53 protein-coding genes and 1 pseudogene (2 of these 54 running past the window's edge) are annotated in these 56523 nt (G+C 64.1%); 31 read left to right on the top strand and 23 right to left on the bottom strand.

The genetic code is table 11. The features are described from left to right. The 4 genes from F7R19_RS08155 to F7R19_RS08140 form a co-directional block, all read left to right on the top strand. Positions 1 to 693, top strand: partial view of a LysR family transcriptional regulator gene (locus F7R19_RS08155; protein ID WP_150979923.1) — the 3' portion only. 216 nt of this gene lie to the left of the window's left edge; 693 of the gene's 909 nt are visible here — the last part of the coding sequence; the start codon falls outside the window, past its left edge; its stop codon occupies positions 691 to 693. Positions 694 to 819: 126 nt separating this feature from the next. Next, a complete protein-coding gene (locus F7R19_RS08150) occupies positions 820 to 1431 on the top strand; it encodes a glutathione S-transferase family protein (RefSeq protein WP_150979922.1) in 612 nt (203 codons plus the stop codon). Between the two features lie 29 nt (positions 1432 to 1460). Continuing rightward, on the top strand, positions 1461 to 2441 hold the full coding sequence (locus F7R19_RS08145) for a pyridoxamine 5'-phosphate oxidase family protein (protein ID WP_150979921.1): 981 nt from the start codon (positions 1461 to 1463) through the stop codon (positions 2439 to 2441). Positions 2442 to 2621: 180 nt separating this feature from the next. Further along, on the top strand, positions 2622 to 3344 hold the full coding sequence (locus F7R19_RS08140) for an MgtC/SapB family protein (protein WP_200899047.1): 723 nt from the start codon (positions 2622 to 2624) through the stop codon (positions 3342 to 3344). A gap of 57 nt (positions 3345 to 3401) precedes the next feature. Here F7R19_RS08140 and F7R19_RS08135 read toward each other — a convergent pair whose 3' ends face one another. The 3 genes from F7R19_RS08135 to F7R19_RS08125 all read right to left on the bottom strand — a co-directional run bounded on the left by F7R19_RS08135 (position 3402) and on the right by F7R19_RS08125 (position 6791). Then, positions 3402 to 3914: a GAF domain-containing protein gene (locus F7R19_RS08135; RefSeq protein ID WP_150979920.1), complete on the bottom strand. Its 513-nt coding sequence runs from the start codon at positions 3912 to 3914 to the stop codon at positions 3402 to 3404. Next, positions 3911 to 4888, bottom strand: a complete 978-nt coding sequence (locus F7R19_RS08130) for a Bug family tripartite tricarboxylate transporter substrate binding protein (protein ID WP_150979919.1) — start codon at positions 4886 to 4888, stop codon at positions 3911 to 3913. Before F7R19_RS08130 ends, F7R19_RS08135 begins: the two co-directional genes overlap by 4 nt. A 73-nt stretch (positions 4889 to 4961) precedes the next feature. Then, positions 4962 to 6791: a gamma-glutamyltransferase family protein gene (locus F7R19_RS08125; protein WP_150979918.1), complete on the bottom strand. Its 1830-nt coding sequence runs from the start codon at positions 6789 to 6791 to the stop codon at positions 4962 to 4964. 129 nt (positions 6792 to 6920) lie between these two features. Between F7R19_RS08125 and F7R19_RS08120 the strand changes: the two genes are divergently transcribed. The 5 genes and pseudogenes from F7R19_RS08120 to F7R19_RS30600 all read left to right on the top strand — a co-directional run bounded on the left by F7R19_RS08120 (position 6921) and on the right by F7R19_RS30600 (position 9003). Then, a complete protein-coding gene (locus F7R19_RS08120; protein WP_061958140.1) occupies positions 6921 to 7862 on the top strand; it encodes a LysR substrate-binding domain-containing protein in 942 nt (313 codons plus the stop codon). Between the two features lie 86 nt (positions 7863 to 7948). Further along, positions 7949 to 8266: a YnfA family protein gene (locus F7R19_RS08115; RefSeq protein ID WP_061958139.1), complete on the top strand. Its 318-nt coding sequence runs from the start codon at positions 7949 to 7951 to the stop codon at positions 8264 to 8266. 237 nt (positions 8267 to 8503) lie between these two features. Then, positions 8504 to 8639, top strand: a pseudogene (locus F7R19_RS30115) (prepilin-type N-terminal cleavage/methylation domain-containing protein); the annotation flags it as partial. Then, a complete protein-coding gene (locus F7R19_RS08110) occupies positions 8627 to 8896 on the top strand; it encodes a pilin (protein WP_282959926.1) in 270 nt (89 codons plus the stop codon). The pseudogene F7R19_RS30115 and the gene F7R19_RS08110, both read left to right, overlap by 13 nt. Beyond that, a complete protein-coding gene (locus F7R19_RS30600; RefSeq protein ID WP_407648889.1) occupies positions 8878 to 9003 on the top strand; it encodes a pilin in 126 nt (41 codons plus the stop codon). The genes F7R19_RS08110 and F7R19_RS30600 overlap by 19 nt, the downstream gene beginning before the upstream one ends. 92 nt (positions 9004 to 9095) lie before the next feature. Here F7R19_RS30600 and F7R19_RS08100 read toward each other — a convergent pair whose 3' ends face one another. From F7R19_RS08100 to F7R19_RS08090, 3 genes are all read right to left on the bottom strand, one after another. Continuing rightward, positions 9096 to 10094 (bottom strand): tripartite tricarboxylate transporter substrate-binding protein, encoded by a 999-nt coding sequence (locus F7R19_RS08100; protein WP_150979917.1) that lies wholly within the window; start codon positions 10092 to 10094, stop codon positions 9096 to 9098. A gap of 66 nt (positions 10095 to 10160) precedes the next feature. Then, positions 10161 to 11336 carry an acyl-CoA dehydrogenase family protein gene (locus F7R19_RS08095; RefSeq protein WP_150979916.1) on the bottom strand — a complete coding sequence of 392 codons (1176 nt, stop codon included), beginning with the start codon at positions 11334 to 11336 and terminating at the stop codon, positions 10161 to 10163. Positions 11337 to 11355: 19 nt separating this feature from the next. Further along, on the bottom strand, positions 11356 to 12909 hold the full coding sequence (locus tag F7R19_RS08090; RefSeq protein WP_150979915.1) for an AMP-binding protein: 1554 nt from the start codon (positions 12907 to 12909) through the stop codon (positions 11356 to 11358). Between the two features lie 108 nt (positions 12910 to 13017). Between F7R19_RS08090 and F7R19_RS08085 the strand changes: the two genes are divergently transcribed. Continuing rightward, entirely contained in the window at positions 13018 to 13908 is an 891-nt protein-coding gene (locus F7R19_RS08085) for a LysR family transcriptional regulator (RefSeq protein ID WP_061958134.1), read from the top strand. Positions 13909 to 13912: 4 nt separating this feature from the next. Here F7R19_RS08085 and F7R19_RS08080 read toward each other — a convergent pair whose 3' ends face one another. Both F7R19_RS08080 and F7R19_RS08075 read right to left on the bottom strand, forming a co-directional pair. Then, on the bottom strand, positions 13913 to 14308 hold the full coding sequence (locus F7R19_RS08080; protein ID WP_150979914.1) for a c-type cytochrome: 396 nt from the start codon (positions 14306 to 14308) through the stop codon (positions 13913 to 13915). A 40-nt stretch (positions 14309 to 14348) separates the two neighbouring features. Continuing rightward, positions 14349 to 14765, bottom strand: coding sequence for a VOC family protein (locus F7R19_RS08075; protein WP_061958132.1), 417 nt, complete (start codon positions 14763 to 14765; stop codon positions 14349 to 14351). Positions 14766 to 14890: 125 nt separating this feature from the next. Between F7R19_RS08075 and F7R19_RS08070 the strand changes: the two genes are divergently transcribed. Then, positions 14891 to 17305, top strand: coding sequence for a DUF3772 domain-containing protein (locus F7R19_RS08070; protein ID WP_150979913.1), 2415 nt, complete (start codon positions 14891 to 14893; stop codon positions 17303 to 17305). 2 nt (positions 17306 to 17307) lie between these two features. Here F7R19_RS08070 and F7R19_RS08065 read toward each other — a convergent pair whose 3' ends face one another. Beyond that, on the bottom strand, positions 17308 to 17520 hold the full coding sequence (locus F7R19_RS08065; protein WP_061958130.1) for a hypothetical protein: 213 nt from the start codon (positions 17518 to 17520) through the stop codon (positions 17308 to 17310). A 142-nt stretch (positions 17521 to 17662) separates the two neighbouring features. Next, a complete protein-coding gene (gene pip / locus F7R19_RS08060; RefSeq protein ID WP_150979912.1) occupies positions 17663 to 18625 on the bottom strand; it encodes a prolyl aminopeptidase in 963 nt (320 codons plus the stop codon). A 165-nt stretch (positions 18626 to 18790) separates the two neighbouring features. Between pip and F7R19_RS08055 the strand changes: the two genes are divergently transcribed. Beyond that, entirely contained in the window at positions 18791 to 19528 is a 738-nt protein-coding gene (locus F7R19_RS08055) for a DUF2076 domain-containing protein (protein ID WP_150979911.1), read from the top strand. Positions 19529 to 19661: 133 nt separating this feature from the next. Then, the gene (locus F7R19_RS08050) at positions 19662 to 20795 is read left to right on the top strand and encodes a zinc-binding metallopeptidase family protein (RefSeq protein WP_150979910.1); all 1134 of its coding nucleotides are present in this window, start codon (positions 19662 to 19664) and stop codon (positions 20793 to 20795) included. Here F7R19_RS08050 and F7R19_RS08045 read toward each other — a convergent pair. Further along, entirely contained in the window at positions 20779 to 22023 is a 1245-nt protein-coding gene (locus F7R19_RS08045) for an MFS transporter (RefSeq protein ID WP_223506057.1), read from the bottom strand. The two genes, F7R19_RS08050 and F7R19_RS08045, sit on opposite strands and share 17 nt — an antisense overlap. Positions 22024 to 22400: 377 nt before the next feature. Between F7R19_RS08045 and F7R19_RS08040 the strand changes: the two genes are divergently transcribed. After that, entirely contained in the window at positions 22401 to 22754 is a 354-nt protein-coding gene (locus tag F7R19_RS08040; RefSeq protein WP_061958126.1) for a hypothetical protein, read from the top strand. 42 nt (positions 22755 to 22796) lie between these two features. Here the strand turns inward: F7R19_RS08040 and F7R19_RS08035 are convergent, their stop codons facing one another. After that, positions 22797 to 23690: a LysR family transcriptional regulator gene (locus F7R19_RS08035; RefSeq protein ID WP_150979909.1), complete on the bottom strand. Its 894-nt coding sequence runs from the start codon at positions 23688 to 23690 to the stop codon at positions 22797 to 22799. 88 nt (positions 23691 to 23778) lie between these two features. On the opposite strand from F7R19_RS08035, the gene F7R19_RS08030 reads away from it, so the two are divergent. Further along, entirely contained in the window at positions 23779 to 24564 is a 786-nt protein-coding gene (locus F7R19_RS08030; RefSeq protein WP_150979908.1) for an NAD(P)H-dependent oxidoreductase, read from the top strand. Here F7R19_RS08030 and F7R19_RS08025 read toward each other — a convergent pair. After that, positions 24561 to 24851 carry a nicotinamide mononucleotide transporter gene (locus F7R19_RS08025; RefSeq protein WP_061958123.1) on the bottom strand — a complete coding sequence of 97 codons (291 nt, stop codon included), beginning with the start codon at positions 24849 to 24851 and terminating at the stop codon, positions 24561 to 24563. The genes F7R19_RS08030 and F7R19_RS08025 overlap by 4 nt on opposite strands. 200 nt (positions 24852 to 25051) lie before the next feature. On the opposite strand from F7R19_RS08025, the gene F7R19_RS08020 reads away from it, so the two are divergent. Continuing rightward, complete coding sequence (locus F7R19_RS08020; protein WP_150979907.1) at positions 25052 to 25291, top strand: DUF3820 family protein; 240 nt, start codon at positions 25052 to 25054, stop codon at positions 25289 to 25291. Between the two features lie 47 nt (positions 25292 to 25338). Here the strand turns inward: F7R19_RS08020 and F7R19_RS08015 are convergent, their stop codons facing one another. Next, complete coding sequence (locus tag F7R19_RS08015) at positions 25339 to 26907, bottom strand: glucan biosynthesis protein G (protein ID WP_170292578.1); 1569 nt, start codon at positions 26905 to 26907, stop codon at positions 25339 to 25341. A 250-nt stretch (positions 26908 to 27157) separates the two neighbouring features. Between F7R19_RS08015 and bglX the strand changes: the two genes are divergently transcribed. Further along, complete coding sequence (gene bglX / locus F7R19_RS08010) at positions 27158 to 29479, top strand: beta-glucosidase BglX (RefSeq protein WP_150980020.1); 2322 nt, start codon at positions 27158 to 27160, stop codon at positions 29477 to 29479. Between the two features lie 39 nt (positions 29480 to 29518). On the opposite strand, the gene F7R19_RS08005 is transcribed toward bglX, so the two are convergent. Further along, on the bottom strand, positions 29519 to 29752 hold the full coding sequence (locus F7R19_RS08005) for a hypothetical protein (protein WP_061958120.1): 234 nt from the start codon (positions 29750 to 29752) through the stop codon (positions 29519 to 29521). A gap of 143 nt (positions 29753 to 29895) precedes the next feature. Between F7R19_RS08005 and F7R19_RS08000 the strand changes: the two genes are divergently transcribed. The 5 genes from F7R19_RS08000 (at position 29896) to F7R19_RS07980 (ending at position 35424) form a co-directional block, all read left to right on the top strand. Beyond that, a complete protein-coding gene (locus F7R19_RS08000) occupies positions 29896 to 30789 on the top strand; it encodes an alpha/beta hydrolase (protein ID WP_061958119.1) in 894 nt (297 codons plus the stop codon). A gap of 10 nt (positions 30790 to 30799) precedes the next feature. Continuing rightward, positions 30800 to 32851, top strand: coding sequence for a penicillin-binding protein 1A (locus F7R19_RS07995; RefSeq protein ID WP_170292569.1), 2052 nt, complete (start codon positions 30800 to 30802; stop codon positions 32849 to 32851). A gap of 8 nt (positions 32852 to 32859) precedes the next feature. Beyond that, positions 32860 to 34119, top strand: a complete 1260-nt coding sequence (locus tag F7R19_RS07990; RefSeq protein ID WP_150979905.1) for an arsenic transporter — start codon at positions 32860 to 32862, stop codon at positions 34117 to 34119. 129 nt (positions 34120 to 34248) lie between these two features. After that, positions 34249 to 34971: a GTP cyclohydrolase I gene (folE, locus tag F7R19_RS07985; protein WP_150979904.1), complete on the top strand. Its 723-nt coding sequence runs from the start codon at positions 34249 to 34251 to the stop codon at positions 34969 to 34971. Positions 34972 to 34980: 9 nt separating this feature from the next. Beyond that, complete coding sequence (locus tag F7R19_RS07980; protein WP_061958150.1) at positions 34981 to 35424, top strand: BLUF domain-containing protein; 444 nt, start codon at positions 34981 to 34983, stop codon at positions 35422 to 35424. A gap of 34 nt (positions 35425 to 35458) precedes the next feature. Here the strand turns inward: F7R19_RS07980 and F7R19_RS07975 are convergent, their stop codons facing one another. From F7R19_RS07975 to F7R19_RS07960, 4 genes are all read right to left on the bottom strand, one after another. Further along, the gene (locus tag F7R19_RS07975; RefSeq protein ID WP_061958116.1) at positions 35459 to 35710 is read right to left on the bottom strand and encodes a hypothetical protein; all 252 of its coding nucleotides are present in this window, start codon (positions 35708 to 35710) and stop codon (positions 35459 to 35461) included. Between the two features lie 191 nt (positions 35711 to 35901). Further along, complete coding sequence (locus F7R19_RS07970; protein ID WP_150979903.1) at positions 35902 to 36387, bottom strand: DUF1120 domain-containing protein; 486 nt, start codon at positions 36385 to 36387, stop codon at positions 35902 to 35904. 131 nt (positions 36388 to 36518) lie between these two features. Beyond that, a complete protein-coding gene (locus F7R19_RS07965) occupies positions 36519 to 39146 on the bottom strand; it encodes a fimbria/pilus outer membrane usher protein (protein WP_150979902.1) in 2628 nt (875 codons plus the stop codon). A gap of 133 nt (positions 39147 to 39279) precedes the next feature. Beyond that, positions 39280 to 39990 carry a fimbria/pilus chaperone family protein gene (locus tag F7R19_RS07960; RefSeq protein WP_061958113.1) on the bottom strand — a complete coding sequence of 237 codons (711 nt, stop codon included), beginning with the start codon at positions 39988 to 39990 and terminating at the stop codon, positions 39280 to 39282. A 646-nt stretch (positions 39991 to 40636) separates the two neighbouring features. Between F7R19_RS07960 and F7R19_RS30110 the strand changes: the two genes are divergently transcribed. From F7R19_RS30110 to F7R19_RS07940, 4 genes are all read left to right on the top strand, one after another. Then, positions 40637 to 41221: a hypothetical protein gene (locus F7R19_RS30110; RefSeq protein ID WP_223506055.1), complete on the top strand. Its 585-nt coding sequence runs from the start codon at positions 40637 to 40639 to the stop codon at positions 41219 to 41221. Between the two features lie 583 nt (positions 41222 to 41804). Then, positions 41805 to 42452, top strand: coding sequence for a response regulator transcription factor (locus tag F7R19_RS07950; RefSeq protein ID WP_061958111.1), 648 nt, complete (start codon positions 41805 to 41807; stop codon positions 42450 to 42452). A gap of 15 nt (positions 42453 to 42467) precedes the next feature. Beyond that, positions 42468 to 45929: an ATP-binding protein gene (locus F7R19_RS07945; RefSeq protein ID WP_150979901.1), complete on the top strand. Its 3462-nt coding sequence runs from the start codon at positions 42468 to 42470 to the stop codon at positions 45927 to 45929. Positions 45930 to 46107: 178 nt separating this feature from the next. Then, positions 46108 to 47496, top strand: a complete 1389-nt coding sequence (locus tag F7R19_RS07940; RefSeq protein ID WP_150979900.1) for an MFS transporter — start codon at positions 46108 to 46110, stop codon at positions 47494 to 47496. A gap of 82 nt (positions 47497 to 47578) precedes the next feature. On the opposite strand, the gene F7R19_RS07935 is transcribed toward F7R19_RS07940, so the two are convergent. From F7R19_RS07935 to F7R19_RS07925, 3 genes are all read right to left on the bottom strand, one after another. Further along, on the bottom strand, positions 47579 to 48526 hold the full coding sequence (locus F7R19_RS07935) for a Bug family tripartite tricarboxylate transporter substrate binding protein (RefSeq protein WP_223506355.1): 948 nt from the start codon (positions 48524 to 48526) through the stop codon (positions 47579 to 47581). 79 nt (positions 48527 to 48605) lie between these two features. Next, positions 48606 to 49418 carry an SDR family oxidoreductase gene (locus F7R19_RS07930; protein ID WP_061958149.1) on the bottom strand — a complete coding sequence of 271 codons (813 nt, stop codon included), beginning with the start codon at positions 49416 to 49418 and terminating at the stop codon, positions 48606 to 48608. A gap of 34 nt (positions 49419 to 49452) precedes the next feature. Then, on the bottom strand, positions 49453 to 50295 hold the full coding sequence (locus tag F7R19_RS07925) for an IclR family transcriptional regulator (protein WP_061958107.1): 843 nt from the start codon (positions 50293 to 50295) through the stop codon (positions 49453 to 49455). Positions 50296 to 50618: 323 nt separating this feature from the next. On the opposite strand from F7R19_RS07925, the gene F7R19_RS07920 reads away from it, so the two are divergent. The 5 genes from F7R19_RS07920 to F7R19_RS07900 all read left to right on the top strand — a co-directional run bounded on the left by F7R19_RS07920 (position 50619) and on the right by F7R19_RS07900 (position 55225). Then, positions 50619 to 51482 carry a branched-chain amino acid ABC transporter permease gene (locus F7R19_RS07920; protein WP_061957155.1) on the top strand — a complete coding sequence of 288 codons (864 nt, stop codon included), beginning with the start codon at positions 50619 to 50621 and terminating at the stop codon, positions 51480 to 51482. Between the two features lie 12 nt (positions 51483 to 51494). Then, positions 51495 to 52526 carry a branched-chain amino acid ABC transporter permease gene (locus tag F7R19_RS07915; RefSeq protein WP_061957154.1) on the top strand — a complete coding sequence of 344 codons (1032 nt, stop codon included), beginning with the start codon at positions 51495 to 51497 and terminating at the stop codon, positions 52524 to 52526. Continuing rightward, positions 52519 to 53283 (top strand): ABC transporter ATP-binding protein, encoded by a 765-nt coding sequence (locus F7R19_RS07910; protein WP_150979898.1) that lies wholly within the window; start codon positions 52519 to 52521, stop codon positions 53281 to 53283. Before F7R19_RS07915 ends, F7R19_RS07910 begins: the two co-directional genes overlap by 8 nt. Further along, positions 53270 to 53977 (top strand): ABC transporter ATP-binding protein, encoded by a 708-nt coding sequence (locus tag F7R19_RS07905; RefSeq protein ID WP_150979897.1) that lies wholly within the window; start codon positions 53270 to 53272, stop codon positions 53975 to 53977. The genes F7R19_RS07910 and F7R19_RS07905 overlap by 14 nt, the downstream gene beginning before the upstream one ends. A 75-nt stretch (positions 53978 to 54052) precedes the next feature. Continuing rightward, positions 54053 to 55225, top strand: a complete 1173-nt coding sequence (locus tag F7R19_RS07900) for an ABC transporter substrate-binding protein (protein WP_150979896.1) — start codon at positions 54053 to 54055, stop codon at positions 55223 to 55225. A 182-nt stretch (positions 55226 to 55407) separates the two neighbouring features. On the opposite strand, the gene F7R19_RS07895 is transcribed toward F7R19_RS07900, so the two are convergent. Further along, positions 55408 to 56523, bottom strand: the final stretch of a protein-coding gene (locus F7R19_RS07895; RefSeq protein WP_150979895.1) for a DUF6600 domain-containing protein. It continues 1443 nt past the right edge of the window; the window shows 1116 of its 2559 coding nt (coding positions 1444-2559); its start codon lies off the right edge, out of view; its stop codon occupies positions 55408 to 55410.

Below are 56523 nucleotides of genomic sequence, written 5' to 3'. Positions count from 1 at the left end.
CTTGGCGAGATCGACGATGCGGAACTTGCGGCCACCGGCGCGCATGCCGCGCCGCGCGGTCGCCTGACCATCACGGCTTCGGTGCTGTTCGGACGCAGGTTCGTCACGCCGGTGGTGGTCGAATACCTGCGGCGCTACCCGCAAGTCGACGTCGACTGCCTGTTTATCGACCGCGTGGTCAATTTCGTCGACGAAGGGATCGACGTCGGCGTGCGCATCGGGGAGTTGCCCAGTTCGTCGCTGCAGGCCATCCCGGTCGGCCAGGTTCGGCGCGTGGTCTGCGCCGCGCCGCAGTACCTGGCGCAGCACGGCGCGCCTGCGTCGCCTGACCAACTGGTCGAACACAGCGTGATCCAGACCACCGGCATCTCCACGTTGCCCGAATGGCGCTTCATGCGCGACGGCGAGCCGCATCCCGTCCGCCTGATGCCGCGCATGGCTACCACCACCAACGATTCGGCGATCGCGGCGGCAGTCGACGGCTTTGGGCTGGCGCGCGTGCTGTCGTACCAGATCGCCGATGAACTGCGCGACGGCCGGCTGCAACTGGTGCTCGAGCCGTTCGAGCCCACGCCGCTGCCGATCCACGTGATCCATCGCGAGGGCCGCCACGCCATGCATCGGGTGCGCGCCTTTATCGATCTGGCGGTGGAGACGCTGCGCGGCACGTCGTCGCTTAACCCCGCCGGCTGATTCTTCTCGATTTCACAATAGTCACTTGGGCTACGGGCCGTTTTTCGCGCCAATCGGTGCGCCTATAGTCGATCCGTGACGCGCATCTGCGTGAAAATCCGCAACAATCGACCCAGGACACCGATCATGAAACTGTACGGCCACCCGCTCTCCGGCCATTCCCATCGCGCCCGGCTTTTCCTTTCGCTGCTAAACCAGCCCGCCGAGCTGATCGACGTTGACCTGCTGGAGCGCCAGCACAAGACGCCCGAGTTTCTGCAATTGAATCCATTCGGCCAGGTGCCGGTACTGGTCGACGACGAGACCGTGGTGTGCGATTCGAACGCGATCCTGGTCTATCTGAGCAGAAAGCTGGGCCGCAAGGACTGGCTGCCAGAGGGCGCGGCGCAGGAGGCTGCCGTGCAGCGCTGGCTATCGGTGGCGGCCGGCGATATCGCGTCCGGCCCCGCCACCGCGCGGCTGGCGACGGTATTCGGCGCACCGGTCGACAGTCAGGCGGCTATCGACCGCGCGCATGTCGTGCTCAGGCGCATGGACGACGCGCTGGCGAGCCGGCCGTGGTTCGCCGCCGACCATCCGACCATCGCCGACGTGGCGCTCTACAGCTACACCGCGCGCGCACCGGAGGGTTTCGTCGATCTGAACGACTACGCCCACGTGCGTGCCTGGCTGGCGCGCGTGGAAGCGCTGCCGGGCTTCGTGCCGTTCCAGAAAAGCGCAGCCGGACTGGAAGGCTGAACATCGCAACCGATCAGCGGGAGATCAACATGACAACGCAGCCGATAGCCGATATCGAAAGCCTGGCAGGCACGCCGTGGCATACCGGTGAACGGCTGCTACAGGCGCGCGCCGGTGTGGCAGAACGCCTGGCGGAAATTGGCGCGCGTGTGGTGCGGGACTATATGCCTGACCAGCATCGTGACTTCTTCGCGCAGTTGCCGTTCGTGGTAGTGGGCGCCGTGGCGCCCGATGGACGGCCATGGGCTACGGTGCGCGGCGGACATCCCGGGTTCATGCACTCGCCCGATCCGCGCCGGCTCGATGTGGTGGTCCCACGCGACGCCGACGATCCGGCCGAAGCCGGCATGGACGACGGCAACGCGATTGCGCTGCTCGGCATCGAGCCGATGACGCGGCGACGCAATCGCATGAATGGCGTGCTTCATCGCTCCGACGCGCAAAAGTTTGAGGTATCGGTGGTGCAAAGCTTCGGCAACTGTCCTCAGTACATCCAGAAGCGCGACCCGGTAATGACGCGCGATCCGGCCCAACCAAGCGGTGTGCCGACGCAAGCGATGACCGCGTTGGATCAGCGCGCCCGCACGCTGATCGCGCATGCCGATTCGTTCTTCGTGACGACGTATGTCGATCTGGGCGATGGACAGCGCCAGGTCGATGTGTCGCATCGCGGCGGCAAGCCCGGTTTCGTGCGCGTCGATAGCGATGGCGGTCTGACGATTCCCGATTTTCCGGGCAACACGTTTTTCAACACGCTCGGCAACATGATGGTCAACCCGGTGGCCGGGCTGGTGTTCGTCAGCTATCCGACTGGCGACCTGCTGCAGATGACGGGCCGCGCCGAAGTCATCACCGATTCACCGGAGATTGCGCGCTTCGACGGCGCGCAACGGCTGTGGCGATTCCTGCCCGAACGGATCGTGCGGCGCGACCGGGCGCTGCCGCTACGCCTGGACTTCGTGCCCGGCGGCGCATCGCCGCAGGCGCTCAACACCGGCAGTTGGCAATAGGCAGGGACCGGGAAGCGACGCAAGAGGTTGGCGCGAGGGGCTCTCGCCGGCGGGGCCGATTCCAGGGCCAACATTCGGGCCAATGTTCGGGCCGACATTGGAGCCCATAAGAATGCCGACGCAAGCGGGGCCGGCTGTGCCACAATCGCGCCAGTTTTTTGGCCCGACCGGATGCCGATCATGTCCCTGGAAGCCCTGCAGAATATCAACCCGCAATCGCTGCTCGATACCGCCATCAGCCTGACCGCCGCGTTCATCCTGGGCGGCATGATCGGCTTCGAGCGCCAGTATCGCCAACGCACCGCAGGCCTGCGCACCAATGTGCTGGTGGCGGTTGGCGCGGCCATCTTTGTCGATCTGGCCAACCATATCGCGGCGCACGATGGCGCGGTGCGCGTCATCGCCTATGTGGTGTCCGGTATCGGTTTTCTGGGCGCGGGCGTCATCATGCGCGAGGAAGGCAACGTGCGCGGCCTCAATACCGCTGCCACGCTGTGGTGTTCGGCGGCGGTGGGCGCCTGCGCGGGCGCGGACATGATCGTCGAGGCCGGGATCGGCGCGCTGTTCATTCTGGCGGCCAACACATTGCTGCGCCCCGTGGTGGACCGCATCAACCGCCAGCCGCTGGACACCACCGCGGTGGAAGTCACGCACACCGTGCATGTGATCACATCGCGCGACTACCAAAAGACCGCGATGCGCTTGCTGGAAGAGGCGCTGGAGGCCGCCGAGTATCCCACGCGCGACCTGGAAGTGCGCGCATTCGGCGAGCAGGATGTGGAAATCGAGGCGGCGCTGGCCGCCACCTCAGTCGATGGCGATGCACTCGACAAGATCGTGGCGCGGCTGGGCGGCACCAGCGTGGTCAGCCAGGCGTTCTGGAGTGCCAGCACCACGGAATGACGGCGCGGCGCGATGACTTGCGCAGGCACCCGGGTCGGGCCGCGCCTGCGCGCCGACTCAGCCTTGCTGCAGGTCGCGCACTGCGCCCACGGCGAACTGGCCCAGCATGCGCAGCGCGGTGATCTCGTTCGCCGTCCACGCATCAATATCGGCCAGATAGTTGAAGGTGCCGATCACCTTGCCGCCATGACACAGCGGCACGTTGACCACGCCGTTCAAGCGCAGCGCGCGGATCGTGGCGATATCGTCGAACACCGCAGCCAGCGCGTCGTCGCCCTCGCCCACGAACACTTCGCCGCGCACCAGCAACTGGCGCGTCCAGGCAGTATCGCCCTTGCGCTTTTTGCCGCCCACGGGATAGGCGGCGGGGTCGGACGACCAGAGCCGTTCGATTTCGCCAGTCCGCGCGTGCCAGGCGTTGATCGTCAGCAGGCCCTGTCCGACGATGTCGAGCGTGGCCTGCCCGATCGCATCCATTGCAACCCGCGGCGTGGCGGCATCGCGCAGGCGATCGAACAGCACATGCAGATGCGTTTGCCAGTGGCCGAGCGTATCGACGCTTGCCATCATTCCCCCTTAATGCCGAGGTCCTTGATCAGCTTGCCGTAGCGGTCCGCGTCGCGACGGAGGATCTTGCCGAACTCCTGCGGCGTCGACGTCGCCGTTTCCACGCCGATCGAATCCATCTTGGCCTTCACCTCGGGCAGCGACATCACGCGGTTGATCTCCTTGTTCAGGCGCGCAACGAGATCAGCCGGCATGTTCTTCGGGCCGAACGCGCCATACCAGACGGACAATTCGTAGCCCGGGATCGTCTCGCCCACCGTCGGCACGTTTGGCAGCAATGGCGACCGCCTGGCTTCGGTCACGGCCAGCAGCTTGAGCTTGTTGGCCTTCACGTGCGGCAGCGTCTGCGTGCCGGCCGAAAACAGCAGTTGGGTCTGCCCGGCCACGGTATCGACCACCGCCGGCGCGCCGCCCTTGTACGGGACGTGCAGCATTTCCACGCCAGCCATCTTTTCGAACAGCACCGCGCTCAAATGGTTGGTCGATCCGGGACCCGCGCTGGCATAGGCCAGCTTGCCCGGATTGGCCTTGGCGTAGGCGATCAGTTCCTTGACGTTGTTGGCCGGGACCGACGGGTTCACCACCATCGTGTTGGTCACATAGGCCAGAAGGCCGAGCGGCGTGAAATCGTCGACGCCCTTAAACGGCATGTTGGCCATTAGCGCCGGATTCATCGCGTGCGTGCTCATCGAGCCGACCAGCAGCGTATAGCCGTCCGGCTGCGCGCGCGCCACCATGGCCGAGCCGATATTGCCCGATGCGCCGGGCTTGTTATCGACGATCACGGGCTGGCCCAGCGCTTTCGTCAGGTGTTCCGACAGCACGCGGGCGAGGATATCGGTGGAACCGCCCGCCGCCCACGGCACGATCAACGTGACGGGCTTGGTGGGATACGCATCGGCTGCGCCAGCCACGCTGGCGAACGACATGGCCAGTGCGGCGGCGCCGCACAGCAGGCTTTTCACTACGGCTCTCATCTTGCTTACTCCCCTTCTGTCTTCGAATAACAACGGCGTGCCCCGATTTCGTCCCGAATCCGCAATGCAGCGCTCAGCGGCCCACCGCGTAACCCTGCATGCCGCGCGCATTGGCACCGGCGCGCAGCACCAGCCGGCCCTTGCCGTCTCGCTCGCGCGTGCATGCCGACATGCGCCCTTCGGACCAGTCATCGCCTACGCGAACTTCGTGCCCGCGCGCGCGCAGCGCATCGATCGTCGCGGCGGGCATGCGCGATTCCACGGTGATGCGGTTCAGCGTGGTCTGGCGCGGCCAGAACGATTGCGGGAAGTGGTCGACATGCCAGGCCGGCGCGTCGATGGCTTCCTGCAGGTTCATGCCGTGCACGGCGTGGCGCATGAAAAACGCCAGCGACCATTGGTCCTGCTGATCGCCGCCGGGCGTGCCGAACACCATGTACGGCTCGCCATCGCGCATGCACAGCGATGGCGACAACGTGGTGCATGGGCGCTTGCCCGGTGCCAGCGTGTTGGGCAGGCCCGGTTCCAGCCAGGCCATTTGCAGGCGAGTGTTCAGTGCGAAGCCAAGCGCGGGAATCGTCGGGCTGGACGACAGCCAGCCGCCCGACGGCGTGGCCGCGACCATATTGCCGTGGCGGTCGATCACGTCGATATGGCAGGTGTCGCCGACGAATACTTCGCGCTCGGCCCATTCGCTGACCGGCGGCAGCGCCGCGAACGTCGGCTCACCGATGCCGAAGCGCGTATCGGCCGCGGCCAGCGTGCGCTCGGCGACAGCCAGGTCGGGCATGCGCGGCGCAACGCCCTTGAGCGCGCCCGGCTGCATCGTCGTGGCCGCGCGGTCGCCGATCAACGCCGCGCGCGCGGCCAGGTAATGCGGATTGAGCAGCGCGCACAGCTGGCTTTCCACAAAGCGCGGATCGCCGTACCACGCGGCGCGGTCGGCCATCGCCAGCTTGGCCGCTTCGGCAATCTTGTGGACGAATTCGACCGAGGTTGGCGCATGCGCGTCCAGCCCCGCGTGGCGCAGCATGCCAAGCTGCTGCAGGAATACCGGGCCCTGGCTCCAGATGTCGCACTTGGCCACGGCATAGCGGCCGAACTCGAGCGAAACGGGCGCTTCCACCACAGGCGTCCAGTTGGCCATGTCGTCGTAGCGCAGCAGACCGGTGTGCTTTTCGCCGGTGGTATCGCGCACAGGCGTGTTGCGGCAGTAATCGTCGATGGCCTCGGCCACGAAGCCGCGATACCAGCAATCCATGGCGGCATCGATCTGGCCTTCGCGGCTGTCGCTTTTTGCCACGGCGGTCTCGACCACGCGGGTGTACGTGTCGGCCAGCACCGGCAGTGTATGGAGCGCGCCGGGGCGCGGCACCCTGCCATCGGGCAACCATGTTTCGGCCGAGCTGTGCCATTCGTCGCGGAACAGCGCCTGCACGGCCAGGATCGCCTGCGAGATGCGCGGCACCAGCGGAAAACCGTTGCGCGCGTAGCCGATGGCCGGCGCGAGCACGTCGGCCAGATGCCACGTGCCGTGATCGCGCAGCATCGTCAGCCACGCGCCAAACGCGCCGGGCACGGTGGCCGGCATCAGGCCGATGCCGGGCATCATTTCCAGGCCCATGGCGCGCAATGCGTCGGGGTCCGCCAGCGCCGGCGCCGGGCCTTGCCCGCACACCGAGCGCGCGGCGCGATCGCGTTCGCTCCAAAACAGGATCGGCACTTCACCGCCCGGCCCGTTCAGATGCGGCTCCACCACCTGCAAGACGAATCCCGCCGCCGCCGCCGCATCGAATGCGTTGCCGCCGCGTTCCAGCACGCCCATGGCGGTTTGCGTAGCCAGCCAGTGCGTGGAAGCGGCGACGCCAAAGGTGCCGACGATCTCGGGCCGTGTCGTAAACATGGGTCAATGACTCCTGTTGCATGCATTTGCCTGTGGCGTCGAGTATAGGCAGATGAAATAACTTTCTGGATCGAATTACTTATCGTTGTATTACCATCCGGTTATATCGCTTTCGCCCGCCCTGCTCCGATGCCTATCGCCGCCGACAAACTGCTGCACCAGATCGTGTCCCGCCTGCGTTTGCGTCATTTGCCGCTGTTGCTGGCGCTGGAGCGGCAACGGTCCATCTCGCGCGTTGCGGCGGAAATGAACCTGTCGCAGCCCGCCGTCACCAAGGCGCTGCGCGAGATCGAGGACATCTTCATGACGCCGCTGTTTACGCGCACGCGCAACGGCCTGGAGCCGACCGCCACCGGCGCGGCGGTGCTGAGCCACGCGCGCATGACGATGGCCGATACGGAAGCGCTCGGGCGCCAGCTCGGCGTCATCGAGGCGGGCGGGCGCGGACGCTTGCGGATCGGCGTGATTCCGTACACCGCGCGCGCGGTGCTGGACGCCGCGCTGGCATACGGGCTCGATCAATCGCCGCGCGTGGCGGTGGTGGTGCGCGAAGGCACCACCGATGAACTGGTCACGGCGCTACGCCAGCACGAGATCGATTGCGCCATCGCGCGGTCGTTTTACCTGGCGGGCGAAGATATCGTGCAGCAACCGCTGTATCGCGAGGAGCCGGTGCTGGTGGTGCCGTCGCGCGCCGCGGCGCGGCTTTCGCGCGGCAAACTGGACTGGAAACGGCTGGCCCTGCTGGACTGGATTCTGCCGCCGCCGCACACGCCGGTCCGCCGCACGATCAATACGATGTTTGCGCTGGCCGGCGTGGCGCCGCCGCTGCCGATCGTGGAAACCTATTCGATCAAGCCGATGGCCACGCTGCTGCGCAGCCAGCCCGACGCAATCACCATCGTGCCGCGCGCCGTGGCCGCGGAACTGGTCGAGCTAGGCGACGCCGCCACGCTGCCGTTTTCGCTCAGTTGGGATTTGCCGCCGGTAGGCGTGATGTGGCGGCGCGGCACCGAAGAGAACGAACTGGTGACGGCGCTGGTGGCGGCATTGCGCGTGGCGGTGGGATAGGACGTCGCGCATTCGACGTGCCCCGTTCGCCCGCGTGACCGCAGGCGATTAGCCGGTTCAAACATCCACAAGAAAACTCGACCGATATGAAGACAGTCGCGCTTTACCTGCTGACCGCGCTTGCCGAGATCCTTGGCTGCTATTTGCCTTACCTGTGGCTGCGCCAGGGCGCCAGCCCGTGGCTACTGCTGCCCGGCGCCGCGTCGCTGGCCATCTTTGCTTGGCTGCTGACATTGCACCCGGACGCCTCCGGCCGCGTCTACGCCGCATACGGCGGCATCTATATCGCCGTGGCGATCGTCTGGCTGTGGCTGGTGGACGGTGTGCGGCCCAGCGTCTGGGATATGACAGGTGTCACAATCGCCGTCGCCGGCATGGCCGTGATCGTGTTCCAGCCGCGCTGAGGCGAAGATTAAGGGCGGATTAACAGTCACATATTCTGACAAAAACCGTCACTATGTGGATCTTGCGCCCTACCCTACCAATGTGGGGTGACAAATTTTTGCAGATACATTCCGTTACATGTGACAAGAAATCTCACATTTCTCTGCTTTTTGCCCATTCCGTACGCTGGCACACCGATTGCTCTATATGCCCCGACAGCGCAGTTGCTGTTCCAACAAATTCAAGGGGTCAATTCCATGAAAAAAGCACGGATCGGAATCCAACGGGTACAAAAGGGCTTCACGCTGATCGAACTGATGATCGTGGTCGCGATCATCGGTATCCTGGCTGCGATTGCGATTCCGCAATATCAGTCGTATGTGGCCAAGTCGCAGGTGAATCGCGTGATCGGTGAGCTTTCGGCTCTGCGCACTGCTGCTGAGACCTGTCTTAACGAAGGGCGCACCGTAATTACGGACGGTGTGCCGGCAAACGCAACTGACTGCAACCCGGGGCGCACTCAGTCGACGTTGCTTGATGGTGCAGTCAATACGAATCAGTTGCCGACGATTGTTCTTGCAGCCGCTGCATCGACGATCTCTGGCCAATTGGGGGGTCTGCCTCGGGTTCGGTGGCAGGGGCCACTGTGACGTGGTCCCGCTCGAGCACGGGCTCGTGGACCTGCGGAGTGACTGGAGGGGTTGCGGCTAACGGCTGGAATAACTCCTTCGCACCGGCTAGCTGCCCCGCGTCGTAATGCAAACCTAAGCAAGCTAAAAAGCCCTGGACTTTCCCCAGGGCTTTTTTCTTTTCCTCACCGCCTGAAGCAGTTCAGGCGCGTCAAGCGCCTTACCCCGCCTCCCCCCGCATCCCGATCTCCTCGATCAGCTTTCCATAACGCGCATTGTCGGCCGCCACCATCTGCGTGAACTGGCCCGGCGATTGGCTCTTGCGAATTTCTCCCGCGTTGGCCTTCATCGTTGCATCAAGCTTGCCGCTGGCTTGCAGTGCCGCCACCGCATCGAACAGCTTCTTGGTCAGCGCCGCAGGCAACCCGGCCGGTGCAAACAGGCCGCTCCAGTTATCGAGTACAAAGCCCGGCGACAGCGATTCCGCCAGCGTCGGCACATCGGGGAAATAGATCGAACGCGCCGCCGATGACACAGCCAGCGGCCGGATCTGGCCGTTGCGCAGGAACGGCGCCGCCGTGGACAGCACCGGCATGCCGAATTGCGTCTGGCCGCTCAGCATCGCCGTCACGATCTCGCTCGCGCCCTTGTAGGGGATATGCACGGCTTTCGTGTGTGTCTGGTGCAGCAGCGTCTCCACGGCCAGATGCGATACGCTGCCCTTGCCGCCCGATCCATAGTTCAGGCCATCGGGCTGCTTGCGCATCGCATCGACCAGATCGCGCGCGGTCTTGAAAGGCGACGACGCGGGCACGGCCAGCACCACCGGTCCGCCGGACAGCGCGGAAATCGCCGTGAAATCCTTGGCGGCGTCGTACGGCTGGTCGCGATACAGATGCACGTTGATGACATGCTGATTGGCCAGCACGCCGAGCGTGTAGCCATCGGGCTGGGCGCGCTTCAATGCGCGTGCGCCGATGATGCCGCCCGCGCCGCCGATGTTCTCCACCACCAGCGGTTGGCCCAGCACTGGCGCCAGCTCAGCTGAAATGGTGCGCGCCATCGAATCCGGCGCGGTGCCGGCGATAAAAGGCACGATCAGGCGGATCGGACGCGACGGATAGGGGGCGGCAGCCATGGCCAGGCGGCCTGTCATGCCATTCAATGCTGCGGCGCCGGCCGCAGCGCCCGCGGTGGCAAGCCACTGTCGACGATTCATGTTTGTCTCCTGTCGTTGGGCGCGCCGTCTGGGCGGCGTCGCCGTCGAGGTTGTGGTCCTGGCGAATCAGGCCGCGCCCGGATCGAGAATGGCCTTTGCGATGGTGTTGCGCTGGATTTCGCTGGTGCCCGTGAAAATGCGGAACATCCGCAGCTTGCGCCAAGTCTGCTCTACCGGATGACCGCGCGTGACGCCCACGTTGCCGTGGATCTGCACCGCCTTGTCGGCCACCTCGAAGCAGCGTTCGGACACGAACAGCTTGCACGCTGCCGCCTTCATGCGCAGGTCCGCGCCGGCATCGGCCAGCATCGCGGTCTGCGCGATCATGCTTTCGCACGCCCACAGCGCCGCCGCCATATCGGCCAGCATGTGCTGGATGGCCTGGAAGCGCGCGATCGGTCCGCCGAACTGCCGGCGCTGGCCCGCATATTCCACCGACGCCTGGTACGCGCGCGTGGCCAGCCCCAGCATCGACGGGCAGTGCAGCAGCCGATTCACATTGATACGCGACATGCCAAGCTTGAAGCCCCTGCCCTCGCCGCCAAAAATGTTGGCGCGCGGCACGCGCACGTTTTCGAAGCGGATATCGCCGTCGATATGCTGGCCCGACATCGGCACGTATTCGGTGCTCACCGTCACGCCCGGCAAGTCCAGATCGACCAGCACCGCGGTGATGGCCGGCGGCGACGTCGTGGCGTCGGTCACGCACATCACGATGGCAAAGTCCGCGAACGGCGCGCCGCTAATGTAGTGCTTCTGGCCGTTGATCACCAGCTCGTCGCCGTCGACGACGGCACTGGTGCGGATGCTCTGCGCATCGGATCCCGAATGCGGCTCGGTCAGCGCGAAGCAGGTCGATTTTTCTCCGCGAATCACCGGCTGGAAATAGCGCGCCAGTTGATCGGACGTCGCGTATTTCAGCATGTTGCCCACGCGCGGCGGGCCGCCAAGATCGCCCAGCACATGCGGCGCCAGCACCGCGCCGCTGGCGGCCAGGTCGGCTTTCAGCGCGCACTGCTCGGCAATATTGAGCCCCTTGCCGCCCAGTTCCACCGGCAGGCAGGCCGCATACAGCCCGAGTTCGCTCGATCGCCGCCAGACCTTGCGCAGCACCTCGCGCGGCCAGGGATCTTCGGTGCCGAGGCCCAGTTCGCGCTCCAGCGGGCGCAGCTCTTCGTCGATAAAACGCTGCACCGCTGCGCGCGTGTCGATCAGCACGGGATTGGTCAGATGGTCGAACATGGGTGGATTCCTGACGGCTTCAATTGACACGGCGGGTGGCGCCCATCCAGTACTGTTCGCGCACCAGCTTGCGCGCGAGCTTTCCACTGGCGTTCTTCGGCAGTTCGGCGACGAAATCCACCGAGCGCGGCGACTTGTAATCCGCGATGCGCGCGCGGCAGTGACCGATCAGTTCCGCCGCGCTGGCCTGGCGTCCCGGCCAGAGCGCCACCACGGCCTTCACGCTTTCGCCCCAGGTATCGTCGGGCACGCTGATGACGCATGCCTCCATCACGTCGGGATGCTGGTACAGCGTGGCTTCCACTTCGGTCGGATAGACGTTGAAGCCGCCGGAGATGATCATGTCCTTCTTGCGGTCCACCAGATAGAGATAGCCGTCGGCATCGACGCGCGCCAGATCGCCGGTGTGCAGCCAGCCGTCGATCAGCACTTCGCGCGTCAGTTCTGGTTCGCCCCAGTAGCCCTGGAACACGTCCGCACCGCGAATCACAAGTTCACCGATCTCATCGCCGCTCACTTCCTCGCCGCGCTCGTTCACCACGCGCACTTCGGTTTCGCCCAGCGCGCGGCCGCACGATGCCAGCCGCTCCGGATGCGCGGCGATGGCCAGTGCGTGATCGGCCGTGGACAGGCGCGTAACGCCCGAGGTCGATTCGCTCGCGCCATAGCCTTGCGACAGCACCGGGCCGATGCGCTCCCAGGCCTCGCGGATGCGTGCGGGCGCCATCGGCGCGGCGCCGTAGGCCAGCGTCTTCAGGCTGCTCAGGTCCGCGGTGGCCAACGTGGGCTCGGCCAGCAGCATGTTAATCATGGCCGGCACCATAAAGACATGCGTCAGTTTCAGGCGCGAGACTTCGGCAAGGAAATGCGCCGGCTCGAATTTCTCGAACAGCACCAGCGTGGCGCCCAGGAACAGGTACGGCTGCATCAGCATGCCGGACGCATGGGTGATCGGCCCGATCAGCGCCAGACGGTCGCCGGGGCGTGCGGGGCGGTCCATCGTCAGGATCATCTTGCGCATCGACGCCAGCCGGTTGCCGTAGCTCTGCATGGCCGCCTTGATCTTGCCAGTGGATCCGGACGAGAAATGCAGCACCGCCAGATCATCGTCCTGCGGCACATAGTCGATCGCGGTGTTGGCGCCGCGCTCGATCAGCGCCTCGTACGCGCCGTAATGCGCCTGTGCGCCGGCAATTGCGAAGAAATGCTCGACCGCACCAAACCCGCGCGTTTCCCGCGAATAACCGGTGTAGCCCGAGCCGGCGATCATCACGCGCGGCGTGCAGTTTTCCACCACGTCCGACGCTTCGTTGGCCGTAAAACGCGGATTCAGCGCGGCCTTGACCAGCCCCGCCTTGTACAGCGCACATTCGATCTCGACGATCTCCGGGCAGTTGCGCGACTGGATCGCCACACGGTCGCCCTTGCGCAGCCCCAACGCCAGCAGCGCATTGGCCAGCCGCGTCGAGCGCTCGTCAAGCTGGCGGTAGGTCAGCGCCCGGTCGCGATAAAGCACGGCGGGATTGTCGCCCCAATAGCGCGCCGCGCGCCTGAGGAAATAGGCGAACGTCATCGATGTCTCCTTGTATTGGAATTGGTATGTGTCCACGCAGTCTGTAAGATGCAGCCCATTACCACAATGGCGCGACTGGCATCCAGTCATAACCAACAGGAATGTGCGATGGAGACTCGCGATCTGGAATACGTGCTGGCCGTCGGCGCGCACGGCGGCATCGGCCGCGCCGCCGAAGCATTGGGCATGACGCAACCGGCGCTGACCAAGGCGATACAGCGCGTGGAGGCGCAACTGGGCATGCCGCTGTTCGAGCGTAGCGCGCTAGGCATGCGTGTCACGCAAGCGGGCACGGTATTCCTGGAGCGCGCGCGCCGTATCCGGCTCGAGTATGAAGATGCGCTCAAGGAAATGCGCGGCATCCAGACCGGCGAACAGGGCCTGCTGCGGCTGGGCTATTCGCCGTCGATGCCGAATGCGCTGGTGCTAGGCGCATGCCGGCAGTTGATCCGCGAACGGCCAGTCGCCCGATTACGGTTGACGATGCGCGTAGCGCGCGAACTGATGGATCTGGTGCAGGCCGGCGACCTCGATCTGGCAATTGCGCCGCTGCCGCGCCAGGCAAATCCCGCGCTGCTATCGCGTGAACTGTTCACCGATCGGCTGGCCGTTGTGGCCGATGAGAATCATCCGCTGCAAGGACGGCGAAATTTGGCGCTGGCCGATCTGGTCGATCAGCAATGGCTGCTGCCGAGCGCGCACGTGTTGATCCGCCAGCAACTGGACGCCGCGTTTGCCGAGCTTGGGCTGCCGTCGCCAATCCTGCGCGTGGAAACCGATTTTGGCAGCACGACGCTGTTCGACCTCGTGCGCGGCACCGGCATGTTGTGCATTGCGGGATCGACCGGCAACAGCAAGCGCGCGGGCCTGCGGCCGCTGGCGCTACGCGCCGACGCGCTGGACCTGGGCCGTCGCGTCGGCGTGATGATGCGCGCAGGCGCGTACCTGTCGCCGCTGGCCGAGCGCATGATCGATATTCTCGAAGCGCACGTGGAATAAGGCGCTACTGGAACGTGCGCAGATAGGCGAGCAGGTCGTCGATCTGTTTGGTATTGCTGATGCCCCAGAAGCGCATCTTCGTGCCGGGCACCACCTTGGCCGGCGATTGCACGAACGCGCGCAAGCTGGCCTCGTCCCACACCACGGCAGAGGTCTTCATGGCATCCGAGTAACGATAGTCTTCCGTGCCGCCCGCCTTGCGCCCGAAGATGCCGTTGAGCTGCGGGCCAAACGCGGCGCGCGCCGACGGGCCGACGTGATGGCACGACGCACAGCGTGCGGAGAAAAGGTCCTTGCCGGCCTGGATATCGCCGGCGCCATGAGCGTTGGGCGCCACCAGCGCGGTGGACAGCGTGGCTGCGGCGGCAAGTGCCTTGGCAAGGCGGACTACGTGCTTCATGAATGCGATGAAAAATGGTTTGATGACTGGCGTGCGGTGCTTACGCCTTCTCTTGCGGCGGGTAGCTGGCCACTTCGATCAGATTGCCATCTGGGTCGCGGCAATACACCGACGTGATGGGCCCCAACGCGCCCGTGCGCTGCGCCGGCCCCGCTTCCACCGGCACCTTGTGCGCCAGGAAATGCGCAACCACCTCCTGCGGCGGCATGCGCGTGATAAAACACAGGTCGTCGCTGCCGGAGGTGGGATGCACGCCGGTGAACCACGCCACGGGATCTTCGCCGATCGGCCGCAGATTAATCTTTTGCTGGCCAAATTTCACCGATACGCGCGTGCCGGTGCGCGACGCGAAATCCTCGCGCTGCATGCCGAGCACTTGCTCGTACCACGCGGCGCTGGTTTCCACATCTTTCACGTTGAGCACGATATGGTCAAAACGGTCGATTGCGAGCGTCATGGGGCGTCCTTGTAGGAATCTCGGCAGATTATGTAACAGCATGTGAGACTGTGCAGTGCAAGGCGTAATGTACACCGCGGCGCTGCTTATAATTCCCGGCCGGTCAACCACCGCGCCCCCCCGTCATGCGCCGAATCTCCTGGCTCGTCATGAGCCTTGTCCTCGCGGCACTGATGCACGTGTCCATCGGTATCGCCGCCGAATCGGCTTCGGACGCCGAAGCCCAGCCAGTCCCCGCGCTCACGCACGCCGATGCAGTGGCCGAACTCAAGCGCCTGCAATCCGAGCAGGATCGCGTCAAGCAATTGGCGTCGAGCGTTTCCGCCGATATCAAGCTCAGCGATCTGAACGAAACACTGAAGCAACTCGACGACGATGTCGACAAGCTCAACGCAGCGCTCACACCGCAGCGCGCGCAGCTACAGGCTCAGGTCGATCTGCTCGGCCCACCGGCCGATGCTGGCACCGCCAAGGAAGCGCCCGCCGTGGTCAGGCAACGCGCGGCGCTCAGCGCACGCAAGGCGCAGCTCGACGACGAGCTGAAGCAGGCAGCCGAGGGCAAGGAAAACATCGCCCATTTGCAGGACCAGTTGGCCAAGCTGCAGCGCAGCCGGCTCAAGGACCAGCTTGCGCTGCGCTCCGAGAGCATCCTGAATCCCACGTTCTGGACGCCGTTGTTCAAGGTGTCCGACGAAGATCGAGAACGGCTGGGCAATCTCACCGACGAAATCGGGCCGATGATCCGGCAGGCATGGGACCCGTCGCAGCGCGGAAAGACCGTGATCCTGCTGTGCGTGGCGCTGGCGGTGTGGTCGCTCGGCCGGCGCCTGCTCGAACGCGGGCTGGCATGGTTTTGCCTGACGCAGTTGCCAGAGACGCGCATTCGCCTCAGTGCGCTGGCATTGGCGACGGCGCTGACCACGGTGGTCACCACGGCGATTGCCGTGCGCATCGTCTACGCGGCAATGACGGGCGGCGACGCGCCTTCGTCCGCGCTGCAGGATCTGATGAGCGAGATCGCCAAGCTGACGATGACCAGCGCGCTGATCGCAGGCCTGGGCCGCGCACTGCTCTGCACGCGGCATCCGTCGTGGCGACTGCCGGCGCTGGCCGATCCGGTCGCCTTGGCGATGAAGCCGTTCCCAACGCTGCTGGCCGGCCTGCTGCTGCTAGCCGGCACGGTGGAACAGCTCAACCGCATGGCCGACACCAGCGTGCAGGTGACACTGCTGGGACGCGGACTCGTGTCGCTGGTGGTGGTGCTGACGATTGGCGCGGCGCTGCTGCGCGCCAATCGCGTGCGCACGGAAGTGGCCGCCACCGGGGAACGTCCCGAGGCGCGCGCCACGCTGGCGGGCCTGATCCACGCGGCCGTGACGGCAACCGTGGTGGTGTCGTTTATCGCGCTTCTGGTTGGCTATATCAGCTTCGCGCGATTCCTGACCTATGAACTGGTCTGGTTCGATATCGTGCTTTGCAGCCTGTATCTGCTCACCCAACTGACGCGCGATCTCTGCGAGGCGCTGTTCTCCGCGCAGCATCGCAGCGGCCGCGTGATCAAGCAGTTGTTTGGCGTGGGCGACAGCCATCTGGAGCAGGTTTCGACGGTGCTGTCCGGCCTTGGCGCCAGCCTGTTGTTGCTGCTTGCCGTGCTGGCGCTGCTGACCGGTGGCTTCGGCACCACGCCGGCGGATTTGCTGAACAGCCTGCTGACGGTGCTCGGTGGCGAGAAGCTGCGCGCGCTGAACATCATGCCCGACCGCATTCTCAATGCGCTGATCGCGCTGGTGGTGGGCATCTGGCTGCTGCGCTCGGTGCGCCGCTGGCTCGACGCGGAACTGCTGCCCAAGGTCTGCATGGAACCGGGGCTGCGCGCGTCGCTGATTACGCTGTTCAGCAACGTGGGCTATGTGCTGATCGTGCTGCTCACGCTGTCGCTGCTCGGCGTGAAATGGGAAAACCTCGCGTGGATAGTCAGTGCGCTGTCGGTGGGCATCGGCTTCGGGCTGCAGGAAATCGTCAAGAACTTTGTCTCCGGGCTGATCCTGCTGACCGAACGCCCAGTTAAGGTCGGCGATATGGTGAGCATTGCCGGCGTGGAAGGCGATATCCGTCGCATCAATGTGCGCGCCACGGAAATCCTCTTGGGTGACCGATCGACGGTGATCGTGCCAAATTCCCAGCTGATTTCACAGAACCTTCGCAATGTCACGATGAGCAACAACACGCAGGGCGTGGCCACGCTGCAGCTGACTTTTCCGCTGAACACCGACCCCGAAGCGGTGCGCGATCTACTGCTCGATGTTTATCGCGAGAACGAAGCCATTCTTGATATTCCCGCGCCGTCGGTCACATTCAGCCAGCTTGCGCCGCACGGCATCACGCTGAGCGTCACCGGTTACGTCAACAGTCCGCGGATTGCCGGCGGCACGAAAAGCGACCTACTGTTCGAGATTCTGAAACGGCTGCGCTCGGCCAATATTCCGTTGTCCGAACCGCAGACATTGCGCGTGGAAAACATGGCGGCGCTTGGTACATGACGTCAGCGCGCCGGGATCGCGTCGTGATGCGTCCAGTAGTCCGCACCATCTTCCTGGGTGGACAGCGCGATCATCTGCCGGCAGCGCTGGCATGTGTAGACAAAGACCTGCCGGCCCGTGGGCGATACGGCATCGCCCGATCGCAGCAGGCGCGGATGAGGCGGAACATAGCCGGGACGACCCAGCAGGCTCTTGCATAGTTCGCAAGGAACCATGGTGCTCTCCAGACGCTGATTTCGGTCGCTGCAACAACCATGTCCTACGTACGCCAGACATTGCTGCAACGCAGCAGAGCACCCAGTATAGGCGCACGATCGTTCGATCGCCACGCCTGATGCAGCCGATAGACGATTTCGCCTATTGCTGCGCGTTGGGGGCAAACCGGTCGGTCGCGGCGATCAGTTGATCGAGGATGCCGGGCTCGCTCCATGCGTGGCCGGCACCTTCAATCAGATGAAAATCCGCATCTGGCCAGGCCTGATGCAGCGCGTAGGCATAGCGCACGGGACACGGCATGTCGTAGCGGCCATGCACGATCACGCCGGGAATGCCGGCCAACTTTCGCGCATCGCGCAGCAGTTGTCCGTCCTCAAGCCAGCCGCGGTGCGTGAAGTAGTGATTTTCGATGCGCGCAAACGCCAGCGCGAAGTGCCCTTCATCATGCTTGGCGCTGATGTCGGGATCGGGCAACAGCGTGATGGTCTCGGCTTCCCACACGCTCCAGGCGCGCGCGGCCTCGATCTGCTTGTCGCGGTCGGCGCCGGTCAGCAGCTTGCGATACGCCGTCATCATGTTGCCGCGCTCGGCCTCGGGCACCGGCGCCTGGAAGCGCGCCCATTTTTCCGGGAACATCTCGGAGACGCCGAACTGGTAATACCAGTCGAGTTCGGCCTGCGATACCGTGTACACGCCGCGCAGCACCAGTTCGCTGACGCGCTGCGGATGGCTTTGCGCGTAGGCCAGTGCAAGCGTCGATCCCCACGAGCCGCCAAACACGAGCCAACGGTCCACGCCGATGGTTGCGCGCAGCCGTTCGATATCCGCCACCAGATGCCATGTGGTATTCGCTTCCAGCGACGCATGCGGCGTCGATTTTCCGCAGCCGCGCTGGTCGAACAGCAGCACGTCGTAGCGCGCCGGATCGAACAGGCGGCGATGATCGGACGAGATGCCGCCGCCGGGTCCGCCATGCAGGAACACCGCCGGCTTGGCGCCGCGCGTGCCGACGCGCTCGTAATACAGGACGTGGCCGTCGCCGACATCGAGCATGCCGGTTTCGTAGGGTTCGATGGCGGGATATAGCGTGCGCAGTGCGGACATGGGTCGGTATCGGTCAGGACATCGGAGGAAACAAAGTGTAGCGCCAAGCCGGGGATTTGCCGCTTCGTGCTTCGCTCCGCTTTACGATTCGCGCTTTAAGTTTCGTTTAAGTCTTCGACTCTAGATTGGAGCCGTACCGCAACCGAATCCCACGAAGGTGATGCCATGACCCCTCAAGACGTGCAAGCCCTGGAAGCCTTTCTGAACCAACTGACCCAGGCGCGCGTGGATGCCAAGGACCCGCAGGCTGCGGCGATGATTGCCGAAGCGGCGGCGCGCCAGCCCGACAGCGCGTATCTGCTGGTGCAACGCGCGATGCTGCTGGACCGCGCGCTGATGGACGCGCACGCGCAGATCGCGACGCTGCAGAATCAGTTGCAGGCCGCGCAAGGCAACGGCGCGCGCGGCTTCATGGATAACGATGTCGCATGGGGCGCGCATGCGGGCCGCGCGCCGTCGCAGCCGCCCTACCCTGCCCAGGCACAGCCGCAACCGCAGGCCCAGCCCTACGCGGCGGCGCAGAGTGGCGCGCAATATCCAGGCCAATATCCGGCTCAACTCGCCCAGCCCGCACCACAGGCCGCGCGCCCGGGATTTCTGAGCGGCGGACTGGGCGGCACGCTGGGCAGCATCGCAACCACGGCCGCAGGCGTGGCGGGCGGCGCGATGCTGTTCCAGGGCATCGAGAATCTGTTTCACCGCGGCGGCGGCGGCTTCTTCGGCGGCCAACCCGCCGTTGGCGCGGCGCCGGGCGAGACCATCGTCAACAACTACTATGGCGACGACAATTTCGGCGGCGGCAGCCATCGCGACAACGCGCTGCTGGCCGACAACGGCAATCTCGACAACGGGCTGGACGATTACATCGACGACAGCCAGAACGACGACTCCTCGTTCTTCTGAAGCGGCGGAGCGATAAAGGCGCTGCGCCGCTGCAACGCGGCGCTTGTAGGAAGATGACCGATTGCGGGCGTGGGCCGATGGGCGCACGATCCCCGCAGTCGGGCCGTCGGCCCGCTCGAGCGGAGCCCGCGCCATGAAGACTTTCCACTGCAATCGCTGCGGCAATCTGGTGTTTTTCGAGAATGTCGAATGCGAACGCTGCCGCGCCACGCTGGGTTTCATCCCGACCCTATCGCAGATCGCCGCGTTCGACGGCGATGACGAATCGGGCTGGCGCAGCCTGCATCCCGACGCACGCGATGCGCGCTTCAAGCGCTGCCACAACTATCAGGTGGAATCGGTCTGCAACTGGATGGTGCCGGCCGATGACCCCGGCAGCCTGTGCGAGGCGTGCAAGCTCACGCACACGATCCCCGACCTGAGCATTCCCGAAAATCGCCTCTACTGGTACAAGCTCGAAGCGGCCAAGCGCCGCCTGCTCTACACGCTGCAGGCGCTGGGCCTGCCCGTAGTCTCGCGCGATGACGACCCGGCGTCTGGCCTGCAATTCGATTTCCTCGCCAACACCGGCCCGCACGACCCGGTGCTGACCGGGCACGACAACGGCCGCATCACGATCAACGTTGCCGAAGCCGACGATGCGCACCGCGAGCAGATGCGCAACGCCATGGGCGAGTCCTATCGCACGCTGCTCGGCCATTTCCGGCACGAGGTCGGGCACTTCTATTTCAATCGACTGATTGCGGGCACGCGCAGGCTGGAGCCGTTTCGCAAGCTGTTCGGCGACGAGCGTGCCGATTATGCTGCGTCGTTGCAGCGACACTATGACCAGGGCGCGCCGGCGGACTGGAACGATGCCTACATTTGCGCGTACGCCACCATGCATCCGTGGGAAGACTGGGCGGAAACGTTTGCCCACTACCTCCATATGGTCGATACGCTCGACACCGCCGTGTCCTGCGGTCTGGTTCTACAGCCAGACAGTCCGCAGGAACCGACGCTGACCGACCAGACGCCAGTCGAGGACGCCAGCTTTCGCAGCCTGCTGAACCGGTGGTTTCCACTGACCTATGTGCTCAACAGCCTGAACCGCAGCCTGGGCGTGCCGGACGGTTATCCGTTCACGCTGTCGCCAGTGGTGGTGTCCAAGCTCGAGTTCGTGCACCGCGTGATCGATTCCGCGGCACGCGAAACATCGAGCCATGCGCCGCACGCGACCGGATCGCCCGAAGGCGCCAGCGAGGCGCCGCTCAGGCAGTCACCGTGACATCGCGGCGCGACGGACTCATCAGCGACCACGCGAACATTGCCAGTCCGCCCAGCGCCAGCAGCATGCCCACCCAGCCGGTGGAAGTCCAACCCAGGCCCGCGGCGATCGTGATTCCACCCAGCCACGCGCCCAGCGCGTTGGCGAGGTTGAAGGCCGAGTGATTGAGCGCCGCGGCCAGCGTCTGCGCATCGCCGGCCACATCCATCAGGCGGATCTGCAGCGGCGGGCCCAATGCGACAGCGGTGCCTACCAGCATCACGTTCAGCGATGCGAGCCACGGATATGGCGCGGTGAACACGAAGGTACCAAGCACCAGCGCGGACCACACCAGCACGCCGCCCACGGTTGGCATCAGCGCCTTGTCGGCCAATTTGGCGCCGGCCAGATTGCCCGCCACCATGCCCACGCCAAACAGCGCCAGCACGATTGGAATACTGCTGACCGGCATGTGGGCCACTTCGATCATGGTGGGCTTGACGTAACTGAATACCGCGAACATGCCGCCAAAGCCGATCGCGCCGATACCGAGCGTGAACCACACCTGCTTGCGTGCCAGCGCCGACAGTTCGCGCAGAGGGCTGGCGTGACGATCGGCCGGGACGAATGGCACCCAGCGCCAGACCAGCAGCACCGTCAGCGCGCCGATCGCGCCGACGATCATGAAAGCAGCGCGCCAGCCAAGCCAGGTGCCGATGCCGGCCGCAATCGGCACACCGACCAGCGTCGCCACCGTCAGACCCAGCATGACCAGCCCCACGGCCTGCGCGCGGCGCTCGCGCGCGACCAGACTGGCCGCCACCAGCGCGGCCACGCCGAAGTACGTGCCGTGCGGAAAACCGGTGAACAGGCGCGCCGTCATCATCGACAGATAGTCCGGCGCCAGCGCACTGGCGAAGTTGCCGATGGCAAAGAACGCCATCAGCGCGATCAGCAGGTTGCGGCGCGGCCAGCGCGCGCCCAGCACGGCCAGCAGCGGCGCACCAACCACCACGCCCAGCGCATAGGCGCTGATCAGATGGCCGGCTTCGGGGATCGTGATGGCGAGGTCGCGCGCGGCGTCGGGCAGCAGGCCCATGATGACGAATTCGCCGGTGCCGATGCCGAAGCTGCCCACCCCAAGCGCGAGCAGCGCGCGACGGTCGGCGGCGCGACTGCGGTGGGGATCTGCGGGGGCGTTGGCGGCGAGTTCGGGGACGTTATCGAAATTTCCGGATGGAGCGGTCATGAGGAGAGATCGCAAGACATGTGTAATGGCTTTGCGCCGCGCACTGGTGGACAGGATCTTGCGTCCTGCCTCGGGGGTTCCAGTGTGCTCCGGTGCGGCGTAGTGCTAGGAGGGCGCTATTGTGAAGGAAAACCGCGCCGGTCGCAGAACCGTCCCAAATGCCCCTTTGCGGCAGTCTTGTATGCGCACGTATCCATCGCTGCGATGCATCGCGTCGATGCCTGCCGGTGATCGCGCCGGTCTCATGTGGGAAACACCACAGAGCCCGGGGGCGTGCGAAATGTGACCGCTCTATGCTGAATTCATGCGGCGCCGCCCGCAACGCATGTGTGAATCACAGCCCCGGGGCGTCGCGCGAATCGTGTGTGGGAGGGGATATGTCCCTGTGTAGGGTGTTGCTGATCACCGCCATCGGCATGGTCTGGACGCTACCCGCGTCCGCGGCGGGATGCCAATATGACATGCAGTGCAAGGGCGACCGCATCTGCCAGTCGGGCCAGTGCACGGCGCCCGACGCCGAAGAGGCCGGCGATGCCGCATCGCAGCCCAAGGCGGTTCCCACCATCCGGCTTTCGCCCCCGCCCGCCAGCCTGCCGCGCAGTTGCTGCACCGTTGCGGGCAAGTTGCGGCTCGCGCCACCGCAGTCCGGCGACGGGCCGTTGGCGTTGGGCGACAGCTGCCAGGGCATCTCCAATAGCGGCAAGCCCGTCCCGGGTACGGCGTGCAATTAGTGCGCACGCAGCGCAAAGGCGATTGCCGTTGGAGCCGCGGCGTCAGACCGACGCCGCGATGAAGTCCCGCAGCCATCGATGCGCGGGATCGCGGTGGCTGCGCTCGTGCCACAGCATCGACATCTCGTAGCCCGGCACATCGACCGGCGCCTCCACTACCTGCAGCGCGGCGTTGTCGCGCACCAGCCGCTCCGGCAGCATCGCCACCAGGTCGCTGCCGGCCAGCACCGCGGCCACATACAGGAAATGCGGCACCGATAGCACCACGCGCCGGGACGCGCCCGCGGTGGCCAGTGCTTCGTCGGTGACGCCGAAGAATCCACCGCCATCGGGCGACACCATCACGTGTTCCAGCGAGCAGAACTGCGCCAGGGTCGGCTTGCGCCGGAGTTTCGGGTGTCCCGCGCGGCCGACCAACACGTAGCGCTCGGTGAACAGCGCCTTGCGATGTAATGTCTGCGGCGAGTCGTGGGTGGTGTGGAATGCCAGATCGATATCGCCCTGTTCCGCCTGGCGCGCGACCCGCGCGGGCGCCATTTCGAGCACGGCCACGCGGGTGCCCGGCGCGGCCTGACGCAGGCCCGGTAGTGCGGGCAGCAGCACGGTCGATTCGCTGTAGTCGGTGGCCGCGATGCGCCAGGTGTTGGCAGCGGACGTCGGATCGAACGGCGCCTCCGGTGCAACTGCCTGTTCCAGCGCGGCCAACGCCTCGCGCAGCGGTTCGCGCAAGGCCTCGGCGCGCGCTGTGGGCCGCATCCCGCGGGGGCCCGGCAACAGCAGCGGATCGTCGAAGATCTCGCGCAGGCGCGCCAGGTGCACGCTGACGGACGGCTGCGAATAATGCAGCCGCTCCGCTGCGCGCGTCACATTGTGCTCGGACAGCAGCACATCGAGCGTCACCAGCAGGTTCAGATCGAGCCGCCGCAAATTAGTCATGGCAATACCTGAAATATTGGAAATTCATTTCCAATATACCTTGGCCGACCCTACGCTGCTGTCATCTACCGATCACTGGATGACTGTCATGAATGTACTGATTGTTTACGCCCACCCCGAGCCGACCTCGCTGAACGGGTCGCTCAAGGACTTTGCGGTCCGCCGACTGGAAGCGGCCGGGCATCAGGTGCAGGTGTCGGATCTGTATGGGATGCAATGGAAAGCTTCGCTCGACGCCGCCGACACGCTGGCGCCGCGCTCGGATGCGCCGTTCCATCCGTCGCTCGATTCCAAACACGCGTTCGAAAACGGCCTGCAGGCGCCCGACATCGCGCGGGAGCAGGAAAAGCTGCGTTGGGCCGATGCGCTTGTCCTCCAGTTTCCGCTCTGGTGGTTTTCGATGCCGGCGATCCTCAAGGGCTGGGTCGAGCGCGTCTACGCGTACGGCTTTGCCTACGGCGTGGGCGAGCATTCCGACGTGCGCTGGGGCAACCGCTATGGCGAGGGCACGCTGGCCGGAAAACGGGCGATGCTGGTGGTGACGACCGGCGGCTGGGAATCGCACTACGGCCCGCGTGGCATCAATGGGCCGATCGACGACATCCTGTTCCCGATCCATCACGGCATCCTGTACTACCCGGGCTTTGACGTGCTGCCGCCGTTCCTGGTCTATCGCACCGGCAAGATGGATGTCGAACGTTACGCCGCCACCACGGACGCGCTCGGTGCGCGGCTCGATGAACTGTTCACCGCCGCGCCCATCGCATGGCATCCGCAGAACAGCGGCGCCTATGAGATTCCCGCGCTGACACTGAAGCCGGAAATCTCACCAGGACAGACCGGCTTTGCGGCGCATCTGGCCGACGCGGCCTAGGCCTGGGCGGTGTGGGCTGTGCGCGCCTGCTCGCGGTAGTAGCGTGTGTGCCGATACAGGCCGTAGAGGCTGGTGGCGGTGAAACCAAGCTGCTGGACGAACAGGCCGTAGGTGCCCGTGACCAATGCGAACGCGCTCCAGACGAGATTCGAACACAGGTACGCGACCCATCCCCAACGCGACGCGCGGTTATGCAGGGCGACCAGGAACGATCCGCTCATCGCCAGGGCGCACCCCGACCATTCCAGACCATTGAGCACTTGAGGAAGATGAGCACCAAGCTCCATGGGGTTGTCTCCGTTTTTTTGCGTTCATTTTTTGTATGCAAAGCGGAGAATACCGGCGATCCGGGGTGTCACGCAAGTGGCTGTAACACTGTCGTTTCGAGCCGGGTGAAGGCGCTGACGCAGCGCGGCCTGTCGGAGCCAGGCCCCACAGGCGACGCGGAGATACAATGCCGGCCTGATCGCCACCAGGAACCGCTGCCATGCTGCCGGACCACGACGCCCTTGTGCTGCTTGTCACGCGGGAAATGCCCTTCGGCAAGCACAAGGGCACCCTTATTGCCGATCTGCCGGGCAACTACCTGAACTGGTTTGCAAGGGAAGGGTTTCCGCCCGGAGAGATCGGCCGGCTGCTGGCGTTGATGCATGAACTCGATCACAACGGGCTGTCGGACCTGCTGAAACCGCTACGCGCGAAAACCGCGCGGCAACGCGGCGCGTGAAGGGAACGCGCCGCGCCCGGACAACGCCGGGCCGGCGCGCGTTCGCGCTACTTCACCGCCTGTGCCGGCGTGGGCTGGTTTGCGGTGCCCGGCGGGATCTGGTAGCTCCAGGTTTCGCTGAGCACTCGATCGTTGGCGACCAGCGCCTCGCGCATCTCGACCACCTTGCTCGGATCCTTGACCTTGATGCGCAGCGTCACACGATAACCCTTGGTTACGGGATTCGGCTGCAGCACGTTTTCGATGACCTCGGCGTTATCGCCCACGCTGAACGACGCCCGCACCGGCGTATTGGGCGGCAGGCTGGCCAGCGCGCCGCCTTCGAAATCGATCACAAAGCCGAGGCTGCCGTCCAGATGGCGGATCAGATTGGCCTGCGTGATTTCCCCGGCGGTGCGCAGCGTCTGCTTGACCCACGCCAGGTCCTTGGAAAACACGCCGCGTTCGTCCATCGTCCAGTGAATCGTGTAGTCGGCCTTGATGGGCGTGCCCTTGGGCGGAAGCTCGTCGGGCGTCCAGAACGACACGATGTTGTCGTTGGTCTCGTCCGGCGTGGGAATCTCCACGAGTTCCACCTTGCCCTTGCCCCAATCGCCCTGCGGTTCGATCCACGCGCTGGGCCGCAGATCGTAGCGGTCCTTCAGGTCCTCGTACGACGAAAAATCGCGCCCGCGCTGCATCAGCCCGAAGCCGCGCGGGTTGTTCACCTGGAACAGGCTCAACGCCACGTACTTGGGATTGTTCAGCGGCCGCCATACCCATTCGCCATCGCCGGTATGGATCGACAGCCCGTTGGAATCATGCAGCGCCGGACGGAAGTTGTTGGCATCGCGCATCTGGTTCGGGCCGAACAGGAACATGCTGGTCAATGGCGCAATGCCCAACTTCTTGACCGCGCCGCGCATGAACACGCGCGCCTGCACTTTCAGTACCGCGTCGGCATCGGGATGCAGTTCGAAGCGGTAGGCGCCGGTGGCGTTCTTCGAATCGAGCAATGCGTAGAACACCAGATGCTTGTCCTGCGGCTTGGGACGTTCGATCCAGAATTCGCGGAAGGCCGGGAATTCCTCCGGTTCGGACAAGCCGGTGTTGATGGCCAGCCCGCGCGCCGAAAGCCCGTACACCTGACCCTTGCCGATGACGCGGAAATAGCTCGCGCCCAGCACGCTCATCACCTCATCGAGCTTGTCGGCGCGGTTGATCGGATACATCACGCGAAAACCCGCGTAGCCGAGCTTGTTGGTGGCCGCCTTGTCCAGCTTGAGATCGCCGAAATCGAAGCGGCTGGGCTCGTACTTGATCTCCTGCACGCGACTGTCGACGATCTCGTTGATGCGCACCGGCGAGCTGAACTGCATGCCCTGGTGATAGAAGCCGAGCTTGAAAGGCGTGCCCTGCCCTTTCCACTCGACCTGGTCCATCTTCGGCTGGATCTTGATGTAGTCGGCGAACTGCATCTGCGCAAAAACCGGCGGCAGATTGCTGGCCGGCGCCGCGTAGGGCTGATCGGCAAGCTTTTTCGCGCGTGCGGTCACGTCATCGAGCGAAAAAGCGTGAGCCGGCGCGGCGCCGATCAGGCATCCGGCAAACGCGATGCCGGGCAAGACAAGTTTCATCGTGTTACGAAACGACGCGGCAAAAACGGCGAGCACCAATCCATCTCCTGAAATCACATCGAGAAAACGCCACAAAGCAGCCAGTGTAGCCACCGTAAGGCTGTAAACTTGCGGCGCAGTTCAGAAAAATAACCGATTTCGCCCGACGTGCATGTCAGACACGCGGCGACATCCGTAGCAAGCGCCCTTGCCGCACCATGGCGGAGCGACGATCCGGAAGTCCGCCCATCCGAGACAACAAATAATGCGAATGTTCTCTTTGCTGGCCATCGCGGCCGGCCTTGCCTGCGCGCCAATGTTTGGCAGCGCCGCACCTGCCACAGACGGGGCCGCCACCGGCCCCGCCGCCATCGCGCCGTCACCGGACAAGCGTGCTTTCATCGACGACCTGGTCGGCCGCATGACGCTCGACGAAAAGATCGGCCAGCTGCGGCTCATCAGCATCGGCCCTGAAATGCCGGCCGCCAAGCTGATGGAGGAAATCACGGCCGGCCGCGTGGGCGGCACGTTCAATTCCGTGACGCGCGCCGACAACCGGCCGCTGCAGCAAGCCGCCACGCGCAGCCGGCTGAAGATCCCGATGTTCTTCGCCTACGACGTGGTGCACGGCCATCGCACGGTGTTTCCGATCAGCCTGGCGCTGGCGTCCAGCTGGGACATGGGCGTAGTGGAAAAGGCCGCGCGCATATCCGGCCTGGAAGCCGCGGCCGACGGCCTTGACGCCACCTTCGCGCCGATGGTCGATATCTCGCGCGATCCGCGCTGGGGCCGCACGTCGGAAGGCTTTGGCGAAGATCCGTTCCTGGTATCGCAGTGCGCGCGCGCCAGCGTAAAGGGATTCCAGGGCACGTCGCCCGCCAACGCGGACAGCGTGATGGCCTTCGTCAAGCACTTCGCGCTGTACGGCGCCGTGGAAGGCGGACGCGACTACAACACGGTGGACATGAGCCCGCAGCGCATGTATCAGGATTACCTGCCGCCCTATCGCGCGGGTCTCGAAGCCGGCGCCGGGGGCGTGATGATCGCGCTGAATTCGATCAACGGACAGCCGGCCACGTCCAACAAATGGCTGCTGCGCGACCTGCTGCGCAAGGAATGGGGCTTCAAGGGCGTGACCGTGAGCGACCACGGCGCGATCGACGAACTGCTGCGTCACGGCGTGGCCAGTAACGGCCGCGAGGCGGCACGGCTGGCGATCGAGGCCGGCGTGGACATGAGCATGGCCGACACGCGCTACCTGGAACAGCTGCCGACGCTGGTCAAATCGGGCGCCGTGCCCGTGGCGCTGATCGACGAGGCGGTGCGCGAAGTGCTGGGCGCGAAGTACGACATGGGCCTGTTCCACGACCCGTTCCGGCGCATTGGCGCGGCGGCGCAGGATCCGGCCGACGTCAACGCCGAAAGCCGCCTGCATCGCGCCGAAGCGCGCGAGGCCGCGCGCAAGTCCATGGTGCTGCTGGAAAACCGCAACCAGACGCTGCCGCTGAAGAAGGCGGGCAAGGTGGCTGTGATCGGCCCGTTGGCCGATGCGCCGATCGACATCATGGGCAGTTGGTCGGCCGCTGGCGTGGCCAAGCAATCGGTCACGCTGCTGCAGGGCATGCGCGAGGCGCTCGCCGGCAAGGGCGAGGTGGTGTACGCGCGCGGCGCCAATATCACCGACGACAATCGCGTGGTCGGCTATCTGAATTTCCTGAACTGGGACAACCCGGAAGTGGTGCAGGACAAGCGCTCGTCCGGCGAGATGATCGACGAAGCAGTGCGCGTGGCGCGCGACGCCGACGTGGTGGTGGTGGCGGCCGGCGAGACGCGCGGCATGTCGCACGAGGCGTCCAGCCGGTCCAGCCTTGGCTTGCCTGGCAGCCAGCAAACGCTGCTCAAGGCGCTCAAGAGCACCGGCAAGCCGCTGGTGCTGGTGCTGATGAACGGCCGCCCGCTGACGATCAACTGGGAAAAGGACAACGTCGACGCGATCCTGGAAACCTGGTACGCGGGCACCGAGGGCGGGCGCGCCATCGCCGATCTGCTGTTCGGCGACGAAAATCCTTCCGGCAAGCTGCCGATCACGTTCCCGCGCTCGCTTGGCCAGATCCCGACGTACTACAACGCGCCGCGCATCGGCCGCCCCTTTACGCCCGGCAAGGCGCCGAACTATACGTCGCAGTATTTCGAGGAAGATTACGGCCCGCTCTATCCGTTCGGCTACGGGCTGAGCTACACAACGTTCAGTCTGTCGGAGGTGCGGCTGTCGGACCGCAAGCTCGCGCGGCAGGGCAAGGTGACGGCGAGCGTGACCGTGAAGAACACCGGTGCGCGCGCGGGCGAAACCGTGGTGCAGCTCTATCTGCAGGACGTCACGGCATCGGTGGTGCGTCCCGTGAAGGAGCTCAAGGACTTCCGCAAGGTGATGCTGACGCCCGGAGAATCGCGCACGATCGATTTCCCGATCGACGAGAACATGCTCAAGTTCTACAACGCGAAACTCGAATACGTGGCCGAGCCCGGCGACTTCAATGTGCAGGTGGGGCTGGATTCCGAGGCCGTGAAAACCGCCACATTCACGCTAGAGTGACGCGGCGGCGCCAAGGACCGGAGCGCAGGCGGCAACGTGTCAGCGGTTGCCGTCCAGCAGATCGTTGAGGACTTCGTCAAAGCCCGCCTGGGCGTCCTCCAGCGCCTGCAGGGCGGCATCGAAGGTCTGCAGCGCGATCTTCGACGGCTTGCCGCTGCCTTGCGGCGGATACTGGCTCTGCAGCGCGGCAAACGCCACCTGCACCTGGCGCGTGGCATTGACCACCCGCTCCATCGCCTGTGCTTCTTCCGCGCGTTTCTGTTCGTCGTTCATGCAACAGCCCCCCGGTGGGCGTGGTTCGATATGCGGCATATCGTACAAGAACTCTCCCGGGACATGGCCGGTCAAATGTCGCGTCTTTCAATTTTCGGTTAGGCTGGGCACGATTGCCCGTCCGAGACCATTCTTTCGCCCCCATGTCTTCGTCGTTATTGCGCAGAACGCTGGCCACCACGCTTGTGACCGCTGGCGGCTTCGCCTGCTATTGGACTTACCTGGCCGTCAACCAGGAGCGTCTCTTGTTCGACGCGCGCCGCAGGCCGCCGCGCGACCTGCCGGACGGCGTCGACGCCTATTCCCATCCGGTGCCCGGTGGCCTGTTTCGCGGCTACACGTATCATGCCGATCATGCCGGTGTGGGCGACCTGCTTTTCTACCTGCCCGGGCGCGGCGAGGACGTGCTGGAAACGCTCCAGTTCATGAAATGGCTGCCACGCGGCATGGGTTTCGCCACGTTCGACTACCGCGGCCTGGGCCATTCCGACGGCATGCCGTCCGAGGCCGCCGCCGTGGCCGATGCCAGCCAGTTCCTGCTGCATATCCGCCGCAGTTTTCCCGGCGTGCGCGTGCACGTGGTGGGGCGCTCGCTCGGGACCGGCGTGGCAATCCAGCTGGCCGACCTGCAGGATTTCGAAAGCCTGCAATTGATTACGCCATACGATTCGCTGCTGGAAATCGTGCGCAAGCGCTTTCCGCTGGTGCCGCTGCGGCAGTTGATGCGCCACCACTTCGACTCGATTTCGCACTGCAAGAAGGTGGTGCAGAGCACGAAAGTGCTGTTGGCGCAGACCGACGACGTGGTGCCGCACGAATGCTCGGAGCGGCTGATGGCCGCGTGGCCGGGCCCGGTGGCGGTGCAGACGATTGCCGGCACCGATCACTACACGATCGTCGAGCGGCCCGAAACCTGGCTTGCGCTGTGCGATTTTGCACGACAAGTGCCGCATCATCCGCCTCAGGCCGCGCGCGAGACGCCGCCTGCCGATCTGACCGAAACCGGTGCGCCGCTGCCGCTCTCCGCCGCACGGTAGAATGCGCGCCATGAAAAATCTTGCAGTCAAGGCCGCCGGCGTCACGGCAGCGCTGGCCGCCGCTGGCGTGCTGCTTGCCGGCTTTGCTGCCGTGATCAGCCTGCGGCAGCTTCCTTCCGTCGAGGCCTTGCGCGATTACCGCCCCCAGGTGCCATTGCGCGTTTTCACGCGCGACGACGTGCTGATCGGCGAATTCGGCACTGAGCACCGCGAATTCATCCCGATCGAGCGGATGCCCAAACTGATGTCCGACGCGCTGCTGGCGGCCGAGGACGACCAGTTCTACAACCACGTCGGCGTCGATATCCCTGGACTGATTCGCGCGGCTCTGGCCAATATCGGCGAGGGCTACGCGCAGGGGGCGTCCACCATCACGATGCAGGTGGCGCGCAACTTCTACCTGTCGCGCGAGAAAACGCTGTCGCGCAAGTGGTACGAAATCCTGCTTGCCTTTGAGATCGACCGCTCGCTGCCCAAGGAACGCATCCTTGAGCTGTACATGAACCAGGTCTACCTGGGCGAGCACGCCTATGGCTTCGGCAGCGCCGCGCAGACCTATTTCGGCAAGCCGCTGGCGCAATTGTCGCTGGCGCAGACCGCGATGCTGGCCGGGCTGCCCAAGGCGCCGTCGACCATGAACCCGGTAGTGAACCTGCCGCGCGCCAAGCGTCGGCAGGAATATGTGCTGGGCCGCATGCTGGCGCTGGGCATGATCACGCAGGACCAGTATCGCGAGGCGCGCAATGCGCGCATCGTGGTCAGCCGCGACACCAACGGCCGCTTCGACGGACACGCCGAATACGTGGCCGAACTGGCGCGGCAGCTCGCGCACGATCGTTTTGGCGACGAGGCCTACACGCGGGGCATCAACGTCTATACGACGGTGTCGTTGATGCATCAGGTGCAGGCCTTCGATGCGGTGCAGGCCGGTATCGACCGTTACGGCAAACGGCATGGATCGGCCAAAGGTGCCGTGGCCTTGCCGCAGGCCGCGCTGGTATCGCTCGACGCACGCACGGGCGCGATCGAGGCGATGGTGGGCGGCACCGATTTCGACGCCAACCGATTCAACCACGCCACGCAGGCACAGCGCCAGCCGGGATCGACGTTCAAGCCGTTCATCTACTCGGCCGCGCTCGAACGCGGCATCTCGCCGGGCACGCTGATCAACGACGCGCCGCTCGACAACTCGCCGCGCTGGCAGCCTTCCAACGACGACGGCCGCTTTGTCGGACCGATCTCGGTGCGCCAGGCGCTGGCCGAATCGCGCAACCTGCCGGCCATCCGTACGCTGCAGGCCATCGGCATCCCCTATGCGATCGACTTCGCCGGCAAGTTCGGCTTTTCGACCAAGCGCCTGCCGCCCTACCTGCCGATGGCGCTGGGCACTGGAACCACGTCGCCGCTGCGGCTGGCTGCCGCGTACGGCGTGTTTGCCAACCAGGGACACCGCATCGAACCGTACCTGATCGAAAAAATCACCGATGGCGATGGCAACGTGCTATTCGCCGCCGACACCAGCGAGCCGCCGCGCGTGATTTCCGAACGCAATGCCTTCGTCATGAACAGCCTGCTGCAAAGCGTGGTGGACGAAGGCACCGGCAACGGCGTGAAGCGCTATCTGCGCCGCGACGATGTGGCCGGCAAGACCGGCACTACCAACGATGCCGTCGACGGCTGGTTCGCGGGGTATGCCGGACAGGTGGTCACCGTGGCGTGGATGGGCTTCGACGACAATCGCAGCCTGGGCCGCCATGAGTTTGGCGCCACCACGGCGCTGCCGATCTGGGCGGCCTACATGGAGGGCCGCCTGGCCGGCGTGCCCGATACCGAATTCCGCGCGCCGCCTCAACTGGCAAGACTCAACAATGACTGGGCCTATGCGGAAAACGCCGATGGGACGCACGGCATCGCGGCCTTGGGCTTCCCGCCGCCCGCCGCAGCCGACATCGCGCCCGATGGCGGCGTCCCCGGAGCGCCATCGATGCCTGGCCCGACGCCAGCGGCGCTTGGCATACCGGCACCGGTTGCCCCGCCGCGCCCCGCCGGCAATCCGCTCTGATCGTCCAGATGCCGAGCTACGCCAATCCATTGATCTGGGCCGTCGCCGCGCTGGCCACGGCCGGCGTGCTGTTTCGTCCGTTCCGGCTTGCCGAGCCTTACTGGGCGATGGGCGGCGCGCTGCTGCTCTGCTTGGCCGGCCTGCTGCCGTGGCGCGATGCCATCGACGCCGTAGCGCGCGGCAATGACGTTTATCTGTTCCTGGCCGGCATGATGCTGATTTCCGAGCTGGCTCGCAAAACCGGGCTGTTCGATCATGTGGCGGCGCTGGCCGTGCGCAGTGCAAGGGGCTCCGCCAAACGGCTTTTCGCGCTGGTCTACGGGTTCGGCATCGCCGTCACGGCCTTCATGTCCAACGACGCGACCGCCGTGGTGCTGACGCCGGCCGTACTGGCGGCCACGCGCGCCGCACGCGTCAAGCACCCGCTTCCCTATCTGTACGCCTGCGCCTTCATCGCCAATGCGGCCAGCTTTGTGCTCCCCATTTCGAACCCGGCCAACCTGGTGCTGTTTGGCGAGCGGATGCCGCCGCTTTTGGGCTGGCTGGCGCGCTTCACGTTGCCGTCGGTGGTTGCCATCGCGATGACCTTTGTCGTTCTCTATTGGACGCAACGCGAGGTGCTGGCCGAGCCTATCGCCGACGATGTGGAAGTTCCACCGCTATCGCTGCAGGCCTGGCTGACCACGCTTGGCATTTTCCTCACCGGGGCGGCCTTGCTGACCGCGTCGCTGCTCGGTCGCGACCTGGGCTGGCCCACGTTCATTGGCGGCACCGCGACGTTGATGGCGGTGTGCGCGACGCAACCGCGCCTGCTGCGCCCGGCATTGTCGGAAGTGTCGTGGGGCGTGCTGCCGCTGGTCGCCGGACTGTTCGTGCTGGTCGCAGGGCTGTCGCAGACTGGACTGATCGATCAGTTGGCCCATTGGGTGCGCGAACTGTCGGCGCGCGAGGGTTCGCAAGCGGTGCTCGGCGCGGGCGTGGCCGGCTTGGTGATTGGCGTCGTCAGCAATATCGTCAACAACCTGCCGGCCGGGCTCTTTGCCGCATCGGCACTCGCCGCGGGCCACGCATCCGACACGGTGACGGCGGCCGTGCTGATCGGCGTGGATCTTGGCCCCAATCTGTCGGTAACCGGATCGCTGGCGACACTGCTGTGGTTGACGGCATTGCGCCGCGAAGGCCATGCGGTGAGCGCCGCGACATTCTTGAAGACCGGCGCCATCGTGATGCCGCTGGCCTTGCTGCCGGCGCTGGCGGTCTTGCGCTGAAGCATTGAAAGCGCGAAACGGCGGGCGCCAAAGCGACGCCCGCGGCGTCGAGTTGTGGTGCAATGCCAACTGCCATATAGTGAAGCACCGCGCACCGCGCCCCCTCTTACCGTTCGCCAGCGGCTACACATGTCACACAAGGATCACCTCGACGAGGCCAAGCGCCCCGCTCCCACGCCGGTTGCAGACCGCATCCGCGCCCGTATCGAAGCATCGGGCGAGCGTTTCCATGCCAACGACAACATTGCTCGCCATATCGAGCACGGTGAACTGGACGCGTTGCAGGCCGAAGTCGAAGCCCGCATGGAAGAGGTACTGCGCGCGCTGGTGATCGATGTCGATCAGGACCACAACACACGCGAGACCGCGCGCCGCGTGGCGAAGATGTACCTCAAGGAAATCTTTGCGGGCCGCTACGCCAAGGCGCCAGAAGTCACGGAATTCCCGAATGTCGAGCAGTTGAACGAACTGATGATCGTTGGCCCGATGCGGGTGCGCAGCGCGTGCTCCCACCACCTATGCCCGATCATCGGCAGTCTGTGGGTGGGCGTCATGCCAAATCGCCACTCCAACCTGATCGGGCTGTCGAAATATGTCCGTCTGGCCGAGTGGATCATGTGCCGGCCGCAGATCCAGGAAGAAGCGGTCGCGCAGGTGGCCGACCTGCTGCAGGAAAAGATGAACCCGGATGGGCTGGCCATTGTGATGGAGGCCGAGCACTTCTGCATGCATTGGCGCGGCGTGCGGGACACGGACGCAAAAATGACCAACAGTGTCATGCGCGGATCGTTTCTCAAGGACGACAAGCTGCGCCGAGAATTCCTGACACTGTTGAATCTGAACCGTCGTTAAGGGGCCATGATGCTAGTTCGCCTGCTTTATGCCAGCCGCGCCCGTGAGCCGCTGAGCGCCGATGTGCTCGACGCCATCCTCGACACCAGCCTGGCGCACAATCCGCGTCACGGCATTACCGGCGTGTTATGCCATAGCAACAGCATTTTCCTGCAGGCGCTCGAAGGCAGCCGGGAAGCGGTATCGCGCCTCTATCTCAATATCGGACGCGACGCGCGACATCACGACGTCGTGTTGCTGCATTACGAGGAGATCGCCGAGCGGGCGTTCTCTGGCTGGTCGATGGGACGCGTGAACGCCGACAAGATCAACGCTGCGACGCTGCTCAAGTACTCCGCGCAGGGCGAACTCGATCCCTACCGCATGCCTGGGGCGGCATCCTTGGCGCTGCTAAAGGAGTTGATTGCCGGTGCGTCGATAGTCGGTCGCAGCCAGGAACGTAGCCGTCACTGACCGCGTCGATATGGCGTCGTCGATACCTAAACCGTTACGCCGACACCCGACCGAACAGCCCGCATTCGAGATCGCTTTCAATTTCCTCGACCCACGCGGCGCCCGGGCTGGCGTCATAGACGCTCTCCGCACCCGTGCGCTGACGTCGTACCGTCACTTGGCGCGCGGATGTACCGTTGGTATCCGAGATTTCGAATTCATCGAGCGCGAGGCCAAGATGTTGGAACACGGCCTCGAGTTCCTGTTTTTCGTTGGCGGGGAAATCGGCAAATTGGCGCGTTGGCATGGCACACCTCCATTCCGGGGGTCGTACAGGCGGCCGTGACCGCAACGTGATCCTGCCCGCTGCGCACGGCATCGACAGCATGCCATCATTCGTCGCGCTGTGTGATGCAGTGCGAAATGACCCTGAAGTGCGCGTATATATCGTGGCCCGAAGCTAACACTGGGCCGCCTGCCATAGGTGCGGGTGAAGCGCTAGCGCCACACCACTTCGAATGTGCCGACAGTTTCCACCGTCGATCTACCCCGCACGCGCGCGGCGTCTATCGGCAGCGACGGATCCATTTCCACCGTTGCCGAAAACCGCGTCCCTGTGGCCGGTTGACCATTTTCGACGGGCACGACGACCTGCCCCGGCACGAACTGCACGCTGGCGGCGCTCGAAACCGGCATCATGCCTGCCACGTTGGCCGATCCAAGGTTGACGCTGCGTCCATCAAGTTGCGCATCGATTACGCGCATGACGACCCGGCCTTGCGTACCAAACAGGTAATCGGCGCCAACGGACGGACCACGAAAGCTCACGCCGATTTTTACCGCGCTCACGCAACTCACGTTCAGAATGACTTGGCGCTTGCCCAGAAGCAGATTGTGCGACGCCGGATCTTCCCGGAGCGCATAGCGCGTCACCGCACCATAATCGAGTTCAGGTTCGCTGACGATGATTTGGCAATCTTGCACGGGAGGCGGCTCCGGCGACGGCGCACCGTGCACGGTCGGCACCGGCGCCTGCGCCAGGGCGATGACAGGAAGCAGAAGGCCGCAACAGCACCAGCATTTCACTCCGCGGCGCGCGGGCTTGCGCATGGCGATCACTTGGTCGCTCCTTGCTTGGATGGGTCAGCCGGTCTGCAAACGGCATTGGCCTCGTCGAAATAGGCATTCAGGTCCTGGACCTCCGGCAGCGCGAAATCAAGTACACACGATTTGCCGTCAAGGCTTTGCACTTTCATTCCGGCCGCCGCCTGTGTATTGGGCAAGAAAATGGTGCCGTCGTTAAGAACGGTCGTCAGGAAGGTGCCGGATGCATCGGTAACCGTGGCGTTGCGCGGCAGAGGCTTGCCTTCCGTATCGACTGCGTGCAATAGCAGGCGCCTTACCTTGACGACATCGAAATCGACGTAAGTGACCGATCCTCGGCCAGGATTGATTTGGCGGAAGGCGTTGGTGATATCGATATTGCGCGGCAATGACTTTGTGGCGACCTCCACCCGGCTCGACGTGTACGCGGGTTCGTTCGAAATCACCGCTTGCCCCCAAGGATCGGTCCACACGGGGCCTTGCGGCGTGGAAATCTTGATGCCTTGCACATCGCCGAGCGACGCGATGCCAAACGTATCCCCCACAGCGTAGGGCGAGAAGGTCACCCCGTGCTTGTGCGCGACAAGGCCGCCATTCATGCCGACGTTATAGGACGTACTAGAGCTGCCATATTGAGAGACGCCAAGGTTGAGATGCGTGTAGTAAGGCGTCATCGACGCAGTGGCCGATGCCGCAGCAGATCCCTCGGAAGGCCGCCCCTCCGCATTGACGCTATAGCTGAAGCCATCGTTGACCGCTTCGTTATACGTTGCGCCGATCCGGGTTTCGCCCTGAACCCGGTTGACATAGCCGCGCACGCTGCGGCGGCCAAGCGGAATCGACACGCTGGCGTAGATCGAATTGCCATTGTTTTCCCCGTCACCGCCCAGGGATTTCTCCGCGTTGATCGATACAGTGGCGTATTTGAACGACTTGCCCCACGAGGCGGTCACACGCTGCGTCACAACGTTGGTAAAAAGCGTGGACCGGCTATAGCTGATCGTGACGCCGCCCAGCAGTTGCTGACTCCAGGAAATGCCGGCCGAATACTGGCTGCGATAATGGTTGTCGACCCACGCGGAGGTGGTCTCCTGCGTGGTATCGGTCAGCGACCGGTAGCCTTCCGTCTGTTGCGTCGCCGAGGCATTGACGCTGAATCCATTACCGATCGTCGACGAAAGCGAACCCGTCAGCTGTGCGCCGCGCTCGCCCTGTCGCGTCGCATTGGAAAACAGCCCGCGAAGGCTGACATTAGTCGAGTTCTTGAACACTCTAGCATCGGCGCCTGCGCCCACACTCTGGTATTGAGTGCCGAACATCAGGCCGCCGGTCAACCCCACGTTCTTGCCCGCACGCCACGTCCCGGTGCCCGTGGCCATCCAGGGCTTGACCGGCGTTTCGTCACCGAGTTGTCGTAGCTTGCCGACGGCAAACGAATAACCCGGGGCGATCCCGAGCGAGCCAGCATTCAATTGCGCCGCAGGCACAACGAACTTCCGTGCCGCCCCGTTCGCCTCGATGACCGTGACTTCGACGTCATTGCTGCCGTTCAGCAGCGGCACATTGCTCAACGTGAACGGCCCCGGCGGGACCATGGTGTTGTAGATCAACGCGCCGGCCTGGCGGACCTCCACGCGAGCCTGCGTCTGTGCGATGCCATCGATACTCGTGCCGTTACCCGTGCTGCGCTTCAGCGCCAGTTCGGGAATCCACTGCGCACCAGTGATGGCCGGGCCAGGAAAGATCGAATTCCCCACATTGATCTCGCCTGCCTGAAACACGGATTCCCGCTCGACGAACGTCCGTTGCGCATAGGCGTAGAGATGCGAAAAATTCGACGTATTGCCGTCATTGCTATAGGTGTTGCGATTGCGAACGATCCAGTCGCCCGCATTGAACCCAAATTCGTTGGCCGCGGAAAAATAGCGCGTGCTGCCGCCCTCGAAGCGGCTGCCCGTCGCCAGCAGATCGTAGTTGAGCAGCGCTGCCACGCCCCCCGTCGTGTAATCGACTTGATCGACGGCGTCGATCCGTAGCGCATCGGTCGGAACGAGCAGATCGACTGCAGAGCTGCTCGGCTTCAGCGTGATCACCGTGGCTGGCCACGCGCCCTTGAAGTCCAGGCACGACCCCGCCGCATCCGGGGCAGGTGCTTGCGGCGATGCAGATTTGCGATCGACGGCGTCGTCGCCTGGCATCCGAAGGCCGAGCCTGGCCACAAGCCGGGCGTCGAAACAGAGTTGCCCCTCGTCGTCGAATCGCGCCATGCCGGATCCCTTTGACTTCCCGTTGACCTTGAATGTCACCAGCGACATGCCTGGCGTAAAGCGCGCACCGTGCATGAAATAGTCGGCGATGCGCGGATCAATGCCGCGCGATTTCATCATGTCGAGGTCGAAACCCTTCGGTGCAACCGCTGCGGTGGGTTCGGCCGGTTCTGTAGTTTTTGTCGATTCGGTAGGTTCGGTCGGTTCAGCCGGCGCAGCCCGTTCAGCCGGTGCGGCAGACGCAGCCTGTTCGACTTCTGAAATATCCCCTCGTTGCGAACCGGGGCGGACCGGGGCGCTCTTTGCTCCGACGTCCGCCGCCTCGCGCACCTCCTCCGGGCCTGCCGGCATCGTTTGCGCTACCGCGTCCAACACGAAAATCCTTGCTAGGCCAAACGCAAGCAAGGCCAACTGCAGCGCGGTATTGCACAACCCCAATCTTCCGATTGCGCCGCGTGGGCGGCGCCGGATTTCCTTCTTATCAAGTTGCTCCATTGGTACTGCATCACTTCGATGTGCGTTCCGGCGAAATCGGCGCATCGAAGCTGTCGACTGCGAACCCGTAAAGCGTTGCCGGGTACAGGCGCACCGAAACTGGCTGGCCCGGGACCTTGCTCAACGGCACCTTGACAGTTGTTTCCGGCAGCACGTAGGGACGGGGCAGCTCCGCGGCTTCCTGCCCCGGCTGGAACTGCACCGATTGCGCCAGCCGAATGACATAGGGGCTTGGGTTTTCGACGATCAGTTCATCGCCGCTCACGCTGATCCGCAATCGCTTCCAGGGCTCGCGCTCGATCGGCAGACCCTTGGGATGAATCACCAGCGGAAGATCCTGGCGCACGGTCATCGTCACGCGCGCCTCCCCTGCCTTGTCGTCCTTGGGCGGAATGCCTTCGAACACCGCCCGCGCGAGACGCTCGGTCTTCAGCGGCGTCTTGTTACGCAGGATAAAGCGCACGACCTGCGTATCGTTGCCCTCCACGCGCGTGACTGGCGGCGTCACCACCACAAGGTCCTCCTTGTCTTCCTCGATGTGGTTGATCGAGGTATAGAGCAATTGTGGCGAGGACTCGCTGTTCTTCACGTTCATGGTCGCCTCGCCGTCGGCCTCGTTGACCAACACCACCGATGTCTCCGGCACCATCCCCGTGGAAAGCGCGAGCGGCGAGACCGTCATCGCGCTCAACGCAAGCGCCAGCGAGCGAATTCTGAACATGGAGATATCTCTCATCGTCTTCACCCTTATATCCACCTAAAAAAGATTATTCAATTACGACCCTAACATTAGAATCGCAGCGAAGTTTGCACCTGACAATTACAGCGCCTGAATAGTAATTTTCTCAAAAATCACTTAATTTTCTGGCTTATAAATTCCATGACCATGGTCTTGTGACGAATCGTAGTAGACGTTCCGAAAAACTCCACAAGTTTCGGTAAATTGCGATGGACCCTGTTCATACCCAACCTTAGTGTCGTTATTCACCTCAAAACTCTTCACGGGCATCTTCTCAATGCGCAACAGATCCACAAACGAACCGGAGTCCGAACAAAGAAGGAAAACCATCCTTCATACCGCACAAGCCCAGGCCAATGCTCTGCATGGCATGTACCGCGAAACGCTGACCGAATTTCTGGCCGCTCCAAATGCCGTACCGCTTCCGCGAGCGGCGCGGGCGATGTTCTGGCTGGGAAGGCTGCGCCAATGGCGCGCCATCGAGCTCGACAGCGGCACCACTTGTTCGTCCACCAACTGGCTATCTCTGCAGCTTGGCGTGGTGGAATCCGTGGCGGCCACGCATGCGCTAGCCATTCACAAGGAACAGTGGAGCGGACCGGTCCGGCGTCAGACCTACGAACGCGATATGTCACTGCAGATCGCCATGCTGCTGGCGCTGGGGTGGAACGATCTCGCCGCGTTTGTCCTGCGGTCGTGGTTCGGCGTCGACAGCGACCCCACGGACATGATCGCGCTCAGCGGCATGACCGGGATGATCATCGCCGTGGCCGGGAAGGCGCTCGACGTCCCCGTGCCGCAGCCGGCCTTTCAGAAAAGCGACGCCCTGCTGGGCCAGATCGTCGATAGCTGGCAAGCAGATGACAACGTATTTGGTCCGCTTGCCAAGGAGCTGGCGGAGCGACACCTGTTTCAGTGCCGGCTCGACACAGACGAGTCGCTCTTTGACTTCGATCACCCTCTAGAACAGGCAATTCCAGTGGAACTGTTGATGCTGCTGCGTCAACGCGGCGTGACGCGAACACCCGACTGGCTGTCGCAACATGCGGCACTCGCGCATCCCGCCGCGGTTCTCGTGCAGACTGGCGCGCCAGTCCAGTCGCAGCGGTGCAAGGGCTTCGTCGAACGCGCCAGCCGATTACTGCCGCAGTATTGCGGGCTGACCGACGCCATCGCCAATCAGGCCCAAATCCTGGAGGCGCCTCCGCATTGATTCGACAGGCCAAGTTGGCCGCTCCGTCACAGGGCGCCGCCAGGAGTCGGCGCGATGTGGGGAACCCGCAGCTTCGCTTGCTGCCGTTGGCCTCTCGTCTCCCGTCTTTCGCAGCAGATCCTCAGCGGCCGCATCCGCGCGGAAGAACGATGCGCGCAATTAGCTGAAATACGATTGCGGCACCTCTGTGTAACTAGTCAGAATCTTGCGCTCATCATCGGTATTCATCCTCAGAAGTGGCGTTCGACATTTTTGAGGTTTCGTAATCTTCGACTTAACGCCAAAACTGCTCGCGTCAATCCTTCAGAATTTTCCAATCCATATACGGAACCAGACGAGGAAAAAGGTTTTGTTGCCCCACCAGAAACGGACAGAATATGCACTCCTGCAGCGAGTCAGCCACCACCTAGACTAGTTCCCGCTTATTCCATCAATCTCTGATCGCACACAATGGAATTTTGTGGAATCGTGTGTTTTTCAGTTAACGATGGAGTATTTTCCTTATGTTCGCGAAAGCACGACTCTTTCACACGACGTTACCCCGGCGGATATCGCCGCTTGCCTGAAAAAAGGAATTTGAGGCATGCCTGCAAAAACCATTCGCGTTGCCCTGGCCGACGATCATCCGCTTGTTGTCATTGCGCTGAGAGATTGCTTGCAACGAACCCCCGGCTTTCAGGTCGTTTGCGAATGTACAAACGGTAGTGAACTGGTTGGAGCACTGGCAGAGTTTCCGGTGGACGTTGCCGTGACCGATTTCAGCATGGGCCATGGCGACTCATCGATCGACGGCTTCAACCTGCTGCGTCGGCTGGTGCGTCTGTACCCCGAGACACGTATCGTCATTGTCAGCGCGCAGACCAATCCCGGTGTGGTCACGCGTGCGATGAAGCTCGGCGCCCGCGCCTTCGTCAGCAAGGAGGACGAACTCGATGAGATTGTTCGTGCTTGCGTGCATGTGACGGTCAGCAACGGCCACTTCTATTCGCCGTCGATCCGCGCCGTGCTAGACAACGCGTCGGCGGCGGCCGCGCCCAGCACCGAGCTGACGCTTCGCGAACTGGAAGTCATCCGGCTATATGCGCAGGGGTTTCAACTGAGCGAGATCGCCAAAAAGCTCGGTCGCTCAGTCAGCACGATTTCCAGCCAGAAGACCGTAGCCATGCGCAAGCTCAACGTACAGACAAATACAGACCTGATTCGTTACGCCTACGAAAACGGACTGATCTGATCCTTCCATCGGGCCATGCAACAGATTCTCGACCGCACCCAGGAATCCCTGGCCCAATCCTTCCAGACGCTTGCCCGCAACGCGAGACGGCAGCAGCACCTCTACTACGTCACGGTTGGCCTGCTGATCGTAATCGTCATCGTGTCGGGGCTGTTGCTTGCGGGACTGGCGGCAGCCCGGCACCTCGATGTCAGGCGCAACCATGTGGCGCAGTACGTCAGCACCATTTCGCTTCAATTGCAGGGGGAGACGTCGCTGTTGCGGCGCACCGCGCTGACATTGCGGTTCTATCTCGAGGCCGACAGCGTCGGACCGGTTGACGCGGCGGTATTCGATGGAATCCAGCGAAACGGCAAATTCTTGTCGGCAGACGGACGCTATGCGCTGCTGGTGCCACCGGCGACGCAACAAGCCTGGGGACACGCGACGGCGCAGCGCCTGTGGCAGCTTCAGCAAATCGCCACGGCGACGATCACTACGCAGATGGCGTTTCAACAGAACCACATTGCCTATATTGTGGATGCCGATGCCGCCTTCGCCATCATCTTGTCGCCCACGCGGCTGCCCGAATACGTGATCTCCAGCCTTGGGCCCGGCCACGTTTCTGTGCTGCGCGACGCGATAGCCCAAAGCGTACGCGAGCATCCGGGCCAGCCACAGCAACCCGCCTGGATTGGTCCGGTCGAAGACCCGCTGCTGAAAGAACAGGCTGTGACGGCCGTGCTGGCAACTACCACAGCGAACCGCCGGCACAGTGCCTACCTTGCCGCAAGCATTCCCGCAAGCGCCTTCCTGGCGCGCCTGAAGCGGCCGGCCGACCCTGCCATGCTGTTGCTGATCAACCCGGCGAATGTGCCGGTCGATGTGTCGCCGCCAATCAGCCCTGGCCAAATCCAAAGCATCCTGTCGAACGTCCCGCAGACGCCAACCGAATCGCTTGCGATCACGCGCTCTGGCCTGTTGCTGGTGCAGCCGTTGAACCCTGGATTCGGCTCGCTGGTCTATGCGCTGTCGTTCCGGACGCTGGCCGGATCGATTGCCGCAGAACTGATCGCCATTGGCGGCGTCGGCGTCTTCCTGATCGGCTGTATCGTTTTGGTAGCGCGATACTGGGACGTTCACCTGCTGCGCCGCGGTCACGCAGAAGCCGCACGTGCGCTCGAGAGCGAAACCATCAACCATGTTCTTGTGAGTGCGACGCCTATCGGGCTTTGCATCGTGCGTAAGCGCGATAACCAGATCATCACGTCGAATGCGGTCGCCAATGCGTTGCTTGGCCGCGCACAGGGCGCATCGCTGCCCGCCCATATTGCCGACGCGCTGTACGCCGCGTCCGCCGCCCCCGCGCAGCCCGGCCAAGGTGCGATCGCCCAGGTCACCGTCCCGGCATCGCCGGGCGCGTCGTCGCATGATGCGCCCGATGTGGCCGCAGCACTACGACAGTTTCTTCTCGTCACTTGCGCGCCGGTCCGCTATGGCGATGAGGATGTGCTGTTCTGCGCCATCCAGGATGTGACGGCGCAGCACCGGCTAGAGGACCAACTGCGTGCCGCCCGCGAAGCGGCCGAGGCGATGATGCGTGCGCGGTCCAATTTCTTCGCGGCGATGAGCCACGAGATTCGCACGCCGTTGAATGCGCTGCTTGGCAATCTGGAACTGCTGGTCCGCGCGGACGGCATGGGCGCCCAGGCCTCCCGGCTGCGCGCGCTGCAGGTGGCGTCGGACGGCCTGCGCCGGATCGTCAACGACATCCTCGATTTTTCGAAGATCGACGCAGGCGAGATGAAGTTGGCCAATGAATCGTTCCGACCGCTCGAGGATCTGGAAAGCCTGTCGATGTCCTATGCGCCGATGGTCGCGGAACGGCCCATCCGCTTCTACGTGCACCTGTCGCCCACACTGGATGGCGCGTTTTTTGGAGACCGCACGCGAATCTCCCAGATCATTGGCAATCTGCTCGGCAATGCCTTTAAATTCACGGCCTGCGGCAAGATCGTGCTGAGCGCGGAAATCACGGTCGATACCGAGCAGCGCACCATATTTGTCTGCCGCGTACGCGATTCCGGCATTGGCATGCCGCCGACGCTGGTATCCCGCGTCTTCCATCCTTTCGTGCAGGCGGAGCCGGGGACTTCGGCCCGCTATGGTGGAACGGGGCTCGGCCTTTCCATTTGCGCGCGCCTGACAGAACTGATGGACGGACATATCGGCGTGGAAAGCGTCGAAGGCGTTGGCAGCGCGTTCACCATCTCCATTCCGTTGCCGCAAGCGCCCGGTGAGCAGACGGCCCACGAGCCCGCTGTCCGCGGCAGCCAGGCGATGGTTCTGTGCCAGGAGCCGGAATCGGGCAACATTATCGAAGCATGGCTGCAACGCGACGGCTGGCGAACGCAGGTGTTCCACCAGATTGATCCGGCGCTTGGCTGGCTGCGCAACAATCGCCCGCACATCCTGATCGTGACAGGAGAATACAGCCTGCAGACGGTTCAGGCACTGCGCGACGTCCACGGCGCCCAGGCGGTTTGGATCACCCGCAATGGCCCGGAGCACCCGCGTGCGTGCGCGCCGGGGGTATTCGAAGTGACCACGTTCGATCATGCCGCCCTCCTCGCCGCAGCGCTCGCGGCACTGAATGCCGACGACACGCCCACCTTGGTCGATGTGTGCGAGCTTGACGGGGCAACGCGATCATCGGCACGGCTCGACGACCCGGACGCAACCGGCAGGCTGCCGGGTCCACCCCGTACGATCCTGGTGGCGGAGGACAATGCGCTAAACCAGACGCTGATCGCCGAACAGCTTGAAACGCTGGGCTGGCACGCGATCGTCGCCGGTGACGGACGTCAGGCCCTCGCGATCCTTGAGGAAGATGTGGCCGACGTCGACGTCGTGCTGACGGACATTCATATGCCCGTGATGGATGGCTACCAACTTCTGGCTGCTGTCCGTGCGCTACGGCCGGACCTGCCGGTTCTGGCATACAGCGCCGTCACGCGCGACGATCATGCTGGCGACTGGCTCGCGCGCGGCTTCGCCGGCCATATTGCCAAGCCGGCATCGCTGCGGTCGCTCGGCACCGCGCTGTCCGAAATTCCCGTACATCAATTGCACGACGAGGCAATTTCCATGGAAGAACATCAGGACGTCGCCGACGCTTCGCCAATTCCAGCATCGGAATGCGCGCGCTATCGCGCCATTCTCCGCGCGCATCTTCAGCATGACGAGCCCGAACTGGCCGACATCGTGCTTCGCCGCGATGCGGCAGCGTTGGGCCATTGGGCCCATCGTTCGGCGGGCGCCTTCCTGATCGTCAGCGAAATCGCGCTCGTGGACATGTGCCGTGCGGTGGAACACCTGTGCGAGGCGTCCCCGCTCCAGTGGACGGACGACATTGCGACTTCGGCAGCGGAGTTGCTGGACAGCATCCGGCAGTTCAGTAACGCGCACGACGCCGACGATACCGCTGCCACATCCTAGAGCTAGCGGGCCCGGCGCCCATCTCGCACGGCGACCACCCCGCAACGCCACAGCGAGCCGGTGCGACCCGGGATTTGCGCAGGCGAGGCAGACGGGACGATAATGACGCGTCCAACGTCGCGCTCATTCTTTTAGCGCGACGATCGGCTTTCCTCCGCAAGTCATCGCCCCCTGTTCCATGCAGCCCCATCAAGGCCTACCCCGGCCCCAGCGTACCTGGGCCATTCTCACCGTGTTCTGCGGCCTGATCATGGCCGTGCTGGATGGATCGATTGCCAACATCGCGCTTCCTTCGATCTCCCGTGAACTACACGCTGATCCGGCGCGCACGATCTGGGTGGTCAACGCCTACCAGTTGACCGTCACGGTATGTTTGCTGCCCCTTTCGTCGCTGGGCGATATCCTCGGCTACAAGCGCGTCTACCGCGTCGGACTGGCCACCTTTCTGGTGGGCTCGTTGCTGTGCGCACTTTCGGTCAATTTGCCGATGCTGGTGGCGTCCCGCGTGATACAGGGCATCGGCGGTGCCGGGATCATGAGCGTCAACACTGCACTGGTCCGCTATATTTACCCGCCGACGAAGCTCGGGCGTGGCATCGGACTCAACGCGCTGGTGGTCGGCGTGACGATCGCTGTCGGGCCTTCGCTGGGCGCGTTGATTCTCGGCATCGGCAGCTGGCAGTGGCTGTTTGCTGTCAACGTGCCCGTCGCCATTGCGGCCCTGGCCATTTCTCGTAGCGCATTGCCCGAAACGCCGCCGCAGCCGCACTCCTTCGACTATCCCAGCGCTGTACTGTCGGCCATCGTATTCGGCCTCTTTATCCTCGGTGTCGACGGACTTGGCCATGACGCCCTGCGCATCGCGGGCATCGTCGGCGTGCTGCTGGCGATTTTCCTGGGATGGATTCTGGTCCGCCGGCAACGTGGGCGCACCGCACCGCTGGTCCCTGTCGATCTTTTCGCCAGCCGGGCCTTTACGCTTGCCGTGGGGACGTCGTTCTGCTCGTTCATGACGCAGATGCTGGCATTCGTTTCCTTACCGTTCTATCTCGAATACCAGTTGGGGCGCAGTTTGCAGGAGACCGGCCTGTTGATCACGCCATGGCCGCTCATGGTGGCGCTCATGGCCGTGGTTTCGGGGCGTCTGTCCGACCGCTATCCGGCCAGCATCCTTGCGGGCGCCGGATTGCTCATGCTGTCGTGCGGACTGCTCAGCCTTTCACTACTGGGACCCGACGCATCGAGCCTCGACATCGCGTGGCGCACGGCGTTGTGCGGTATCGGCTTCGGCTTCTTCCAGTCGCCCAACAACCGCGCGATGATTGGCGCCACGCCGCGCGAGCGCAGCGGCGGGGCCAGCGGGGCGCAAGCCACCACGCGCCTGCTGGGCCAGACCACCGGCACCGCGGTGGTGGCGCTGATGTTCAGCCTCGATCAACAAGGCGCCGCTCGCATGGCGCTTCCTGTCGCAGCCATCGTGGCCGGCATCGGCGCGGCGATCAGCCTGAGCCGCCTGCGGGACCGACCGATTCCCGCGTCGACCACGTCGGCCGAGCCTGACGCCTAAGACGATTCGAGCCTTGCGTCGCGGAAACGCAGGGCTCGGTCCGTCCGCTGCACCATTGGCTCGCGGCAAATCCGTGTCGTCGTTATTCAGCCTTCGCGCCGGATTCCTTTACCACCTTGGCCCATTTGGCGATCTCGGCGCGCTGGTATTCGGCGAGTTTCTCCGGCGTTCCCAGCACCGGATCTAGGCCCAGCGTCTTCAGCTTGGCCCGGACATCGGGCAGCGTGAAGATGCGATTCAGCTCCGCGTTCAGACGGCTGACGATTTCCTTGGGCGTGTTGGCTGGTGCAAAGACTGCGAACCACGACGTGGCCTCGTAGCCGGGCAGACCTTGCTCTGCGATAGTCGGGATGTCGGGCGCGGATGCCGAGCGTTGCGCACTGGTTACGCCCAGCGCACGCAATTTGCCCTCCTTCACCACCGGTAGCGCGGACGGCAGATTGTCGAACATCATGGTGATATGCCCGCCGAGCAGGTCAGGAATCGCCATGGCGCGGCCCTTGTATGGCACATGCGTGATCTTGGTGCCCGCCATCGTGTTGAACAGTTCGCCCGCCACGTGCAGCGAAGTCCCGACGCCTGGCGTGCCGAACGTCAGTTGACCCGGCTTTGACTTGGCCAGCGCAATCAGCTCCTGCACGTTCTTGGCGGGCACTGATGGATGCACGACGAGGACGTTGGGCGTCGAGGCCAGCAGGATCACCGGCACGAAGTCCTTGACCATGTCATAGGGCATCTTGCTGTAGAGCGCGCCGTTGATCGAATGCGTGCCGACCGTGCCCAATGCCAGCGTGTATCCATCGGGCGGGGCATGGGCCACGGCCTCGGCGCCGATATTGCCGCCGGCGCCGGGCTTGTTGTCGACCACTACCGGCTGGCCCAGAGACACCTTTTCAGAAAACAGACGCGCAAGAATGTCAGGCGCCCCGCCGCTCGGGAACCCGACCACCATGCGAATCGGCTTGGTGGGATAGGGCTCGGCGGCCTGCAATGCAGGCATCGACACGATGGCTGCCGTGGCCGCCAGCATGGTCAGCACCCGCCGACGCGGGAAGGTTCTTGCGCGCATGACGTTGTCTCCTGTCTCGTTGTTATGGGCCAGACCGCAACTACACGGCGATATTGCCGAATTCCTTGCTGACCTGATCGTGCAGCCGGCGCATGCCGCGCAGCCAGCGATCGTAGTCCTGACCCTTGCGGCGATAGTACTCGAGCACTTCGGGATGGGGCAGTATGAGGAAACTCTCGTTGACAACGCCTTCGAGCGTCTTCTCGGCAACGTGTTCTGGCGTGACCGACCCCGCCTGCAAGAAGCCCTTGCGCTCGCCACTTTCGCCAAACAGCATTTTCGTCTGGACGCCTTGCGGGCAGATGCAACTGACCTTGATGCCACGGTCGCCGTACGTGATCGATAGCCATTCGGCAAAGCCGATCGCCGCATGCTTGGTCACCGCATACGGCGCCGAGCCGATCTGCGACAGCAGGCCGGCCGCGGACACGGTGTTGATGAAGTAGCCGTCGCCGCGCTCCAGCATCTGCGGCAGCGCGGCCTTTGCGGCATGGATGTGCGCCATCACGTTGATGTCCCAGATGCGTTGCCATTCTTCCGCACTGGCGTCGAGGCCCTTGCGCAGGATGATGCCGGCATTCGAGCAGAACACATCCACCTGGCCAAAGCGGCGCGTCGCGATATCGACCAGCGCCTGCACGGCTTCGGCATCGGCCACGTCCACGCGCTGCGCAAACAGCTGGCATTCCGGCGCGATCTTCGCTGCCTCCGCCGCCACCTGCGCGGCGCCGGCTTCGTCGATATCGGCCACCGCCACGGCGCGGGCGCCCGCCTTGGCGAAGGCCATCACCAACGCCCGGCCGATACCGGTGCCGCCGCCGGTCACGATCACTGTCTTGTTGCGAATATCCATGCTTGTCTCCTCATCGTTCTTGATTGCATTCGCATCACGCAGGCTGCCAAAGCCGCGTGGCAAGGGTGTCGGCAAGCTCGCGAATCCGCGGACCGAGATTGCCTTCGAGAATTTCCGGCGACAGCCGCGTCGACGCGCCACCGATGTTGATCGACAGCACTTCCGAGCCATCGGCCAGGCGAACCGGCGCGGCGGCGCCACTGACCGACCGATCCCATTCGGCGTGGGCCACGCAGAAACCGCGTCGCGCGTGTTCGCGCAATGCGCGGTCGAGTTTGCTGCGCACGCCAGCCCAGCGCGCGCCGTGATGACGTTCGAGCTGCTCAAGCACCGCGCCACGCCGCGCCGCGGGCAGCCCGGCAAGCCAAGCGCGCCCGATTGCCGACGTGGCCATCGGCAGCCGGGAGCCCGGTGTCAGGCGCATCACCAGCGCACCGCGCGGCTGGCAGACTTCCAGGTACAGCATGTCATGCCGATCCGGCGCGGCCAGCGCAACCGTACAGCCCGTAGCAAACGCCAGCGACTGCATCAGCGGCTGCGCGATATTCCGGATGCCGGCGCCGGACAGATATCGCTGACCAGGCAGCATTGCGCTCTGCCCGATCCGGTATTTCTCGTGGCCTTCCACATAAACGAGATAGCCAAGGCTGGCGAGCGTATAGGTGAGCCGCGACACCGTTGGTCGGGGAATACCCGTACGGCGCGACAACTCGGCGTTGCCAAGAAAGTCGTCTCCAGGCCCGAAGGCGCGCAGCAATTCGATCCCGCGCGCCAGCGCCGTGACGAAATTCCGGTCTTCACTGTCCGGCGGATGCGCGGCCTCGCCGGATACCAGCGCGGCATCGGTGGGTCGAGGAATCGAGGTCGTGCGTTTCATGTGCCTTTCATATCAGTTTCTGTGCCGGGGCAGCGGCGCTATGTAGCGAAAACATACGGGTCATATGCGCTGTACATAGGTCCCGCCGGCGGCAGATGAATGCGTTATCGCGCCACTTGCACGCTGAAATCAGGGAATACACCGACGATGCACGGCACTTCGAACGGGTGCTATTTCGCACACCGGAATACTACGTCCGATTGCTTGACGCTCGCGGAAACGCTATGCAAAGTCGCCGAAAAAGAACGACCGTGCGAGAACACGACACGGCGTCAGAGACCGCGCGGGTGCCGTCCCGGTACACCATCGCAAGGAGACAAAGCATGGCCTTGTTTTTCCAGCAGTTACTCAACGGCCTGACACTGGGTGGCGTCTATAGCCTGGTGGCGCTAGGGCTGACCCTGGTCTACGGCATCCTGCACGTGCCCAACTTCGCGCACGGCGCGTTGTACATGGCGGGCGCCTACGTGTCGTACTACGCCATGACGACGCTCGGCCTGAACTACTGGCTGGCGATGCTGGCGGCGGCCGCGGTGGTTGCGGTGCTGTCGATGCTGGCTGACCGGCTGGTGTTCCACCCGCTGCGCAACGCGCCCGAGATCCACGACATGATCGCCGCGATCGGCATCCTGCTGTTCCTCGAAGCCGGCGCGCAGGCGCTGTGGGGCGCCGACTTCCACCGCATGCCGACACCGTATGGCCAGATGGTCGAGATCTTCGGCCTGACCGCGCCGCTGCAGCGCCTGCTGATCATCGTCGCGGCGTTCGGCCTGATGGTGCTGCTGCATCTGTTCCTGACGCGCACGGTGACAGGTTCGACCATCATGGCGATGGCGCAGAACCGCGAAGGCGCGGCCCTGGTCGGCATCGACGCCACGCGCGTCACGCTGCTCGTCTTTGCCATTTCCGGCGCGCTCGCGGCGATCGCCGCAACGCTCTACGCGCCGATCAACCTGGTCTATCCCAGCATGGGCAATCTGGTGATCACCAAGGCGTTCGTGATCATCATCCTCGGCGGCATGGGCAGCATTCCCGGGGCGATTGTCGGCGGACTGATCATCGGCATGGCGGAGAGCTTCGGCGGTTTCTATATCTCCACGGACTACAAGGACATCATCGCCTTCGTGCTGCTCGTGGTCATCCTTTCGGTTCGTCCGCAGGGCCTGTTCGCCGGCAAGGCCGCTTAAGGAGAGACAGACATGAAAGCACTGCAAGGAAAGACCGGCTGGATGTTGCTGCTGGCAGCCGCCATCGCGTTTCCGCTGGTCGTGCCCAACAGCTATTTCTTGTCCGTGATGACGCTCGCGTTCATCACGGCCATCGCGACACTGGGCCTGAACCTGCTGACCGGCTACACCGGCCAGCTCAATCTGGCGCACGGCGGCTTCATGGCCATCGGCGCCTATACGCTGGGCATTCTCACGGTCGATCATCAAATGCCGTTCTGGCTCGCCTTCGCCTTGTCCGGCGTGGTGTGCATGGTGCTCGGCTATGTCGTCGGCGTGGTGTCGCTGCGGCTCAAGGGCCATTACTTCTCGATTTTCACGATGTGCGTGGGCTACATCATCTATCTGCTGATCGAGAAATGGGAAGGCCTGACGCACGGCGCGGTCGGTCTGATCGGCATTCCGGTGCCGGCCGCCATCGGCCCGGTCACGTTCGACAGCGTGCAGGCGCAGTACTACCTCGTGCTGTTCTTCCTGGTGATCGGCACGTTCGTGATGCATCGCATCGTCGGTTCCCTGCTGGGCCGCGGCTTCATGGCGGTGCGCAACAGCGATGCGCTGGCCGAAGCGCTGGGCATCAATCTGATGCGAACCAAAGTGCTGTCGTTCGTGCTGTCGGTCTGCTATGCCGGCATCGCTGGCGCGCTGTACGCAGGGCAGGTGCGCTTTCTGGGGCCGGACATCGCACGCACCGACGTCACGTTCGATATGGTCATGGCGATGCTGGTGGGCGGCGCGGGCACCCTGCTCGGTCCGCTGCTCGGCGCGCTGCTGGTGCCCTGGGTCACGCAGACGCTGCAGTTCCTGCAGGACTACCGGATGCTGGTGTTTGGCCCTGTGCTGATCCTGCTGATCATCTTCCTGCCCGATGGCATCGTGGGTTCGTACCTGAAGCGGCAGGCGCGCCGCGCCGCGGCGCAACGTCGCGGCCAGCTGGCCGCCGCGCGCACGGCACAAGCCGCGGCCCCGGTCGCCACTACCCGCACTGGAGCCGAAAATGCTTGAGATCCGCAACCTGACAAAGAAATTCGGCGGCCTGACCGCCGTGCACGATGTCTCGGTGAGATTCGAAAGCGGCCATATCAACGCCATCATCGGCCCCAATGGCGCGGGAAAGACCACCTTCTTCAACCTGATCGCCGGCACGCACGCGCCCACCACCGGCCAGATCCTGTTCAAGGGCCAGGACGTGGCCGGCCTGCGCGCCGACCAGATCGCGCGGCTTGGCGTGGCGCGCACGTTCCAGGCCACCGCGCTGTTCGATCGCGCCACCGTGCTCGACAACCTCATCGTCGGCCACCGCCTGCGCACAAAATCCGGTCTGGGCGATGTGCTACTCAACACGCGCCGCATGCGCGAGGAAGAAAGGCTGTGCCGCGAGAAGGCCGAAGAGGCGCTCGACTTCGTCGGGCTGTCGCACCTCGCGCATGAAGTCGCCGCCGACATTACCCAGGAGGCGCGCAAGCGTGTGGCGTTTGCGCTGGCGCTGGCCACCGATCCCGAACTGCTGCTGCTCGACGAACCTGCCGGCGGTGTGAACCCCGAGGAAACCGTGGGCCTGGCCGAGCTGATCCGCAAGATGGTGCGCCACGGCAAGACCGTCTGCCTGATCGAACACAAGATGGACATGATCATGCGGCTGGCCGACAAGATCATGGTGCTCAACTACGGCGAGAAGATTGCCGAAGGCACGCCTGCACAGGTCCAGCAGGATCCGCGCGTCATCGAAGCCTATCTGGGAGCCGACCATGTTGCAGCTTGAACGCGTCTCGCTGTCGTACGGCAGTTTCCGCGCGCTGGACAACATCTCGCTGCATGCGGGCGCGGGCGAACTGGTGGTGCTGCTTGGCGCCAACGGTGCGGGCAAGAGTTCGATCTTCCTCGCGATGAGCGGCATTCACCGCACCAGCAGCGGCAGCATGCGTTTCGACGGACGCGAACTTGGCGGCATGAAGCCGTCGCAGATTGTGCAGGCGGGGCTGGTGCATTGCCCGGAAGGCCGCAAGCTGTTTCCCGCGATGAGCGTCGAGAAGAACCTGACGCTTGGCGCCTACGTGCATCGCCGCGACCGCGCCGGCATCCGGACCACACTTGAAGAGGTCTACGAAATGTTCCCGATCCTGCGGCAGAAGAAGGACGACGCCGCGGGATCGCTGTCGGGTGGCCAGCAACAGATGGTGGCACTGGGCCGCGCATTGATGGGCCGGCCGCGCGCGCTGTTGCTCGACGAGCCGTCGCTGGGCCTGGCGCCGCTGGTGGTCAAGCAGATGTTCGAAGTCATCCAGCGCATCAATCGCGCCGGCACGACAGTCCTGCTGGCCGAACAGAACGCCTACGCGGCGCTGGGCATTGCCCACCGCGCCTACGTGATCGAAAGCGGCCGCATCGTCATGGAAGGCGATCGCGACACGCTCTTGCGGGACGAAGGCATTCGCAAGGCGTATATCGGAGGATAGGGTTTTCTTCGCGCCGCGCGCCGGTGCAGTGCGAAGTCAGAACAAACGCAGTGAAAAATCCAAAGGAGACAGCACATGCAGCACAAGACATTGGGTCGTTTCTTCGCGCTGGCCACCTGCGCCGCCGCAGCCGTGATCACTTCATCGCCCGCCATGGCGCAGGAAGTCGTCAAGATCGGTTACACCGGTCCGCTATCTGGCGGCGCCGCGCTGTATGGCAAGAACGTGCTGTCCGGCATCCAGATGGCCGTGGATGAAATCAACGCGAGCGGGCTCCAGGTCAACGGCAAGAAGGTGAAGCTCGAAGTCGTCTCGTTGGACGACAAATACGCTCCGGCGGAGGCCGCCATCAATGCGCGGCGTCTGGTGCAGCAATACAAGACGCCGGCCGTGTTCGTGCCGCATTCGGGCGGCATCTTCGCGCTGCAGGCATTCAACGAGCAGGAGAAATTCCTGGTCATGGCCTATTCCAGCGTGCCGCGCATCACCGATGCCGGCAACAAGCTGACGATCCGCATTCCGCCGGCCTATACCGGCTATATCGAGCCGTTCGTGAAAGCGCAGATGAAGCGCTATGGCAAAAATGTGGCGCTGGTGCCAGCCGATCATGATTATGCAAAGGCCTGGGTGCAGGCCTTCGTGCCCGCATGGGAAGGCGCAGGCGGCAAGATCGTCGGCAACAATCCGATGTCGTACACCAAGGCCACCGACTTCTATACCGGCGTGTCGCGCGCCATTGCCGACAAACCCGATGTGATGTTCGTGGGCGGCCCGTCGGAGCCAACCGCGCTGGTGGTCAAGCAGGCGCGCGAGCTGGGCTTCAAGGGCGGCTTTATCATCATGGACCAGGCCAAGATGGACGAGATGGCCAAGGTCACGAACGGCCTGGGCATGCTGGAAGGATCGATCGGCGTGATGCCGCTCGTCAACGATGCTCGCCCGGCTGCGCAGGCCTATAACGCACGCTACAAGAAGCTGCACGACGGCCGCGACGCCACCACGGAGATGTCGCTGAACTACACCATGACGTGGGCGCTGGCGAATGCGATGAAGCTGGCCGGCACGACCACCGATGCTGCCGCGATTCGCGCCAAGATGCCCGATGCCGTGAAGGCGCTGCCCAAGGAAGTGAATCCGAACGAAGTGGATGGCATCGACGCCAAGGGCGGATCCGTGGCGGATACCGTTGTGGGCTGGGTGCAGAAGGGCAAGATCGAACCGGTGCGTTTGTCCGAACTGGCCAAGTAAGGTCCGGACGTCCCGGTATCACGAGAGAGAGAGAGAGAGGCGGAGGGAGTACCCTGCTGGCGGGCTGGCCAGCAATACAAAAGCAAGCAGAAAATCGTAAGTGGAGAGAAAGAGGGCGTCCGGCAAAACCGGACGCCCTTTGTCTTTTCGAGCGAATACGACGATAGCTCGGACGCGACGCCTTAGCGGCGCTCGTCGTTGCGCGCCTGCTGCGTGTGACGCGCCTGCTCCTGCTGCGCGCGCTGTTGCTGCTGTTGTTGCTGCTGGCGCTGACGCTCCTGTTGCTGGCGTTGCTGTTCCTGAACCTGCCGCTGCTGCTCCTGCACCTGCCTTTGCTGTTGCTGTTGCTGTTGTTCCTGCATGCGGCGCTGCTGTTCCTGCGCCTGACGCTGCTGCTCCATCTGCTGACGTTGCATCGCCTGCTGGCGCTGCTGCTCGAACTGCTGCCGCTGCTGCTCCTGAGCCTGGCGCGCCTGCTCCAGCTGTTGACGCTGTGCCGCCTGCTGGCGCTGCTGATCCATCTGCTGGCGCTGTTGCTCCTGCTGCTGGCGTTGCTGGTCGAATTGCTGCTGACGCTGCTGCGCCTGGCGCTGCATGTCCTGCTGTTGCCGCTCCTGCTGCTGGCGTTGCTGGTCGAATTGCTGCTGACGCTGCTGCGCCTGCCGCTGCATGTCCTGCTGTTGCCGCTCCTGCTGCTGGCGTTGCTGGTCGAATTGCTGCTGCCGCTGCTGCGCCTGGCGCTGCATGTCCTGCTGTTGCTGCTCCTGCTGCTGGCGTTGCTGGTCGAATTGCTGGCGGTTCATTGCATCGCGACGCTGACTATCAAGCTGCCGCTGCTGTTCCTGGGACATGCGCTGCAGATCCTGTTGCTGGTTGCGACGCATGTCCTGCGCCTGGCGCTGCTGGTCTTGCAACTGGCGTTGCTGGTCATCGCGTTGTCTCTGCAGCGCCTGTTGCTGACGCTGCTGAAAATCGCCGGCCTGCCGCTGCTGTTCCTGCAGTTGCCGTTGCTGGTCGACCTGCTGACGCTGACTTTCCGGGGTCAGGCCGCGCATTTGCTCGGGCCGATGGCCGCGCGCCGCGGCCGCCTGGCTCATGCGCACATCGGGCTGCCATGGCATCGCCTGCGCTGACGGCGCGCCGCGATACAGGCCCTGCTGCAACTGCTGGCGATTTGCCTGCGTGGGCGTTGGGCCGCGCCAAGCGGGTCCCGCGCCGGCCGTGCCGCCTTCGCGGGCAAAGCGCCGTGCCAGCTCGTCGGGCCCTATGTGCCCGGGAGGGTGCGCGGCAATGGCCTG

Source organism: Cupriavidus pauculus, from assembly GCF_008801835.1.
GTDB classification, from domain to species: Bacteria; Pseudomonadota; Gammaproteobacteria; order Burkholderiales; family Burkholderiaceae; genus Cupriavidus; species Cupriavidus pauculus.
This window is presented reverse-complemented; position numbering and strand designations above follow the sequence as displayed.

What these genes read in the sequence shown, in the direction of transcription:
- F7R19_RS07980 (WP_061958150.1), top strand. Translation starts at nt 34,981, where the DNA reads ATGCTAGTTCGCCTGCTTTATGCCAGCCGCGCCCGTGAGCCGCTGAGC.
- F7R19_RS08070 (WP_150979913.1), top strand. Translation starts at nt 14,891, where the DNA reads ATGCGCCGAATCTCCTGGCTCGTCATGAGCCTTGTCCTCGCGGCACTG.
- folE (WP_150979904.1), top strand. Translation starts at nt 34,249, where the DNA reads ATGTCACACAAGGATCACCTCGACGAGGCCAAGCGCCCCGCTCCCACG.
- F7R19_RS07950 (WP_061958111.1), top strand. Translation starts at nt 41,805, where the DNA reads ATGCCTGCAAAAACCATTCGCGTTGCCCTGGCCGACGATCATCCGCTT.
- F7R19_RS07930 (WP_061958149.1), bottom strand. Translation starts at nt 49,418, where the DNA reads ATGGATATTCGCAACAAGACAGTGATCGTGACCGGCGGCGGCACCGGT.
- F7R19_RS08040 (WP_061958126.1), top strand. Translation starts at nt 22,401, where the DNA reads ATGTCCCTGTGTAGGGTGTTGCTGATCACCGCCATCGGCATGGTCTGG.
- F7R19_RS08145 (WP_150979921.1), top strand. Translation starts at nt 1,461, where the DNA reads ATGACAACGCAGCCGATAGCCGATATCGAAAGCCTGGCAGGCACGCCG.
- F7R19_RS07910 (WP_150979898.1), top strand. Translation starts at nt 52,519, where the DNA reads ATGCTTGAGATCCGCAACCTGACAAAGAAATTCGGCGGCCTGACCGCC.
- F7R19_RS08015 (WP_170292578.1), bottom strand. Translation starts at nt 26,907, where the DNA reads ATGAAACTTGTCTTGCCCGGCATCGCGTTTGCCGGATGCCTGATCGGC.
- F7R19_RS08140 (WP_200899047.1), top strand. Translation starts at nt 2,622, where the DNA reads ATGTCCCTGGAAGCCCTGCAGAATATCAACCCGCAATCGCTGCTCGAT.
- F7R19_RS07960 (WP_061958113.1), bottom strand. Translation starts at nt 39,990, where the DNA reads ATGTTCAGAATTCGCTCGCTGGCGCTTGCGTTGAGCGCGATGACGGTC.
- F7R19_RS08005 (WP_061958120.1), bottom strand. Translation starts at nt 29,752, where the DNA reads ATGAACGACGAACAGAAACGCGCGGAAGAAGCACAGGCGATGGAGCGG.
- F7R19_RS07920 (WP_061957155.1), top strand. Translation starts at nt 50,619, where the DNA reads ATGGCCTTGTTTTTCCAGCAGTTACTCAACGGCCTGACACTGGGTGGC.
- F7R19_RS07900 (WP_150979896.1), top strand. Translation starts at nt 54,053, where the DNA reads ATGCAGCACAAGACATTGGGTCGTTTCTTCGCGCTGGCCACCTGCGCC.
- F7R19_RS08095 (WP_150979916.1), bottom strand. Translation starts at nt 11,336, where the DNA reads ATGTTCGACCATCTGACCAATCCCGTGCTGATCGACACGCGCGCAGCG.
- pip (WP_150979912.1), bottom strand. Translation starts at nt 18,625, where the DNA reads ATGTCCGCACTGCGCACGCTATATCCCGCCATCGAACCCTACGAAACC.
- F7R19_RS08085 (WP_061958134.1), top strand. Translation starts at nt 13,018, where the DNA reads ATGGAGACTCGCGATCTGGAATACGTGCTGGCCGTCGGCGCGCACGGC.
- F7R19_RS08100 (WP_150979917.1), bottom strand. Translation starts at nt 10,094, where the DNA reads ATGAATCGTCGACAGTGGCTTGCCACCGCGGGCGCTGCGGCCGGCGCC.
- F7R19_RS08045 (WP_223506057.1), bottom strand. Translation starts at nt 22,023, where the DNA reads ATGACCGCTCCATCCGGAAATTTCGATAACGTCCCCGAACTCGCCGCC.
- F7R19_RS08115 (WP_061958139.1), top strand. Translation starts at nt 7,949, where the DNA reads ATGAAGACAGTCGCGCTTTACCTGCTGACCGCGCTTGCCGAGATCCTT.
- F7R19_RS07935 (WP_223506355.1), bottom strand. Translation starts at nt 48,526, where the DNA reads ATGCTGGCGGCCACGGCAGCCATCGTGTCGATGCCTGCATTGCAGGCC.
- F7R19_RS07975 (WP_061958116.1), bottom strand. Translation starts at nt 35,710, where the DNA reads ATGCCAACGCGCCAATTTGCCGATTTCCCCGCCAACGAAAAACAGGAA.
- F7R19_RS08090 (WP_150979915.1), bottom strand. Translation starts at nt 12,909, where the DNA reads ATGACGTTCGCCTATTTCCTCAGGCGCGCGGCGCGCTATTGGGGCGAC.
- F7R19_RS07905 (WP_150979897.1), top strand. Translation starts at nt 53,270, where the DNA reads ATGTTGCAGCTTGAACGCGTCTCGCTGTCGTACGGCAGTTTCCGCGCG.
- bglX (WP_150980020.1), top strand. Translation starts at nt 27,158, where the DNA reads ATGTTCTCTTTGCTGGCCATCGCGGCCGGCCTTGCCTGCGCGCCAATG.
- F7R19_RS08055 (WP_150979911.1), top strand. Translation starts at nt 18,791, where the DNA reads ATGACCCCTCAAGACGTGCAAGCCCTGGAAGCCTTTCTGAACCAACTG.
- F7R19_RS08120 (WP_061958140.1), top strand. Translation starts at nt 6,921, where the DNA reads ATGCCTATCGCCGCCGACAAACTGCTGCACCAGATCGTGTCCCGCCTG.
- F7R19_RS08000 (WP_061958119.1), top strand. Translation starts at nt 29,896, where the DNA reads ATGTCTTCGTCGTTATTGCGCAGAACGCTGGCCACCACGCTTGTGACC.
- F7R19_RS08075 (WP_061958132.1), bottom strand. Translation starts at nt 14,765, where the DNA reads ATGACGCTCGCAATCGACCGTTTTGACCATATCGTGCTCAACGTGAAA.
- F7R19_RS07945 (WP_150979901.1), top strand. Translation starts at nt 42,468, where the DNA reads ATGCAACAGATTCTCGACCGCACCCAGGAATCCCTGGCCCAATCCTTC.
- F7R19_RS08125 (WP_150979918.1), bottom strand. Translation starts at nt 6,791, where the DNA reads ATGTTTACGACACGGCCCGAGATCGTCGGCACCTTTGGCGTCGCCGCT.
- F7R19_RS08135 (WP_150979920.1), bottom strand. Translation starts at nt 3,914, where the DNA reads ATGATGGCAAGCGTCGATACGCTCGGCCACTGGCAAACGCATCTGCAT.
- F7R19_RS07940 (WP_150979900.1), top strand. Translation starts at nt 46,108, where the DNA reads ATGCAGCCCCATCAAGGCCTACCCCGGCCCCAGCGTACCTGGGCCATT.
- F7R19_RS30110 (WP_223506055.1), top strand. Translation starts at nt 40,637, where the DNA reads ATGTCACTGCAGATCGCCATGCTGCTGGCGCTGGGGTGGAACGATCTC.
- F7R19_RS08150 (WP_150979922.1), top strand. Translation starts at nt 820, where the DNA reads ATGAAACTGTACGGCCACCCGCTCTCCGGCCATTCCCATCGCGCCCGG.
- F7R19_RS07990 (WP_150979905.1), top strand. Translation starts at nt 32,860, where the DNA reads ATGCCGAGCTACGCCAATCCATTGATCTGGGCCGTCGCCGCGCTGGCC.
- F7R19_RS07925 (WP_061958107.1), bottom strand. Translation starts at nt 50,295, where the DNA reads ATGAAACGCACGACCTCGATTCCTCGACCCACCGATGCCGCGCTGGTA.
- F7R19_RS08065 (WP_061958130.1), bottom strand. Translation starts at nt 17,520, where the DNA reads ATGGTTCCTTGCGAACTATGCAAGAGCCTGCTGGGTCGTCCCGGCTAT.
- F7R19_RS08030 (WP_150979908.1), top strand. Translation starts at nt 23,779, where the DNA reads ATGAATGTACTGATTGTTTACGCCCACCCCGAGCCGACCTCGCTGAAC.
- F7R19_RS08025 (WP_061958123.1), bottom strand. Translation starts at nt 24,851, where the DNA reads ATGGAGCTTGGTGCTCATCTTCCTCAAGTGCTCAATGGTCTGGAATGG.
- F7R19_RS08035 (WP_150979909.1), bottom strand. Translation starts at nt 23,690, where the DNA reads ATGACTAATTTGCGGCGGCTCGATCTGAACCTGCTGGTGACGCTCGAT.
- F7R19_RS07995 (WP_170292569.1), top strand. Translation starts at nt 30,800, where the DNA reads ATGAAAAATCTTGCAGTCAAGGCCGCCGGCGTCACGGCAGCGCTGGCC.
- F7R19_RS08050 (WP_150979910.1), top strand. Translation starts at nt 19,662, where the DNA reads ATGAAGACTTTCCACTGCAATCGCTGCGGCAATCTGGTGTTTTTCGAG.
- F7R19_RS08130 (WP_150979919.1), bottom strand. Translation starts at nt 4,888, where the DNA reads ATGAGAGCCGTAGTGAAAAGCCTGCTGTGCGGCGCCGCCGCACTGGCC.
- F7R19_RS07915 (WP_061957154.1), top strand. Translation starts at nt 51,495, where the DNA reads ATGAAAGCACTGCAAGGAAAGACCGGCTGGATGTTGCTGCTGGCAGCC.
- F7R19_RS08080 (WP_150979914.1), bottom strand. Translation starts at nt 14,308, where the DNA reads ATGAAGCACGTAGTCCGCCTTGCCAAGGCACTTGCCGCCGCAGCCACG.
- F7R19_RS08020 (WP_150979907.1), top strand. Translation starts at nt 25,052, where the DNA reads ATGCTGCCGGACCACGACGCCCTTGTGCTGCTTGTCACGCGGGAAATG.